The organism is Phytoactinopolyspora alkaliphila, from assembly GCF_010550695.1.
Lineage (GTDB): Bacteria > Actinomycetota > Actinomycetes > Jiangellales > Jiangellaceae > Phytoactinopolyspora > Phytoactinopolyspora alkaliphila.
In genome coordinates this window covers 227,476-285,146 of sequence record NZ_JAAGOB010000003.1, presented here as the reverse complement: position 1 = coordinate 285,146, position 57,671 = coordinate 227,476, and the positions used below count along the sequence as shown (strand labels likewise).

General features: G+C 67.0%; 49 protein-coding genes (2 of these 49 only partly in view). 30 read left to right on the top strand and 19 right to left on the bottom strand.

The window, feature by feature from the left end; genetic code table 11:
- Window positions 1-914 carry the 3' portion of an ABC transporter transmembrane domain-containing protein gene (locus G1H11_RS07335; RefSeq protein ID WP_163817531.1) on the top strand. 835 nt of this gene lie to the left of the window's left edge, so 914 of the gene's 1,749 nt are visible here — the last part of the coding sequence; the start codon falls outside the window, past its left edge; it ends in the stop codon at window positions 912-914.
- Window positions 911-2,671 carry an ABC transporter ATP-binding protein gene (locus G1H11_RS07330; RefSeq protein WP_163817529.1) on the top strand — a complete coding sequence of 587 codons (1,761 nt, stop codon included), beginning with the start codon at window positions 911-913 and terminating at the stop codon, window positions 2,669-2,671. The genes G1H11_RS07335 and G1H11_RS07330 overlap by 4 nt, the downstream gene beginning before the upstream one ends.
- A gap of 90 nt (window positions 2,672-2,761) precedes the next feature.
- Here the strand turns inward: G1H11_RS07330 and G1H11_RS07325 are convergent, their stop codons facing one another.
- The 4 genes from G1H11_RS07325 to G1H11_RS07310 all read right to left on the bottom strand — a co-directional run bounded on the left by G1H11_RS07325 (window position 2,762) and on the right by G1H11_RS07310 (window position 12,694).
- Window positions 2,762-3,454 carry a nucleoside triphosphate pyrophosphohydrolase gene (locus tag G1H11_RS07325; protein ID WP_216843537.1) on the bottom strand — a complete coding sequence of 231 codons (693 nt, stop codon included), beginning with the start codon at window positions 3,452-3,454 and terminating at the stop codon, window positions 2,762-2,764.
- Window positions 3,451-4,068: a SurA N-terminal domain-containing protein gene (locus tag G1H11_RS07320; RefSeq protein WP_163817527.1), complete on the bottom strand. Its 618-nt coding sequence runs from the start codon at window positions 4,066-4,068 to the stop codon at window positions 3,451-3,453. The genes G1H11_RS07325 and G1H11_RS07320 overlap by 4 nt, the downstream gene beginning before the upstream one ends.
- A 404-nt stretch (window positions 4,069-4,472) precedes the next feature.
- Complete coding sequence (mfd, locus tag G1H11_RS07315) at window positions 4,473-8,114, bottom strand: transcription-repair coupling factor (protein WP_163817525.1); 3,642 nt, start codon at window positions 8,112-8,114, stop codon at window positions 4,473-4,475.
- 245 nt (window positions 8,115-8,359) lie between these two features.
- Window positions 8,360-12,694 (bottom strand): S8 family serine peptidase, encoded by a 4,335-nt coding sequence (locus tag G1H11_RS07310; protein ID WP_163817523.1) that lies wholly within the window; start codon window positions 12,692-12,694, stop codon window positions 8,360-8,362.
- Between the two features lie 322 nt (window positions 12,695-13,016).
- Between G1H11_RS07310 and G1H11_RS07305 the strand changes: the two genes are divergently transcribed.
- The 3 genes from G1H11_RS07305 (at window position 13,017) to G1H11_RS26930 (ending at window position 15,360) form a co-directional block, all read left to right on the top strand.
- Window positions 13,017-13,670, top strand: a complete 654-nt coding sequence (locus tag G1H11_RS07305) for an SDR family oxidoreductase (protein ID WP_163817521.1) — start codon at window positions 13,017-13,019, stop codon at window positions 13,668-13,670.
- Window positions 13,671-13,750: 80 nt separating this feature from the next.
- Window positions 13,751-15,040 (top strand): adenylyl-sulfate kinase, encoded by a 1,290-nt coding sequence (cysC, locus tag G1H11_RS26935; RefSeq protein ID WP_216843536.1) that lies wholly within the window; start codon window positions 13,751-13,753, stop codon window positions 15,038-15,040.
- Window positions 15,037-15,360, top strand: a complete 324-nt coding sequence (locus tag G1H11_RS26930; protein ID WP_216843535.1) for a winged helix-turn-helix domain-containing protein — start codon at window positions 15,037-15,039, stop codon at window positions 15,358-15,360. The genes cysC and G1H11_RS26930 overlap by 4 nt, the downstream gene beginning before the upstream one ends.
- Window positions 15,361-15,370: 10 nt before the next feature.
- Here the strand turns inward: G1H11_RS26930 and G1H11_RS07290 are convergent, their stop codons facing one another.
- Complete coding sequence (locus G1H11_RS07290; RefSeq protein WP_163817519.1) at window positions 15,371-15,868, bottom strand: MarR family winged helix-turn-helix transcriptional regulator; 498 nt, start codon at window positions 15,866-15,868, stop codon at window positions 15,371-15,373.
- Window positions 15,869-16,092: 224 nt separating this feature from the next.
- Between G1H11_RS07290 and G1H11_RS07285 the strand changes: the two genes are divergently transcribed.
- The 3 genes from G1H11_RS07285 to rfbD all read left to right on the top strand — a co-directional run bounded on the left by G1H11_RS07285 (window position 16,093) and on the right by rfbD (window position 18,618).
- Window positions 16,093-16,977: an EamA family transporter gene (locus G1H11_RS07285; RefSeq protein ID WP_163817890.1), complete on the top strand. Its 885-nt coding sequence runs from the start codon at window positions 16,093-16,095 to the stop codon at window positions 16,975-16,977.
- Window positions 16,978-17,067: 90 nt separating this feature from the next.
- Complete coding sequence (locus G1H11_RS07280; protein ID WP_163817517.1) at window positions 17,068-17,709, top strand: NAD(P)-dependent oxidoreductase; 642 nt, start codon at window positions 17,068-17,070, stop codon at window positions 17,707-17,709.
- A 54-nt stretch (window positions 17,710-17,763) separates the two neighbouring features.
- The gene (gene rfbD / locus G1H11_RS07275; RefSeq protein ID WP_163817516.1) at window positions 17,764-18,618 is read left to right on the top strand and encodes a dTDP-4-dehydrorhamnose reductase; all 855 of its coding nucleotides are present in this window, start codon (window positions 17,764-17,766) and stop codon (window positions 18,616-18,618) included.
- Here rfbD and G1H11_RS07270 read toward each other — a convergent pair whose 3' ends face one another.
- Together G1H11_RS07270 and rfbA are read right to left on the bottom strand one after the other, a co-directional pair.
- Complete coding sequence (locus G1H11_RS07270; protein ID WP_216843533.1) at window positions 18,619-19,251, bottom strand: dTDP-4-dehydrorhamnose 3,5-epimerase family protein; 633 nt, start codon at window positions 19,249-19,251, stop codon at window positions 18,619-18,621. It lies immediately after the preceding gene.
- A 10-nt stretch (window positions 19,252-19,261) separates the two neighbouring features.
- Complete coding sequence (gene rfbA / locus G1H11_RS07265) at window positions 19,262-20,173, bottom strand: glucose-1-phosphate thymidylyltransferase RfbA (RefSeq protein WP_163817514.1); 912 nt, start codon at window positions 20,171-20,173, stop codon at window positions 19,262-19,264.
- A gap of 132 nt (window positions 20,174-20,305) precedes the next feature.
- On the opposite strand from rfbA, the gene rfbB reads away from it, so the two are divergent.
- The gene (gene rfbB / locus G1H11_RS07260) at window positions 20,306-21,289 is read left to right on the top strand and encodes a dTDP-glucose 4,6-dehydratase (protein WP_163817512.1); all 984 of its coding nucleotides are present in this window, start codon (window positions 20,306-20,308) and stop codon (window positions 21,287-21,289) included.
- A 37-nt stretch (window positions 21,290-21,326) separates the two neighbouring features.
- Here rfbB and G1H11_RS07255 read toward each other — a convergent pair whose 3' ends face one another.
- The 3 genes from G1H11_RS07255 to G1H11_RS07245 are packed head-to-tail and all read right to left on the bottom strand — an operon-like array spanning window position 21,327 to window position 23,272.
- A complete protein-coding gene (locus G1H11_RS07255; protein WP_163817510.1) occupies window positions 21,327-22,313 on the bottom strand; it encodes a glycosyltransferase family 2 protein in 987 nt (328 codons plus the stop codon).
- A gap of 51 nt (window positions 22,314-22,364) precedes the next feature.
- Window positions 22,365-23,012, bottom strand: coding sequence for a hypothetical protein (locus tag G1H11_RS07250; RefSeq protein WP_163817508.1), 648 nt, complete (start codon window positions 23,010-23,012; stop codon window positions 22,365-22,367).
- Window positions 23,000-23,272 carry a PqqD family protein gene (locus tag G1H11_RS07245; RefSeq protein WP_163817506.1) on the bottom strand — a complete coding sequence of 91 codons (273 nt, stop codon included), beginning with the start codon at window positions 23,270-23,272 and terminating at the stop codon, window positions 23,000-23,002. Before G1H11_RS07245 ends, G1H11_RS07250 begins: the two co-directional genes overlap by 13 nt.
- A gap of 134 nt (window positions 23,273-23,406) precedes the next feature.
- Between G1H11_RS07245 and G1H11_RS07240 the strand changes: the two genes are divergently transcribed.
- From G1H11_RS07240 to G1H11_RS27395, 13 genes are all read left to right on the top strand, one after another.
- Window positions 23,407-23,820 carry an LPXTG cell wall anchor domain-containing protein gene (locus G1H11_RS07240; protein WP_163817504.1) on the top strand — a complete coding sequence of 138 codons (414 nt, stop codon included), beginning with the start codon at window positions 23,407-23,409 and terminating at the stop codon, window positions 23,818-23,820.
- Between the two features lie 51 nt (window positions 23,821-23,871).
- On the top strand, window positions 23,872-25,281 hold the full coding sequence (locus G1H11_RS07235) for a glycosyltransferase family 4 protein (RefSeq protein ID WP_216843532.1): 1,410 nt from the start codon (window positions 23,872-23,874) through the stop codon (window positions 25,279-25,281).
- On the top strand, window positions 25,247-26,023 hold the full coding sequence (gene rfbF / locus G1H11_RS07230) for a glucose-1-phosphate cytidylyltransferase (RefSeq protein WP_163817502.1): 777 nt from the start codon (window positions 25,247-25,249) through the stop codon (window positions 26,021-26,023). Before G1H11_RS07235 ends, rfbF begins: the two co-directional genes overlap by 35 nt.
- Before the next feature lie 6 nt (window positions 26,024-26,029).
- Complete coding sequence (locus G1H11_RS07225; protein WP_163817500.1) at window positions 26,030-27,079, top strand: NAD-dependent epimerase/dehydratase family protein; 1,050 nt, start codon at window positions 26,030-26,032, stop codon at window positions 27,077-27,079.
- A 7-nt stretch (window positions 27,080-27,086) separates the two neighbouring features.
- Window positions 27,087-28,349, top strand: a complete 1,263-nt coding sequence (locus tag G1H11_RS07220; RefSeq protein ID WP_425501193.1) for a methyltransferase domain-containing protein — start codon at window positions 27,087-27,089, stop codon at window positions 28,347-28,349.
- 140 nt (window positions 28,350-28,489) lie between these two features.
- Complete coding sequence (locus G1H11_RS07215; protein ID WP_216843530.1) at window positions 28,490-29,581, top strand: class I SAM-dependent methyltransferase; 1,092 nt, start codon at window positions 28,490-28,492, stop codon at window positions 29,579-29,581.
- Window positions 29,578-30,747, top strand: coding sequence for a class I SAM-dependent methyltransferase (locus tag G1H11_RS07210; protein ID WP_163817497.1), 1,170 nt, complete (start codon window positions 29,578-29,580; stop codon window positions 30,745-30,747). Before G1H11_RS07215 ends, G1H11_RS07210 begins: the two co-directional genes overlap by 4 nt.
- Window positions 30,748-30,764: 17 nt before the next feature.
- The gene (locus tag G1H11_RS07205) at window positions 30,765-31,706 is read left to right on the top strand and encodes a phytanoyl-CoA dioxygenase family protein (protein WP_163817494.1); all 942 of its coding nucleotides are present in this window, start codon (window positions 30,765-30,767) and stop codon (window positions 31,704-31,706) included.
- Complete coding sequence (locus tag G1H11_RS07200; RefSeq protein ID WP_163817492.1) at window positions 31,703-32,629, top strand: glycosyltransferase family 2 protein; 927 nt, start codon at window positions 31,703-31,705, stop codon at window positions 32,627-32,629. Before G1H11_RS07205 ends, G1H11_RS07200 begins: the two co-directional genes overlap by 4 nt.
- Entirely contained in the window at window positions 32,626-35,358 is a 2,733-nt protein-coding gene (locus G1H11_RS07195) for an InlB B-repeat-containing protein (protein ID WP_163817490.1), read from the top strand. Before G1H11_RS07200 ends, G1H11_RS07195 begins: the two co-directional genes overlap by 4 nt.
- Window positions 35,359-35,366: 8 nt before the next feature.
- Window positions 35,367-36,977, top strand: a complete 1,611-nt coding sequence (locus G1H11_RS07190; RefSeq protein ID WP_163817488.1) for a lipopolysaccharide biosynthesis protein — start codon at window positions 35,367-35,369, stop codon at window positions 36,975-36,977.
- Window positions 36,978-37,212: 235 nt separating this feature from the next.
- On the top strand, window positions 37,213-38,304 hold the full coding sequence (locus tag G1H11_RS07185; RefSeq protein WP_163817486.1) for a right-handed parallel beta-helix repeat-containing protein: 1,092 nt from the start codon (window positions 37,213-37,215) through the stop codon (window positions 38,302-38,304).
- A 108-nt stretch (window positions 38,305-38,412) separates the two neighbouring features.
- Window positions 38,413-39,060 carry a class I SAM-dependent methyltransferase gene (locus G1H11_RS27395; protein ID WP_425501184.1) on the top strand — a complete coding sequence of 216 codons (648 nt, stop codon included), beginning with the start codon at window positions 38,413-38,415 and terminating at the stop codon, window positions 39,058-39,060.
- A 515-nt stretch (window positions 39,061-39,575) separates the two neighbouring features.
- On the opposite strand, the gene G1H11_RS07175 is transcribed toward G1H11_RS27395, so the two are convergent.
- The 4 genes from G1H11_RS07175 to G1H11_RS07160 are packed head-to-tail and all read right to left on the bottom strand — an operon-like array spanning window position 39,576 to window position 43,964.
- Window positions 39,576-40,562, bottom strand: a complete 987-nt coding sequence (locus tag G1H11_RS07175) for a glycosyltransferase (RefSeq protein ID WP_163817482.1) — start codon at window positions 40,560-40,562, stop codon at window positions 39,576-39,578.
- Window positions 40,556-41,401: a glycosyltransferase gene (locus G1H11_RS07170; protein WP_174257456.1), complete on the bottom strand. Its 846-nt coding sequence runs from the start codon at window positions 41,399-41,401 to the stop codon at window positions 40,556-40,558. Before G1H11_RS07170 ends, G1H11_RS07175 begins: the two co-directional genes overlap by 7 nt.
- The gene (locus G1H11_RS07165) at window positions 41,401-42,651 is read right to left on the bottom strand and encodes a Coenzyme F420 hydrogenase/dehydrogenase, beta subunit C-terminal domain (RefSeq protein WP_216843529.1); all 1,251 of its coding nucleotides are present in this window, start codon (window positions 42,649-42,651) and stop codon (window positions 41,401-41,403) included. The genes G1H11_RS07170 and G1H11_RS07165 overlap by 1 nt, the downstream gene beginning before the upstream one ends.
- Window positions 42,652-42,680: 29 nt before the next feature.
- A complete protein-coding gene (locus tag G1H11_RS07160; RefSeq protein WP_163817478.1) occupies window positions 42,681-43,964 on the bottom strand; it encodes a polysaccharide pyruvyl transferase family protein in 1,284 nt (427 codons plus the stop codon).
- A gap of 164 nt (window positions 43,965-44,128) precedes the next feature.
- Between G1H11_RS07160 and G1H11_RS07155 the strand changes: the two genes are divergently transcribed.
- From G1H11_RS07155 to G1H11_RS07135, 5 genes are all read left to right on the top strand, one after another.
- Complete coding sequence (locus tag G1H11_RS07155; RefSeq protein WP_163817476.1) at window positions 44,129-45,076, top strand: hypothetical protein; 948 nt, start codon at window positions 44,129-44,131, stop codon at window positions 45,074-45,076.
- A 137-nt stretch (window positions 45,077-45,213) separates the two neighbouring features.
- Window positions 45,214-46,596: an O-antigen ligase family protein gene (locus tag G1H11_RS07150; RefSeq protein ID WP_163817474.1), complete on the top strand. Its 1,383-nt coding sequence runs from the start codon at window positions 45,214-45,216 to the stop codon at window positions 46,594-46,596.
- A gap of 94 nt (window positions 46,597-46,690) precedes the next feature.
- Window positions 46,691-47,860: a nucleotidyltransferase domain-containing protein gene (locus G1H11_RS07145; RefSeq protein WP_281352271.1), complete on the top strand. Its 1,170-nt coding sequence runs from the start codon at window positions 46,691-46,693 to the stop codon at window positions 47,858-47,860.
- Window positions 47,857-49,782 carry an ABC transporter ATP-binding protein gene (locus tag G1H11_RS26925; protein WP_216843528.1) on the top strand — a complete coding sequence of 642 codons (1,926 nt, stop codon included), beginning with the start codon at window positions 47,857-47,859 and terminating at the stop codon, window positions 49,780-49,782. The genes G1H11_RS07145 and G1H11_RS26925 overlap by 4 nt, the downstream gene beginning before the upstream one ends.
- A 175-nt stretch (window positions 49,783-49,957) precedes the next feature.
- Window positions 49,958-51,358: an MFS transporter gene (locus G1H11_RS07135; RefSeq protein ID WP_216843527.1), complete on the top strand. Its 1,401-nt coding sequence runs from the start codon at window positions 49,958-49,960 to the stop codon at window positions 51,356-51,358.
- A 23-nt stretch (window positions 51,359-51,381) separates the two neighbouring features.
- Here the strand turns inward: G1H11_RS07135 and G1H11_RS07130 are convergent, their stop codons facing one another.
- Window positions 51,382-52,284: an alpha/beta fold hydrolase gene (locus tag G1H11_RS07130; protein ID WP_174257455.1), complete on the bottom strand. Its 903-nt coding sequence runs from the start codon at window positions 52,282-52,284 to the stop codon at window positions 51,382-51,384.
- A gap of 198 nt (window positions 52,285-52,482) precedes the next feature.
- Here G1H11_RS07130 and G1H11_RS07125 point away from each other — a divergent pair, with 198 nt between their 5' ends.
- The 3 genes from G1H11_RS07125 to G1H11_RS07115 all read left to right on the top strand — a co-directional run bounded on the left by G1H11_RS07125 (window position 52,483) and on the right by G1H11_RS07115 (window position 54,466).
- Window positions 52,483-53,841 carry an HNH endonuclease signature motif containing protein gene (locus tag G1H11_RS07125; protein ID WP_163817470.1) on the top strand — a complete coding sequence of 453 codons (1,359 nt, stop codon included), beginning with the start codon at window positions 52,483-52,485 and terminating at the stop codon, window positions 53,839-53,841.
- Window positions 53,842-53,904: 63 nt separating this feature from the next.
- Window positions 53,905-54,192 carry a hypothetical protein gene (locus G1H11_RS07120; RefSeq protein ID WP_163817469.1) on the top strand — a complete coding sequence of 96 codons (288 nt, stop codon included), beginning with the start codon at window positions 53,905-53,907 and terminating at the stop codon, window positions 54,190-54,192.
- Entirely contained in the window at window positions 54,185-54,466 is a 282-nt protein-coding gene (locus tag G1H11_RS07115; RefSeq protein WP_216843526.1) for a hypothetical protein, read from the top strand. Before G1H11_RS07120 ends, G1H11_RS07115 begins: the two co-directional genes overlap by 8 nt.
- Here G1H11_RS07115 and G1H11_RS07110 read toward each other — a convergent pair.
- The 4 genes from G1H11_RS07110 to G1H11_RS07095 all read right to left on the bottom strand — a co-directional run.
- On the bottom strand, window positions 54,453-54,989 hold the full coding sequence (locus G1H11_RS07110) for a GNAT family N-acetyltransferase (protein WP_163817467.1): 537 nt from the start codon (window positions 54,987-54,989) through the stop codon (window positions 54,453-54,455). The genes G1H11_RS07115 and G1H11_RS07110 overlap by 14 nt on opposite strands.
- A gap of 113 nt (window positions 54,990-55,102) precedes the next feature.
- Window positions 55,103-56,059 carry a hypothetical protein gene (locus tag G1H11_RS07105; protein WP_163817465.1) on the bottom strand — a complete coding sequence of 319 codons (957 nt, stop codon included), beginning with the start codon at window positions 56,057-56,059 and terminating at the stop codon, window positions 55,103-55,105.
- On the bottom strand, window positions 56,056-56,514 hold the full coding sequence (locus G1H11_RS07100; RefSeq protein ID WP_163817463.1) for a lasso peptide biosynthesis B2 protein: 459 nt from the start codon (window positions 56,512-56,514) through the stop codon (window positions 56,056-56,058). The genes G1H11_RS07105 and G1H11_RS07100 overlap by 4 nt, the downstream gene beginning before the upstream one ends.
- Window positions 56,511-57,671, bottom strand: partial view of an asparagine synthase-related protein gene (locus G1H11_RS07095; protein ID WP_163817461.1) — the 3' portion only. Its footprint extends 57 nt past the window's final position; the window shows 1,161 of its 1,218 coding nt (coding positions 58-1,218); the start codon falls outside the window, past its right edge; it ends in the stop codon at window positions 56,511-56,513. Before G1H11_RS07095 ends, G1H11_RS07100 begins: the two co-directional genes overlap by 4 nt.

The window sequence follows — 57,671 nt, the reverse complement described above, 5'->3', positions numbered from 1 at the left end:
ACGGCACCATCCAGCCCGGCGCGCTCGTGGCCATGTACGGGTTCGCGTTCTTCCTGGTGATTCCCGTACGCACAGCCGGTGAGATGGCCTTCGTAGCGTCGCGGGCCGTCGTGGCCGGACGCCGTGTGCTGCGGCTGCTGGCCATCGAGCGCGACGTCAAGGACGACGCCGCACCGACCGGTGAAACGCCCGCCGTCACCACGGGAGCCACCGAACCCGGCCGCCCTGCCTCGGGCTCCACACTGGTCGACGCGGCGTCGGGTCTCGTCGTCGAGCCCGGCGTGCTCACCATGCTGGTCGCTGACGACCCATCGGCCACCGCATCCGTGGCGGACCGGCTCGGGCGGCTGGTGTCCGGCGGCGACGTCCGTCTCGACGGCACCCCGCTGGACGAGCTTCCCCTTACCGAGGTACGGCGGCGGATCGTCGTCAGCGACCCCGAGCCCACACTGTTCACCGGCACCCTCCGGGCCAATCTCGACCCGCGGGGCCGATACGGTGACGACGAGCTTCGCGCGGCCATCGAGGTGGCCTCCGGCCAGGACATCCTGGAGACGCTCCGGGACGGCCTCGACTCCGTGGTCGAGGAACGTGGCCGCTCGCTCTCCGGTGGCCAGCGGCAGCGGATCGCCCTGGCCCGCGTACTGCTCACCAACCCGGAGATCCTGGTACTCGTGGAGCCAACGAGTGCCGTCGACGCGCACACGGAGGCCGCCATCGCGCAGCGGCTGGTGGAGTACCGGGCGGGCCGCACCACCGTCGTGGTGACGGCAAGTCCGCTCCTGCTGGCACGCGCGGAGACCGTCGTGTGGTTTGCCGACGGCCAGGTCTCCGCCATAGGCCGCCACGACCACCTCCTCACCACCAACACCGACTACCGACGCACCGTCATCCGAGAGGAGCAGCTGGTATGAGCACCCGCCTGCCGGTAGCCACACCACCTGAGGTGCGGACCGAGGCCGGCAAGCTCTTCCAGGAGCACCGCCGGCCACTGAGCATCACGCTGACCCTGCACGTGCTGGCGGCGGCGCTCGGGCTGGCCGGCCCGTTCCTCTTGGGCCGCATGGTCGACGGCGTGATCGAGGGCACCTCCACCACCCGGATCGACCTGCTCGCCGCGACCCTCGCAGCGTTCATCGTCGCTCAGGCCGTCCTCACGCGAGCGGCCATTCAGCGCTCGCTGGTCCTGGGCGAGCGGGTGTTCGCCCAGCTCCGCGAAACCTTTATCGCCCGGGTACTGGGCCTGCCGTTGTCCACGGTCGAGCGAGCCGGGACCGGTGATCTGGTGGCGCGTACCACGGGAGACATCGACGCGCTGTCTCGTACCGTGCGCTTCGCGGTGCCCGAGATTCTCGTGGCCTTGGTGACCACGGTGCTCACCTTGGCCGCCGCGGTGATCGCCGGTCCGCTGGTGGCGGCTGGCGCCATCGTCGGAGTGCCGTTGCTCTACGCCGGCACGCGCTGGTACCTGAAGCGCGCCCGGGCCGCCTACCTGTGGGAACGGGCGTCGTACGCCACCCTGGACGGCACCGTGACGGAAACCGTCGACGGCGTGCGGACCGTGGAAGCCCTGGACATGGCGGACGTGCGCATCCAGCGGATCGACGGCGACCTCCGGGAGGCGTTCGCCGCGGAGCGTCGCACGCTGTTCCTGCGCAGCGTGTGGTTCCCTACCGCTGAGCTGTCTTACGTGCTGCCCGTGGTGGCTACCCTCGCGTGGGGCGCATGGCTGGTGTCGGCCGGGCATGCGACCGTGGGGCAGGTCGCCGCGGTGGTGCTGTACATGGTGCAGATCGTCGACCCGGTCGATCGGCTGGTGTCCTGGCTGGACGAACTTCAGGTCGGGACGTCGTCGCTGGCGCGCGTCGTCGGGGTCGCCAAGGTGCCGAACGATCGGGAGCCGAGTGGCCGGTCCCCCGCCGGTGAGGACATCCACGCCTCCGACGTGCGCTACTCGTACGTTGACGGGCAGGACGTCCTGCACGGTGTCTCCCTCGATCTGCGCCCGGGTGAACGGCTGGCCATGGTAGGCCCGTCCGGCGCCGGCAAGTCGACGCTGGGCAGGCTGCTCGCGGGTATACACCCCACCCGCGCCGGCAGCGTTGAGGTCGCCGGTGTTCCCCTGGTGGACCTGGAGCTCGATCAGCTCCGTCGCGAGGTGGTGCTCGTCACCCAGGAGCACCACGTCTTCGTGGGCACGCTGCGAGACAACCTGGCGCTGGCGGCTCCGTCCGCCACCGACGACGAGCTCCGCCAAGCCCTCGACTCGGTCGACGCGCTCGCATGGGCTGACGCGCTGCCCGAAGGGCTCGACACAGTCGTCGGCTCGGGCGGGCATCCGGTCGGCCCGGCACAGGCCCAGCAGATCGCGCTGGCGCGGATCGTGCTGGCCGACCCGCACACGCTGGTCCTGGACGAGGCGACGTCGTTGCTCGATCCGCGGGCAGCCCGGCACCTCGAGCGCTCACTGTCCGCCGTCCTGCACGGACGCACCGTCGTCGCCATCGCCCACCGGCTGCACACCGCACACGACGCCGACCGGGTGGCGGTCGTGGAGAACGGCTGGATCAGCGAGCTCGGCAGCCACCACGAGCTGGTGGAACACGGTGAGGCGTACGCGAAGCTGTGGGAATCGTGGCACGGCCGTCCGGCCCAGGAAAGCACCAACTAGCCCCTCCTAAATGATCATGTAAACCATGTTTTCTCGTGCTTCACCATGCCTGCAGCCCTGGTGAAGCACGAGAAAACATGGTTTACATGATCATTCGGAGGGCGGCGGTGCGGGCTCGGCGGCTCGGACGGCGGTGACGAAGCGGCGGGTGGCGTCGCGCAGTGCCTGTTCCGGGTCCACGCCTATTTCACGGGCGGCGTCGACGACCGCCATCAGATGCTCGCCCACGTCATCGGCTGTGGCGAACTCTGGCACACCACCAGCAGCCGGCCGGTCCACCTCGACGCCGGCACGCGCCGCCCGGTTCATCAGCTTCGTTGCCAATGACAACGCGGGCTGTGCCATGGGTACGCCGTCCACCGCCGACGTCCGCTGCTTCTCGGCCCGCTTCATCGCGTCCCAGCGGCCTTCGACGTATTCCGCCGTCGGAGCGACGGCGTCACCGAACACGTGTGGATGCCTGCGGACAAGCTTCTCCGCAATGCCACCGGCGACATCGTCGATCGACCACGGGCCGGAATCGCGTTCCTCGGCGATGCGAGCGTGAAAGATCACCTGCAGGAGCAAGTCACCGAGCTCTTCGCGCAGGTCGGTATCATCACCGGACTCGATGGCCTCAAGGGTTTCGTACGTTTCCTCGAGGAGGTACGTGGCAAGGCTGCGGTGGGTCTGTTCGGCATCCCAGGGGCAGCCGCCGGGCGAGCGCAGCCGGTCCATCACCGCGACCAGCTCGAGAAGACGCGACCCTCGCTGCCCCCCGGTGCCCGGCTGCTCCTCGCTCACTCCGGCGCGGCCGCCTCGAACGGGCGGGACACCGAGCCGCTCTCGGCCGACAGGCCGGTCTCGGTCCAGGCGCCGTAGCGCGGGTTGACGTCCACGTCGAGGCGCTCGATGGCCGAGGCGACCGCCTCCTGCGCTGGGGCCTCACCACCCGCCGCCTGTACCAGCTGATCGTTGATGAGCTGGATACGCACCGCGGCGCGCACGGTGTCTTCCGTGAAGCCCTGCTCCGCAAGGAACGGCGTGATGTCGCCATCGGGGAACTGCGCGGCGAGCTGGTCGAGGAACTCGTCGACCTCCGCCTCGGAGATTTCGATGCCCAGGTCCGCCGCGACGCTCTCGAACAGGTGCGACGCGACCCATCGCTCCAGCTCGCTCTGCTGGATTTCCGCGAGGTCACCGCCCGGGTTCAGCGGTGGGATGCCCAGCTCGTAATCCTCGATCGCCTCATTGCGCAGCTCAACCACAGCCATGACCTGGCCCTGCAGGTCGGAGACGCTCAGGCGGTCTCCGCTCACGGTAACGGCCGTCCCGACCTGGTCCGGCTCACACGCGGTGAGGGCGACGGCTGTGGCCGCGGTGGCGGCCGCGACGAGGACGCGGCGGAAGATGGACACGGAGGTTCCTCTTTGTCGTTGACGTCAAACCACGTGCATCCTACCCAGCGACATGAGCCGGCCGGTCCCCCGCCTTCGCCTCGGCCCGGCCACCAGTCGACACCAGCTCGCCGCTCGCCAACCCGAGTGGACTGCCAGCGCATTCATCACCCTCCCGAGCACGACGCGACGGTGAGGATGGTCCGAGTGCGCCGCCCCGCGGCACGCCCGGGTGATCGGCCGCGTGATCCCGCCACGCCAAGACCCCCGTGCGCACCGCCGTGTAAATGCTGACCGCTCCGTGTCCGGCCACCCCAGATCCCCCCGAGCACCCTGTCACCCCGGACACCCCGGACCAACCGCGCCCGGTCAGGCCGGTCGCCCGGTCAGCCCGGTCGCCCCGATGACGACACACCCGGCGACGATCACCCCGACGCAGCGGGAGCAGGCGCCAGCACGTCGTCCACCACCTTGTGCACCCATCCGAGCAGCTCCAGTCCGCGCAACGGCGGACCGCCGATGGTGGTGGGCAGCGGCCGCGGCACCAGGACCGATCCCACGGCCTCCTTGACCAGGGCCTTCGGGTGGAGGCGCTTGAGCCGGACCTTCTGCCAGTCGGCCAGCTCGATCTGCGCGAACCGCACGTAGTTGCCCTGCAGCGTCACCTCGGTGAGGCCCACTCGCCGTGCCTTCGCCCGGAACAGGGCGATGGCGAGCAGGTTCTCCACCTCTTCCGGTGGAGGCCCGTACCGGTCCACCAGCTCGTCGCGCACGGACTGCACGGCATCGTCGTCGCTCGCCTCGGACAGCCGGCGGTAGGCCTCGAGCCTCAGCCGCTCGCTGGCCACATAGTCGTGCGGGACGTGTGCGTCGACGGGTAGGTCGATGCGGACCTCGGCCGCCTCATCGCCCTTGTCGCCGCGGTATTCGGCGACGGCCTCGCCCACCAGGCGCACGTACAGGTCGAACCCGACATTGGCGATGTGCCCGGACTGCTCACCACCGAGCAGGTTCCCGGCGCCGCGGATCTCCAGGTCTTTCATCGCCACCTGCATGCCGGATCCGAGGTCGGAGTGTTGCGCGATGGTGGCCAGCCGTTCGTGTGCTTCCTCGGTGAGGGGCGTCTCCCGTGGGTAGAAGAAGTACGCGTAGGCCCGTTCGCGGCCACGCCCGACCCGGCCGCGCAGCTGGTGCAACTGCGAGAGCCCGAGGCGCTCGGCCCGGTCGACGATCAGGGTGTTGGCGTTGGAGATGTCGAGCCCGGTTTCGACGATGGTGGTGCAGACGAGCACGTCCACTTCGCGCTGCCAGAACGAGTTGATCACCGCTTCGAGCGAGTGCTCTCCCATTTGGCCGTGCGCCGTCGCCACGCGCGCCTCCGGAACCAGCTCGCGCAGGTGCGCGGCGACCTTCTCGATGGTGTCCACCCGGTTGTGGACGAAGAAGATCTGCCCTTCGCGCATGAGCTCCCGCCGGATCGCCGCGCCCACTTGCTTCTCGTCGTACCCGCCGACGTAGGTCAGCACCGGGTGCCGCTCTTCGGGCGGCGTGGTGATCACCGACATGTCGCGAATCCCGGTGATGGACATCTCCAGCGTCCGAGGGATCGGGGTGGCCGACATCGTGAGGACGTCGACGTTGGCGCGCAGGTGCTTGAGCTTCTCTTTGTGCTCGACACCGAAGCGCTGCTCCTCGTCGACGATCAGCAGGCCCAGGTCCTTGAACCGGACGTCGCCGGTGATCAGCCGGTGCGTGCCGATGACGACGTCCACAGTTCCCTCCGCCAGGCCGCGGATGATGTCCGCCGCTTCGGCGTCGGTCTGGAACCGCGACAGGGACTTGACGGTGATGGGGAACTGGGCGTAGCGCTCGGAGAAGGTGGCCAGGTGTTGCTGGACCAGCAGCGTCGTCGGGACCAGCACTCCCACCTGTTTGCCGTCCTGCACGGCCTTGAAGGCCGCCCGGACGGCGATCTCCGTCTTGCCGTATCCGACGTCACCGCAGATCACCCGGTCCATCGGCGTAGAGCGCTCCATGTCGGCCTTGACCTCGTTGATGGTGGACAGCTGGTCCACCGTCTCGACATACGGGAAGGCGTCCTCCAGCTCGCGCTGCCAGGGCGTGTCTGGGCCGAACTCGAATCCCGGCGCCGCCTGCCTCGCGGCGTAGAGCTTGATCAGCTCGGCGGCGATCTCCTTGACCGCCTTACGGGCACGGCCCTTGCGCTTGGCCCAGTCGGCACCGCCGATCCGGTCCAGTCCGGGCGCGTCGCCGCCGACATACTTGGTGACCTGTTCCAGTTGGTCGGTCGGCACATACAGCCGGTCTCCGGGCTGGCCTCGCTTGCTCGGCGCATACTCCACGACCAGGTACTCGCGGGTGGCGCCCTGCACCGTCCGGCTGGTCATCTCGATGTAGCGGCCGACGCCGTGCTGGTCGTGGACGATGTAGTCGCCGGGCTTGAGCTGCAGCGGGTCCACCTGGTTGCGGCGGCGGCTCGGCATCCGCACGGCGTTCTTCTCCGAGGCCCGCTGCCCGGTCATGTCGTCTTCGGTGAGAACGACGAGCCGCGCCGCGTCGGCGATGAATCCGTGCTGCAGCGTTCCCGTCGTCACCTGGACGACGCCGGGCTCGACCCCGCCGACGACGTCCTCCGCCAGGCGGGCCGGCACCTCGGACTCGCCGAACAGCTCCACCGCACGCTGGGCGGTACCGTGCCCGCCGGTGACGACGACGGCCCGGCCGCCAGTGGCCAGCCACCCGGTGAGGTCGGCCACCGCCCGGCTGGTGTCACCGCGGTAGGCCTCCGCGGGACGCGCGGCGATCTCCCGCGTCTGCACCGCTCCGGCGGACACCATCTCGTCGCCCAGATCCACGCCGTAGAGGTCGGCGTCCAGCTCCAGCGCTCGGTCCTCCTGCGAAGCGCGCCCCCCGCCGTTCTCGCTGGCGCCCAGTCCAAACGAGCTGACGCTCCACCACGGCAGCCCCAGTTTGATGGCGTGTGCCCGGATCTCGGCCAGGCTGCGGTACGCGGCGGCACCCAGGTCGATCGGAGCGGTCCCGCCGCCGGCGGCGGCCGCCCATGACGCGTCCAGGAACTCCTGGCTGGTGGCCACCAGGTCGTGGGCGCGGGTGCGGATCCGTTCCGGATCGCAGGCCAGCACGTGGGTGCCTTCCGGGAGGAGGTCGACCAGCAGCTCCATCTCGTCCACGAGCACCGGCGCGAGAGATTCCATCCCCTCGACGGCGATCCCGGCTGCGATCTTGTCGAGCATCTCGGCCAGCTCTGGATGCTGACCGGAGAGCGACGCTGCCCGTTCCCGCACCTCATCGGTGAGCAGCAGCTCCCGGCACGGCGGCGCCCACAGCCCGTGCTCGGCGACGTCGGCGGAACGCTGGTCGGCAACGGTGAAGTAACGGATCTCCTCCACGGTGTCGCCCCAGAAGTCGACCCGCAGGGGATGCTCCTCGGTGGGCGGGAAGACGTCCACGATGCCGCCACGCACGGCGAACTCGCCGCGCCGCTCCACCAGATCCACCCGCGTGTACGCGGCGGCAGCCAGCTGCCCGACGACGTCGTCGAGAGCGACGTCGTCCCCGCTGTGCAGGCGCACCGGGCGCAGCTCCGCCAGGCCGGCAACCTGCGGCTGCAGGACGCTGCGTACCGGCGCGACCACCACGGTGACCGGGGTGTCGTACTCAGAAGGATGCACGAGGCGGCGTAAGACGGCGAGCCTGCGGCCGACCGTGTCACTGCGTGGCGAGAGCCGCTCATGCGGCAGCGTCTCCCACGCCGGATACTCCACCACAGAGCCGGCAGGAAGAAGGCTGCCGAGCGCCGCGACCAGGTCCTCGGCCTCTCGGCCGGTGGCGGTGACGGCCAGCACCGGCCGGCCGGCGCCAACTGTGGAGTCGGCAAGCGCGGCGACGACGAACGGCCGCATCGAGGGCGGTGCGGTCAGATCGAGTGCCGAGATGGACCCGGTCCTGGCGTCGGACACCGCGGAACGCAGGGCGGGATCCCCGTCGTGATCGAGCAATGTGTGCAAGAGGCCGGTCAGCGTCATGATCCCTTGATCCGTTGACGTGGAGGCGCCAGGCGACGCGCGTGGGCAGGGCGTGGCGACGCGCGGTGGGCACGCCGTTTAGCCCCCAGCCGCCAGGCGGTGGGGGTAGCCGCGGTCCATCCTACGCCGGGCAGGCGATACCACCCAGGTGACCGTCGGCGCGACGGTACCGCGCTCGCGTGATCGTCAGCGCGAAAGCACCCGGCTCTGGCGTGCTCTCGCGCTGACGATCACCCCGGGCCGTGCTAGCGTGCCCGCACCCGGTGGACGCCGCCCTGGTTGGTGCCGGCGAACAGCCAGCGGCCGTCCGGACTGATCTCCAGAGACTCGACGTCAAGATTCTGCAGGCCCCGGGAGACGTTTCCCCAGGTGAGGCCGCCATCTGTGCTTCGCAGCACGCCGCGGCCACCCTTGACCAGGCCGTTCGCCTGGTACCTGCCCGTGGCCGCGTACCACGTGCCCTGGCGGCCGGGCGAGACCAGGAGGTCGGTCACGAGCATGTCCAGGCCGCCGCTGTCGGCCGCGACGAAGGTCTCGCCGGCATCGTCGCTCACCCGGATCTCGGTCCCGCCGGCGACGATCTTGTCGCCGTCCACCTCGACCGCCGCGACATGCCCGCCGAAGACCAGTTCGACCGTCTCACCGAAGTCGTCACTGCGATAGAGCCCGGACGGCGACGCCAGCCACAGCCGGTCTTCGTGCACGGCGTCTGCCGCCACCGCGGTGAACTGTGGCGCGTGGAAGAGTTTGCGCCATTGCTCGCCCGCGTCCTCAGTCACGTACAACCCGGGCCCGGAAATGCTCCAGAACGGCACCACCACCCGGTCGGGATCGACCGGATCGATGTGCAGGTCATACGGCAGCTCGACGGTGCGCCCACGCAGTTCCCACTCCTCGCCGCCGTCCGTGCTTCGATAGACCCAGAACTCCGAGACCGCGTCCTTGCGAATCTTCCACAGGGTGTTCTCCTCGGACGGGGACACGGCCAGTTGGCCGATCCGGGTCCCGAAGTGCGCTTCGGCGCCGGACAGGCCCCACTCCGCGACGTCCGGCTCAAGCCTCGGTCGCATCGGTAGGTCGGTGTCGTAGATCTCGGAGTCGGTGCCCGCCAGCAACCTCGGTGTCCCGCCGTGATCGAGTACCGCCATGTCGTAGACCGTGAGCCCCTGCACGCCGATGCGGCGGGGCGCGGCGCCGTCGTCGTCCGTGTGGAACATGCCGGCGCTGGGCGAGGACCAGACCAGGCCACCACCGGGCCACCGGGCGACGTCGTCCTCGACCGCACCACCGACGGGTTGGGGCAGCATCGCCCAGGAGGTGCCGTGATCACGGCCGACGTGGTTGTGCTGGCGGTAGGTGGCCACCATGAGGTCACCGTCTCGCATCGTGATGCTCATCCCGCCGCCCTCAGGAACGTCGTAGATCTCCTGCCAGCTGCTGCCGCCGTCGGTGGAGCCGATCACCCGCACGCCACCGATCAGCGCCGCCACCAACTCGTCGTCGGCCACCATGCCGGCCACCCGCTCCGAGTGTCCGTCGGCGGCCTCGTACACCACGTCGGTCATGGCCGGATCGCCGGTGAGCAGCCCGCGGACCGCCCACACCGCCGACCTGGACGCCACGTAGAGGTCGTCGCCGCCGAAGGCGGCTCCCACGGTGCCGGAACCCGCCGGGTTGGGGTGCGCGGACCAGGTGTGCCCTCCATCGCGGCTCACCATCAGGGCGCCGGCGGTGACTGCCACGAGCACCCTGGTGTCGGCGTCGCTCACCAGGTCGTCTACGTGTACGTCCGGGAAATCGAGGATCTGCCAGCCGGTGCCGCCGTCCCAGGTTCGCAGGAGCCGGCCCTGGTAGGTGGGATCCAGCAGGTGACCTCCGGGAGAAGTGCCGTTGACGGCGTACCACATCGTGTCCGGATCAGCGGCGTCGATGACGGTGCTGCCGGTCCCTCCGGCGACGGGCAGCCGGTTGTGCTGGCGCCACGTGTCGCCGCCGTCTTCAGTTCGCCACGGTCCGGCGCGGACGTACTGATTGACGACGACGACGTCCTCGTCCGCCGGTGTCGTGGCCATGGGGCCGCCGGCTCCGTTGGGTCCGATCGGCGACCAGTCCATCGGGCTGGGACCTCCCGCGCGGTTCTCGGCCACCTCGAATGACGAGACCCCGGTCAGCAGCACCTCCTCACTCACCCGCGCCTCGGCGGAAACCTGGTACGCGCCGGTCCGGCCGCCGTCGAGCGTTGCCCGGTACCACTGGTCGTGGTCATGTTCGGCCGTCACGCGGACCGGCTTGCCCTTGGGCGGAGTCACGGTGACCACGGGCGGGGCCGGGAGCGGTGCGGGACTCCAGACGAAGGCCTCCGACCTGCCGTCGCTGGGATCGGGCGAGACCTGGACGACGAGTGGCCGGCCGGCCAGGAGATACGGCACACGCAGCGAGGGCAGCGTCGCGGCGCTGCGGACGTCGGCGACGATCCAGCCCGAATAGTCGATGTCTTGCTCGGGGCGGTCGGCGGACAGGGTGAGCGAGACCTCGAGTTCGCCAGCCGCCGGGACCACCGCTTCGGCCGGAGTCACGACGGCGGTGCCAGCGCCGTCCGGCGCCTGTTCGGCACGCAGGGCGACCGGGAGATCGGCGTCGCCGTCGTTGCGCAGGGTGAGCGTCGCGGTCGCGCCGACCGTGTCCGCGGAGAGGTCGGCCACGCCCAGCGACAACACCGTAGGCTCCGCGACCAGCCGAGCGTCGGCCGCGGCCGCCACGTCGAGTCGTCCGGACCCCGTCACCGCCGAGCCGACGTCGTCCACCGCAGCGGCGGAACCAACCAGCCGGGCCTGGATGGTGTCGGCGGAGGCGTCCGGATCAAGTTGCCGGAGCAGGGCTGCCGCCCCGGCGGCGTGCGGCGCGGCCATGCTGGTACCGGAGGTCCGGTAGACACCGGGCTTCCACTGCTGCAGCGGCCAGGTGGAACGGATCTCGACCCCGGGGGCCACCAACTCGGGCTTCAGGGTGAACCGCGACGTCGGCCCGCGCGAACTGAACGAGGCCACCCGGTCGGTGACGTCCTCACCGGAGATGGTGATCTCGACCGGGCCGTCGGCCAGGTCACGGGCCAGCCGCGGCCACTGGAGATCCAGCAAGCCCATCACCACGATGGAGTCCATCCGGAAGCTCTCCTCAGAGCCGGCCGGAACCAGCGGAACGTCCACGGTCCCGCCGCTCAGCACTCCCGCCGGCTCGTCGCCCACCTCGGGCAACTGGAACGGACCGGCACTTTCCGAGTAGCCGAGCAGCCCGATGGCACCGCGGTCCTCGGCGAGCTTGGCCTGCTCGATCATCGCAGGCGTGACGTACCTCAGCGCCTGGGGCAGCTGCGCCCGGTAGGCGACCACCTTCCCGGTGACGTCCCCTGCCTCGTCGTAATCCGCCTCGGTGCCGTTCCCGACGTCCACGAGCTCGCCGGTGACGGGTTCGACGGGAGCGGAGGCCGAATGCGGTGCCCGGAATGCGTTGATCGGCTCCTCGCGTGGAGAGGCCATCCGCGCCGACGGAAGGCTCAGGCCGCTCGTGGACGCGCCGACGGCGAGGACCCGATCGGCGGCGGCCGGGGTGAGCACGGTCTGTGCGCCGGGACCGGAGTTGCCGGCGGCAGCGACCACCACGGCGCCCGCGTCCACGGCCGCGGAGGCTGCGGCCCCGAGCGGGTCGGTGCCGTCGCCGACCCCACCGAGGCTCAGGTTCACCACGTCAGCACGGTGCGGGTTGGCCGGGTCGACGGCATCCTCCAATGCGGCGATGATGTCCGACTCCCAGCCGCCGCCATCGCGCCCGAGCACCTTGTAGGCGGTGAGGGACGCCGCGGGAGCCACACCGACGACGTCGCCATCCCCGGCGATGATTCCAGCGACGTGTGTGCCGTGGCCGTTGTCGTCCATCGGGTCGTCGTCGCCGTTGACGTAGTCGTAGCCTGCGACCACTTTGTTCCCGGGGCCGAAGCTCCCGCCGAGCGACGGGTTGGTGTAGTCGATGCCGGTATCCAGCACGGCCACCGTCGTTCCCTCTCCACGTACGTTTACGCCGTCGGGGTCGCTACGCTCCCACACCTCCGGCGCACCGATCAGGGGGACGCTGACATCGGTGGCCGCCTGGACCCTGCCGTCGGGCACCACGTCGGAGACTCCTGGGAGCGCGGACAGCGCCTCGACATCGGATTCTGCAACCGTGACCGCCACCGCGTTGACGAGGAAGGTGAACTCGTGTCTCATCCGAACCTCAAGGTCGAGGTCATCAGTGGCGGACGCGAACGCATGGTGCACCGCGCGCACCGAGGCACGGTGCCGATCGAGCCTGGCACGGGCAGCAGGAGCCAGGTCCGGCACGGCTGCCTGGTCCAACGCGGCCACCGCGGGCTCGTCCTCGAACAGCACGATCATCCGGGTGTCCGGCCCCGGCTCCGGAGACGCGCCGGTGGCCTGGGGTGCGACCAGCGCGAGGCCGATGACGCAGGCGAGGATCAGGCCGAACGCCGAGGTCCAGCGGTTGACCCGCGGTACGGGCGCGGCGACGTCTGTACGAGGCTTCATCGGGTCTCCCAGGTAAATGCAGGCCGGCTGCGGTATAGACAATCCCTAACCGGTTGAAGTTGCATAAGCAACGGTTTGCGTTGGCCAGATGCCGACATGACGCACTTCAGACAAGATGGCCAAAGCGATCCCGGCCTCCACGGTGCATGTGCTCACCACGGCGGACACCCGGTTCGGCGATCCAGGCGGCCGGTGATCGTCGCTGTGTCGGTCACTCCACGAGGTGATCGTCGGCCCGTTGAGCATCCGCCTGACGATGCCTAACGCAGCGACGATCAACGGGTAGGCGACGGCCCAGGCGCAATTGGGTACGGTGTGGCGCATGCGAGTGCTGATTGCGGGCGGACACGGACAGATCGCCATGCGGCTCGAGCGGCTGCTCACCCTCCGGGGCGACGAGGCGATCGGCTTGATCCGCAATCCGGACCACGGCGCCGAGCTGGCCGACGTCGGCGCCACGGCCGTGGTCCTGGACCTGGAGCAGGCCGGCGCGGAGGATCTCCTGCCGGAGCTGGACGGTGTCGACGCCGTGGTCTTCGCGGCAGGCGCGGGCCCGGGGAGCGGCGCCGCCCGCAAGGACACCGTGGACCGCGCCGCGGCGGCTCTTCTGGCCGACGCCGCGGAGCAGGCCGGAGTCCGCCGGTACATCCTCATCTCCTCGATGGGCGCCGGCAAGCCCGTGCCTCCCGGCACCGATGAGGTGTTCGCCGCCTACCTGAAAGCAAAGTCGGCCAGCGAGGACGATCTTCGTGCCCGCGACCTCGACTGGACGGTGCTCCGCCCCGGGCGGCTCACCAACGAGCCGGGCACCGGGCGGGTGACGCTGGACGAGTCGGTCGATCGGGGCGAGATTTCGCGCGACGACGTCGCGGCGGTCGTGCTCAAACTGCTCGACGAGCCCCGCACGGCTCTGCTCAATCTGGAGCTCGCCGGTGGCGAGGTACCCATCGACGAGGCGGTCGACCGGCTCGCCTGACGCGGCCAGTCCGCGCGAGGATGAAAGGACCGCCGCGTCCCCCGCTGGCCTCGCGTTCCGCCCCCTCATAGGCTTGCCGCGTGAATCACCCGACGGCACCGCCCAGCATCACTCCCGCGCCAGTGACGCTGGCCGAGATCGAGCTCGCGCTGCTCGGCATCGGCACGCCGACCGTACGGATCGAGGTACCCGCAGCGGTCGGCCAGGATGCGTTCGCCAGCCGCCGGCTCGTCGTCACCGATCAGGAGGGCGCGCCGGTCACGACGGTCGGCGTGGTCGCCCAGACCCACGCCCAGCTGTCCGACCCGGACCGCGAGATCGCACTCTCCGGCGTGATCACCGCGTCGGACGCCTCCGCCGAAGGCCCGGCCCGCGGTCCATACAGCGGCCTGCGGCTGAACCCGGCACATGCCCGCCTCGACAGCGCGTCGGCCGTCGTCGGGCACAACCCTCCTGACGCCCACGCACTCGCCGCACTCGCCCCGGATCGCCCGGCCCTGATTGTGGTCCTCGACGGTCCGCGGCTGACCGTCCCGGGACCACCGGTGCACATGGTCGTCCCGGCCGCGCTCGCAATCCGCGACGACCTGCGGGCCGACGGCCGGGAGGCCGAGGTCGTCGTCGTACCGGCACCGCGTTACGACGACGAGCGAGACGACGCGCTGGCCGCGACGGTCGCCCGGGCCTACGGGGCCGAACCGGCACTCGCGTTCAGGCGACCCGATCACGCCGCCCTGCACGAGGCACTGAACACCGGGAAGGAGCTCCCGGCCGAAGACTGGCCGGCCGCCAGCGCGGCGGCCTGGCGAAGGTGGCGCCCTGCCCGTCCCGAGCGTGGGCTCGTCGTCCTGCTCACCGGGCTGTCCGGTTCCGGCAAGTCGACGGTGGCGAGGGCCGTCGTCGAACGACTCGCTGAGCATTCCGGACGCACCGTCACCCTGCTCGACGGCGATGTCGTCCGGCGCAACCTCTCTGCCGGGCTGGGGTTCTCCCGCGTGGATCGGGACCGCAACGTGCGGCGAATCGGGTTTGTCGCGGCCGAGATCGCCCGCCACGACGGTCTGGCCGTCTGCGCGCCGATCGCCCCGTTCGCCACCACCCGGGCCGAAGTGCGGGCGATGGCCGAGGAATCAGGAGACTTCGTCCTGGTGCACGTGGCGACGCCGCTGGAGGAGTGCGAGCGGCGGGACCGCAAGGGCCTGTATGCGCGGGCCAGGGCCGGTACCATCCCGGAGTTCACCGGCATCTCCAGCCCGTACGAGATCCCGGAGGACGCGGATCTTGTGCTCGACACGTCGCAGATGACAATCTCACAGGCGCGAGACCTGGTCATGGAGTTCCTGGCTGAAGGAGGGTGGGTCACCAGGTGAGTGAACGACGCTTGGCCGCGGCCGTGGGGGCGGCTCGGCCCGACGATGACGAGACACCGGCGCGCACGCCGGACCCGTCCCTGATGAAGCCGTTCGATCCGGACGCGAAGGATGGCGCATATCAGTACATGAGACTTGCCGAGTATCTCGCGGAGTGCATCAAGACCGAGGCGATCAGGCCGAAGTCGATGCTGACCCCGCAGCGGACTCTGGCGCGGCAGTACGGCGTCTCGCTGGAGACGGTGCGGCGTGCGGTGGCCGAGCTCGAGCGGCGAGGATTGATCAAGACGCTGCCGGCCAAGGGCATGTTCGTGCTCTGAGGTCCCACGCTCACGCCGGCGTGTCGCCGAGGCTTTCGAGCAGCGTACGCAAGAGGCCGGCAAGCTCGTCCTGTTCGGCCTGGGTGAACACGCTGAGCAGGCGGTGCTCGTTGGCAACGTGCCGTTCCACGGCCTCGTTCACCAGATCGAGGCCCTGGTCGGTGAGAGTGATCAGGACGCTGCGCCGGTTGTTCGGGTCGGTCACCCGGGTGACCAACCCTCTGGCGACCAACCGGTCGATCCGGTTGGTGATGGCTCCGGACGTCACCATCGCGGACGCGACGAGCCCGCCCGCGGTGAGCTGGTAGGGACGGCCGGACCGGCGCAGGGTGGCGAGGATGTCGAACTCCCACGTCTGCAGACCGTGGCGGTCGAAGATCTCCTGAAGCTCGCGTTCGAGGCATCGGGCCGCGCGCGAGATGCGCCCGATGACGCCCATCGGCGCGGCGTCGAGGTCGGGCCGCTCGGCTCTCCATTGCTCCAGCACTCGATCCACGTTGTCCACCATCAGAACTCCTTAACGTTGAACTCTTTGACACTAAGGTATCAGACCGCTAGTCTCCTTAACATTCAACATTTCAACGTTAAGGAGTCGTCATGGCGGTTCAGACAGCACCGGTGATCGTTCCCTCTCGCGCCGGAACTCCCTCCGCCGACGGCGCTCCATCCGGCACCGGTACTTCCTCTGCGACCGGCGCTTCCCCCGCCTCCAGCGAGGGCCCGCGGATCGGGATGATCACCGCACTCACGGCGATCACACCGATCACCTGGGGGACCACCTACCTGGTCACCACCGAGTTCCTCCCACCCGACCGGCCGCTGCTCTCGGGCGCCATCCGGGCTCTCCCCGCGGGGCTGCTCGTTCTCGCGTTCACCCGCGCCCTGCCGCGCGGCTCCTGGTGGTGGCGATCGGCCATCCTCGGCACCCTCAACATCGGCGCGTTCTTCGCGCTTCTGTTCGTCGCGGCCTACCGGCTTCCCGGCGGGGTCGCCGCCACCCTCGGCGCCGTCCAGCCGCTCCTCGTCGCGGGAATCGCGTTCGGACTGCTTCGCGAGCGCCCGACAGGCTGGCGGATCGGATGGGGTGTGGCCGGCACCGCCGGGGTGGCGATGATGGTGCTCCGAGGCGAGGCCACCTTCGACACCCTCGGCGTGGTGGCCGGCCTGGCCGGGACCGCCGCGATGGCCACCGGCGTCGTGCTGACCAAGCGCTGGGGCCGGCCTGCAGGTACCAGCCTCCTGACCTTCACTGGCTGGCAGCTCACCGCGGGCGGCCTGTTCCTCGCGCCGCTGGCCCTCGCGATTGAAGGGCCGCCACCCGCGCTCGACCTGCCCGCGATCGGCGGGTACGCCTGGCTCGGCCTGGTGGGGACACTCCTGGCGTACGCGCTGTGGTTCCAGGGCGTGGAGCGGCTGCCCGTCGCGGCGGTGTCCTTCCTGCCGCTGCTCTCTCCGGTGGTCGCCACCATTCTCGGCTGGCTGATCCTGTCGGAGTCGCTCACATTCGCCCAGACCGCGGGCCTCGGCCTCGCCCTGCTGTCGATCGCCGCCGCCCAGCTTCCGGCTGGCACCGTTCGAGCCGCCATGGCACGCAAGCACCTCCGCCACCCCGTCTGAACCATCGCATCGACCGGCAACCACCAACCGGCACCCGCCAACGAGCAACCATCAACCAGCAACCGCCAGCACACAAGGAGAACCTGACCCATGCGTATCACCGTCTTCGGAGCCACGGGGAACGTCGGCCATCACATCGTCACCGAGGCACTCACCCGCGGCCACGACGTCACCGCGGTCGTCCGTGACCTCTCCCGCCGCGGCTCGCTGCCGCCCGGCATCCGGATCCGATCTGGCGACGCCACCAACGTCGACGACGTGGCCGAGCTCGCCGCGGGGCAGGACGTCGTCGTCAGCGCCACCCGTCCACCAGCGGGCCAGGAGGCCGACCTGGTCATCACCGCCAAGGCGCTCCTGGCCGGCCTCGCCCACTCACCGGCCAGGCTGATGCTCGTCGGCGGCGCCGCCAGCCTGGTGGTGCCCGGGACAGGCGGGCGCATCGCGCTCGACGATCCCCGCTACGTCTTCCCCGAGTATCGGCCCATCGCGCTGGCCTGCGCCGAGCAGCTCGACACGCTCCGCGCCGACCCGGTCGTCGACTGGACCTACCTCAGCCCGCCGGCCCGGCTGGAGGAAGGATCGAGAACCGGGCGCTTCCGGGTCGGCACCGACGAGCTCCTGACCGACGCCGACGGCGAATCCGTCATCTCGGTGCCCGACCTCGCCGCCGCCCTCGTGGACGAGGTGGAGCGGCCGAAGCATCGCCGGTCTCGCTTCACGGCCGCGTACTGACCCCTGGACGCTCCGGAAAAGGCCGCGATACCGTGGGCTGATGTGGTGGGAAGCATGACCAGGTGGCTCGTCACCGGAGCGGGCGGGATGCTCGGCCAGGATCTGGTCCCGATGTTGCCGCCGGAGGCCACCACAGCCTCCACCAGGGCTGATCTCGACGTCACGGATACCGCCGCGGTCGGCGACGCGGTGGCCGGGCATGACGTCGTCGTACATCTCGCAGCGTGGACGGACGTGGACGGCGCGGAGGCCGAGCCGGACGCCGCGATGGAGGTCAACGGCGTCGGCACCGCCAACGTCGCGAAGGCCTGCCAGGCGCACGGAGCGCGGCTGATCCATGTCTCCACCGACTACGTCTTCGACGGGACCGCCACCGAGCCGTACCCCGAGGACACCCCGGTCAATCCGGTCTCGGCCTATGGGCGCAGCAAGGCGGAGGCGGAACGGGCAGTGCTGGAGCACCTGCCCGGCTCCGGCGCCATTCTGCGCACGGCCTGGCTGTATGGCGAACACGGCCCGAACTTCGTCTCCACCATGCGTCACCTCGCCGCCACCCGGGACCACGTCGACGTCGTGGACGACCAGTCGGGGCAGCCGACCTGGACGCGCGATCTGGCCGAACGGATCGTGGATCTGGTCCGGGCTGGAGCGCCTCCCGGCGTCTACCACGCCACCAACGCCGGGCAGGCCACCTGGTTCCAGCTGGCCCAGGCCGTCTTCGCTGTGCTCGGACTCGATCCGGGCCGGGTCCGGCCCACCACGTCGGACCGGTTCGTGCGCCCCGCCCCGCGGCCCGCGTATTCGGTGCTCGGGCACGCGGGGTGGGCGAAAGCGGCCTTGCCGCCCATGCGGCCCTGGCGGCAGGCGTTCGACGCGGCCGCGGTGCGGATGCTCACCTCGGTCCGCTGATCACCGGCTGGGCGCCGGCGTCACTTCCTGGAACTCCGGCAGGAGCCCGAGCCGCTCGGCCTCGGCCAGGGTAGGCGCCTCGGCGTCCTTGGCCGACATCTGCACCGTGAGCCACTGACCGCGCAGGTTGATGGAGGGCCACATGATGGCCAGCTCCTTGTCGAGCGGCTGGACACCGTGTTCGCGCCCGGGTGCGTACTCGGACGAGCACAGATACGTCACGGTCGAGCCGTCGGCCAGGGACATGAAGCCGTGCCCCAGCCCTTCGGCCAGGTACACGGCGCGGCGGTCGACGTCGTCGAGCAGGATGCTGTCCCACTGCCCGAACGTGGGGGATCCGCGTCGCACGTCCACCACGACGTCGAGGATCGCACCGGCCGTGCAGGTGACGTATTTCGCTTGGCCGGGAGGCACGTCGGCGAAGTGGATACCGCGCACGACACCGGCCGCCGAGACGGAACAGTTCGCCTGCCGGAGATCCAGTGGATGCCCGAGCTCGGCCTCGAGGAGATCCTGCCGGAACCACTCCAGGAAGGTGCCGCGCTCGTCGTGGAATTGTCTCGGGGTGAACGTCCAGGCGCCGGGGATGGCCATCGGTGTCAGCCCGGGCTCGTGGTCGGCTGGGTCAAGCATGCGTGCTACCTCAATTCCCGTGTCCCGACGGGGCCGGCGACGCCACGGGTGGTGACGCGGGCAGGTCGAGCAAGCTCATCAGGTACCTGCCGTAGCCGGATCTCTCCAGTTCCCGGCCCTGTTTCCACAGATGGTCGTCGTCGATGAGGCCGAGGCGCCAGGCGACCTCTTCCGGGCATCCGATTTTCTGTCCCTGCCGAGCCTCCACAACCCGCACGTACTCGCCCGCCGCCATCAGCGTCTCGAAGGTGCCGGTGTCTAGCCACGCCGTGCCGCGCGGCAGCACCTCCACGCGCAAGGACCCCGAGCGCAGATACGCCAGGTTGACGTCGGTGATCTCCAGCTCACCCCGCGCGGACGGCCGAAGCGCCGCGGCGATGTCGACCACCTGGTTGTCGTAGAAGTACAGCCCCGGCACCGCGTAGGCGCTCTTCGGCTTCTCCGGCTTCTCCTCCAGCGAGACGGCCCGGCCCTCGTCGTCGAACTCGACGACGCCGTAGGCACTCGGATCGGCCACGTGATACGCGAAGACGACGCCGCCGCGGGGGTCGGAATGCCGCCGCAACTGGGCGCCGAGGCCCGGCCCGTGGAAGATGTTGTCACCGAGCACCAGCGCCACGGCGTCGTCGCCGATGTGGGAAGAGCCGATGAGGAAGGCCTGTGCGAGCCCCTCGGGTCGTGGCTGGCTGGCGTAGCTGATGGACACGCCGAAGCGAGAGCCGTCGCCCAGCAGCGCCTGGAACGCGCCGGACTCCTCCGGTGTGGTGATGACCAGGATGTCCCGCACGCCGGCCAGCATCAGCGTGGTCAGCGGGTAGTAGATCATCGGCTTGTCGTAGACCGGCATGAGCTGCTTGCTGACCGCGACCGTGAGCGGATGCAGGCGGCTACCGGTCCCGCCCGCCAGAATGATGCCCTTCACGCTCCATGCCCCCCCCGAGCCTGGTTAACCTCTGAACGAGCCCCTGCTGGTTCAGAAAAGTCGTCCTCTGCGAGAACCTGTTCAGAATCTCATACGATGCGCGTACCGTACAGGCGAGACGAGGGGACGAACATGCGCATACTGGTCACGGGCGGGGCCGGCTTCATCGGCTCGCATTACGTCCGCTCGGCGCTGAGCGGTGCGTATCCGTCACTGACCGGCGCGGACGTCGTCGTTCTGGACAAGCTCACCTACGCCGGGAACCGGGCCAATCTGGCCCCGGTGGCCGATGCGCCCGGGCTCACCTTCGTCGAGGGCGACATTTGCGACGCCGTGGCCGTCGACGCGGTGATGGCGCAGGTGGATCAGGTAGTGCATTTCGCCGCGGAGAGCCACGTGGACCGCTCCATCACCGGAGCCGCGGATTTCGTGGTCACCAACGTGGTCGGCACCCAGACGCTTCTCGACTCCGCACTGCGGCACGGCATCGAGCGCTTCGTGCACGTCTCCACGGACGAGGTCTACGGCTCGATCGACGACGGCTCGTGGCCCGAGGATCATCCTCTGCAGCCGAACTCCCCGTACAGCGCGAGCAAGGCCTCGAGCGACCTGCTGGCCCGCGCGTACCACCGCACCCATGGCCTGCCAGTAGTGGTCACCAGGTGCTCGAACAACTACGGGCCCTACCAGTTCCCGGAGAAGGTCATCCCGCTGTTCGTCACCAACCTGCTGGACGGGCTGCCGGTCCCGCTCTACGGCGAGGGTGCGAACGTTAGGGACTGGCTGCACGTCGACGACCACTGCCGCGGCATCGAACTGGTGCGGGAGAGCGGGCGGGACGGCGAGGTCTACAACATCGGCGGCGGCACCGAACTGAGCAACCGGGAGCTCACCCGTACTCTCCTGGACGCGTGCGGCGCGGGCTGGGACATGGTCGAGCAGGTGCCTGACCGGCTCGGTCACGATCTGCGCTACTCCGTGGACATCTCCAAGATCAGCACCGAGCTCGGCTACGCACCCCTGGTGCCCTTCGAACAGGGACTGGCCGACACCGTGGCGTGGTATCGGGAGAACCGGGAGTGGTGGGAGCCGCTCAAGCACCTCGCCTCCCGGTGATCATTGGCGATCGTGCACCTGATCAGGTGCCCGATCGTCAATGATCACGGGAGCTCTCGTCGCGCAGCCACTCAGTGTCCCGCCGGCGCACGGCCCGGCGTGCCAGCACCCGCGAGGCCGTGGCGGTGACCAGGAAGACGCCCAGCTTGGGAGCCAGCCGGAGCCGGCCGCCGAGGCCGGGCTCGCCGGTCAGGACCGCCAGCAGGTCACGAGGCCCGGTGCGTGGCGCGGTCCTCGTCTGCGTGAGCCCCGACGACGAGCCGGGCGACGAGCCGGCAGGCTGGCCGGACGGCGACGAGTTCCCCTCCGCGAGCCGCGCATTGCCGGTCATGGCCCGGATACGCCGGCGCATCAGGTCCCGGTACGTACGGGGCGGGCGGATCACCACGCGCGCCGCGGGAACGACGACGCGCTCCTCGACGCCGAAGGCCAGAGACATCGCCAGATCATCCGCCATAATCTGCTCCCCTGCCTCCAGGAAGGGTGCCAGCCGTTCGTGTCCCGAACGGCTCACCGCGATCACCCCGCGCCCGAACAGCTCCTCCCGCACCACGGGTAGCCGCTGCCAGACGTCGTAGTACCAGCGCACCGGCACGGCCACTCCGTCCATCGGCAGCGTCCGCGCCGGGCCGGCGGCCAGGACGCCGGGGCTGTCCAGCGCACGGCACAGTTCGTGCATGTCCGCCGCGCCCAGGCTCACGTCGGCATCGACGTAGAGCCGCGGGAACGACGACGCGATCTCGTCCCCGAGCCGCAGCGCGGCGCTCTTGGAGGGCATAGGGGTCTCGATCACCCGCACCCCCGGGAAGCCCCGCGCGACCTCCGCGGTGGCGTCGTCACATCCGTTCGCGACGACGACGATCTCGAGCGGGTCGCTTGGACCCTCGTCGCCTCGTGGCCGCTGTCTCTCGTCGTCGTCCAGGCGCTCCAGCTCGTCGTCGTTCCCGGACCCCTCCAGCAAACCCGACAGCAGGCGGGCGATCACGCGTTCCTCGTTGTGGGCGGGGACGACGACACTGGGCATTTCCGCAGTATCTGTTCCGGCCGGCGTTTTGGCCAGTCGGAACGGCAGCTGTCAACGCGGCGGGAACAGATCTGCGACGGCGGTCGCCGCCGACCGGGGGTCGGCGGACGCGAGCCGCCACCCTTGCGCTTCCTGTGCCAGCCGGGCCGCCGCCTCCCAGGCACGGGCGCCGTGCATGTAATGGTTGAACGATGCCTTGAGCACCTGGGTGAGAATCTCGCCCGCCGGCACCCGCTCCACGGACGTGACCTCCGCTCCGCGCTCGATGATCACGACGTGCGCCACCGGCAGCGGACCCGAGACCGGCTCGGAGCCGAAGGCGTCCACCGGAACCGCCACCTTGCCCACGCCGGTGCCCGCACGCTCGTCCATCCCCAGCGCGCGGACGGCCCACGGCGTCAGCATCAGCGACCTGGGCATGCCCGTGATGTGACCGGACCCGAGGTCGACGGCTACGGCTTCGTCGCTGAGGTAGCCGAAACCACACGAGAGGCAGGCGGCCGTCATAGTGCTCTTGCCAACGCCGGACACGCCGGGGAACAGCACTGCCCGGCCATCTCTCTCCACGGCGCCGGCATGCAGGAGCAGATCCGCGGAGCGCTCGATCTGCGCTTCCAGGGCCGGCCATGCCGCGTGCGGCCCAGCCTCCTGCCGCCCGGCCTCCTGGCCATCGGCCATGCGGGCGCTCAGCCCGCCCATTCGAGCGCCCGGTGCTCCTCGAGCTGGGCCAGAGCCGACTCGACACCGGCCCTGACGACGACGGCGTCAGCGGCGTAGGCCGGGGCCAGCGCCTTGACGATCTCGTCGACGCTGCGCTCGCCGTCGAGGAGGCGCCAGACGTCACTGGCCGTCGCGTTCAGAACCAGCGCTTCCTGGGTCTCGGCGTGGAACAGGGTGACGTCGCCGTCGATCTCCATCTCCCGCACGGAGACGGCTCGTTGGGGCACGTCAGAACTCATGCGCTCTAGATTAATGGCTCTCTTGAAAGCGCAAGGAGATATGACCGGATTTTCTTGTGGAGACAAACCGGACGATCTGCCGTAGCATGACAAAAGTCGCACGGGGGGCGTGTGACCTTTTGGGGGGCTTTACCATGGCTAGGACCACTACGGCCGGCCTCAGCCGGCGTCAGATGATCAGCCGCGGACTCGTTGTCGGCGGTGCGGTGTGGGCGGCACCGACCATTACGGCCGTCTCGTTGACTCCTGCCCATGCGGCAGTGCCGAGTCCCGAGGGGCCGCCTCCGGAGAAACCTCCGGAGAAGCCACCTCCGCCGGAGCAACCGCCGGGCGAGAAGCCACCGGGCGAGAAACCGCCGGGTGACAAGCCGCCGAGCGGCAAGCCGCCTGGCGAGGAGCCCAAGGCGCTGCCGGACACGGGTGCGGGCGAGGCTGCGGGCGTGCTCGCCGCAGGTGGCGCTCTAGCAGTGGGGGGAGCGGCCTTGTACGCCGCGGCACGCAAGTTTGGCGTCGCAGACGCCGGTTCCGGGGACTCGGGAACCAGCTGATCGGCTGTCGTCTGTAAGCGTTCGTCAAGCCTGGGGGGGCATGTGAACGGCTTGAATGCTCAACGGCGCCGCACGTGGGCGCTGCCGTGGTCACGCGCTGACTCGAGAACCGAGCAGCGCGCGTCCGCGGCGACATCACCACGGGTTCTCGTGGTGGTGCAGAACCTGCCGTTGCGGTTCGACCGGCGGGTCCGGATGGAATGTCAGGCGTTGCTGGGCGCCGGCTACGGCGTCACGGTCATCTGTCCCAAGGCCATGCCGGACGAGCCGGACCAGCATCAGCTCGACGGCGTCACGGTGCGGTCCTACCCGGCACCTCCGGCTACGTCCGGGCTGCTCAGCTACGTGCTCGAATTCGTGGTGTGCTGGCTGCGCACGGCCAGGCTGTCGGTGCGCACGGCACGCGCCGAGGGCTTCGACGTCCTGCAGGCATGCAATCCGCCGGACACGTACTGGCTGCTCGGACTCGTCTGGAAGCTTCGCGGCAAGAAGTTCGTCTTCGACCAGCACGACCTGTGCCCGGAGGTGTACGAGGCGAAGTTCGGCAAACGCGGCGCCCTGCACCGGGTGCTGCTGCTCCTGGAGCGGGCCACCTATCGGGTGGCGGACCGGGTGATCAGCCCGAACCCGTCCTACCAGGAGATAGCGGTGGAGCGGGGCGGCGTTCCGGTCGAGCGGACCACGGTGGTCATGAGCACACCGGATCCTGCGCTCATGGTGCGCCGCGACGTGGATCCGTCCCTGCGTGCCGGCCGGCGCCGGCTGGTCTGCTACGTGGGGATCATGGGTCCGCAGGACGGCGTCGACGGGCTGCTCGAGGCCATCCATCTGTACGTGCACGCGATGGGGCGAGACGACGCGCACTTCGCCTTGCTCGGCTACGGGGACAGCCTGGACGAGCTGAAGGCCCGGAGCAAGCGGCTGCGAATCGAGGACTACGTCACCTTCACCGGACGCGTCGACCACGACGAGCTCAACCACTGGCTCTCCACGGCCGACGTCGGTGTCACACCGGATCCGCCGTGCGAGTTCAACGACCGCTCCACGATGAACAAGACGCTGGAGTACATGGCACACGGCGTGCCGGTCGTGGCCTCAGACCTCAAGGAGACGCGGCGCTGTGCGGGTCCGGCCGCCGAGTACGTCCCTGACGCCGACCCCGCGGTGATGGCCAAGACCATCGCCGCGGTGCTCGACGATCCCGCTCGCCGCCGCGAGATGGCGATGGCCGGGCGGATCCGAATCGAACGCCATCTGGCCTGGCCGGACCAGGCACGCGCCTACCTGGCGATGTACAACCACCTGGTGGGTCATCAGCCACCAGCCATGCTTCCGGCGATGTCCGTCAGCGGCGCTGGTCCGCGTCCGCGGCTGCCGAAAGCCGGCCGCACGCATGAACGTGCATTACACACAGTGGGGGGAACCAGTGAAAACAGCAATCCTGGCCGGGGGGCTCGGTAGCAGGCTGGCGGAAGAGACCGTCATCAAGCCGAAGCCCATGGTGGAGATCGGCGACCGGCCCATCCTCTGGCACATCATGCGCCATTACCTGCACTACGGCCACAACGAGTTCGTCATCGCCGCCGGTTACAAGGCCGAGGTCATCAAGCGCTGGATCCTCGACTACGCCACGCTGGCCGCGGACGTCACCGTGCGTCCGCGCCTGGGCGAGGTCACGCTGCACAGCCGGGACATCAGTGAAGACTGGACGGTCAACGTCGTCGACACCGGGCAGTCGACCAACACCGGTGGGCGGATCAAGCGGCTGCAGCGCTGGGTGGGCGACGAGACGTTCATGCTGACGTGGGGGGACGGTGTGAGCGACGTGAACCTGGACGCTCTGATGGCGTTCCACCGGTCGCACGGCAAGATCGCGACCCTGACCGCGGTCCGCCCGCCCGCCCGCTACGGGCACCTGGTCACCGACGGGGACCAGATCGTCGAGTTCTCGGAGAAGCCACAGATCGGCGAGGGGTGGATCAACGGGGCGTTCTTCGTCCTGGAGCCCGAGGTGTTCGACTACATCGACGGGGACGCCACCCAGTTCGAGAAGGAGCCACTCGAGGGGCTCGCGAAAGACGGCCAGCTCATGGCCTACCGGCATTACGGCTTCTGGCAGTGCATGGACACGATGCGCGAGAAGCACATCCTCGAAGAGCTCTGGCGCAGCGAGAGCGCGCCGTGGATGACCTGGGAGAAGTGACATTTCATGCGTATTCTCGTCACCGGCCATGACGGCTACATCGGCACCGTTCTGGTCCATCTGTTCAAGCTGGCCGGCCACGAGGTGGTGGGCGTCGACAGCGGCCTGTTCAGCAGCTGCAGGTTCACACCTGAGCTGAGCCGGGCCGACTCCGAGCTGTGGATGGACATCCGCGATCTGCGCGCAGAGCACTTCGACGGTGTCGACGCCGTGGTGCACCTCGCCGGCATCTCCAACGACCCGCTCGGCGACCTGAACCCGGACACCACGTACCAGATCAACCATCTCGCCACGCTTCACGTGGCGCAGGCGGCCAAGGCTGCGGGCGTCACCAGGTTCGCCTTCTCGTCGTCGTGCAGCATCTACGGCGCGCACGGCGACGACGTCCTCGACGAGTCGGCGGAGTTCCTGCCGGTCACGCCGTACGGCGAGTCCAAGGTGTTGAGCGAGCGGGACCTGACCGCGCTCGCCGACGATCGGTTCAGCCCGACGTTCCTGCGCAACGCCACCGCGTACGGGGTGTCTCCGCGGCTACGCGGAGACCTCGTCGTGAACAACCTGGTCGGGTATGCGGTCACCACCGGGCAGGTGCTGCTGAAGAGCGACGGCAGCCCGTGGCGGCCACTCGTGCACATCGAGGACATCGCCCGCGCCTTCCTCGCCGTCGTCGAGGCACCGCGGGATCTGGTGCACCTCAAGGCCTACAACGTCGGGCGCACCGACGAGACTTACCGGATCCGCGAGGTGGCGGAGATCGTGGCCGACGTGGTTCCCGGCTCGGAGCTGAGCTTCGCCGAGGGTGCCGGACCGGACAAGCGCAACTACCGGGTCGACTGCTCGCTCATCACCCGTGAGCTGCCGGGGTTCCAGCCACAGTGGACGGTCCGGCGCGGCGTCGAGGAGCTCTACGACGCCTACCTCCAGGTCCAGTTGACCGAGGACATGCTCACCGGCAGCCACCTGCAGCGGATCAAGCACATCCGGGCTCGGCAGGAGCAAGGCGTGGTGGACGAGCAGCTCCGGGTCACGGCTGGTGAGGGGGTCTCAGGTGTCTGAGCAACTCCTGCACGCCTCTCCCGCCCCGGTGGCAAGACAGCGCGGCCTGCTGCCGCCGTGCCGCTCCTGCGGTGGCGGCGAGCTGCGGCGGTTCCTGTCTCTCGGCCGCACACCGCTGGCCGACGCGCTGGTCACCGGCGAGCAGCTGGGCCAGATCGACCCGTCGTTCCCGCTGGACGTGGCGTTCTGCCCGTCCTGCACGCTGGTGCAGATCCTCGAAGAAGTGCCGGCGGAGCAGCTGTTCGTGGACAACTACCTGTACTTCTCGTCGTTCTCCGACCATCTGCTCAAACATGCGAAGGAGCACGCCGACGCCCTGGTGGCCTCGCGCGGGCTCGACTCGTCGAGCTTCGTCGTCGAGCTGGCCAGCAACGACGGCTACCTGCTGCGAAACTTCACGCCGCACGGAGTGCGTGTGCTCGGCGTCGATCCAGCCCCCGACCAGGCGCAAGCCGCACGGGAAGCCGGAGTGCCCACCGTCGAGGAGTTCTTCGGCGTGGACCTGGCACGGCGGATCCGCGCCGAACACGGGGCCGCGGATGTGATCATCGCCAACAACGTGATGGCGCACGTGCCCGCATTGAACGATTTCGTCGGCGGCATGGCGGAGCTGCTCAGTGACGACGGGCTGATCACCGTTGAGAATCCGTGGGTCAAGGACCTCGTCGACCACGGCGAGTTCGACACGATCTACCACGAGCACTTCTGCTACTACTCGTGCACCGCGGTGGACGCCCTGGTCCGCCGGCACGGGATGTACCTGAACCATGTCGAGTACTTCCCGGATCTGCACGGCGGAACCCTGCGCTGGCACATCGGCAAACGCGAGCAGGTATCCGCCGAGGCCCGGCGGATACTGGCGCTGGAGCGCGCTGCGGGCGTCACCGAGTTCGAGTACTACGCCGACTTCGCCGACCGGGTGGACGAGGCGCGCTCGAAGCTGCTGATGCTCCTCGACAAGCTCAAGGCGCAGGGAGCGATGATCGCCGCCTACGGCGCCGCCGCCAAGGGCAGCACCATGCTCAACTACCTGGGCGTCGGCACCGAGATCCTGGACTTCGTCGTCGACCGCAACACGTGGAAGCAGGGCAAGTACATGCCCGGCGTTCACGTGCCCATCCGGCCGGTGGAGGCGTTGCTCGAAGAGCAGCCGGACTACGTGCTGATCCTCGCCTGGAACTTCACCGACGAGATCCTCGCTCAGCAGGAGGAGTACCGCCGGGCCGGCGGGCGCTTCATCCGCCCCGTACCCATCCCGGAGATCCTATGAACGCCCCCCAATCCCCGAACCATGCCGTTGCCTCCTCGCGGTTTGAGGCCCCCGGGGCAACGGCATGCCCCGCCTGCGGATCCGACCGGACCCGCTCGTTCTACCGGTGTGCGGACGTCCCGGTACACAGCTGTTTGCTGGTGGACGACCAGCAAACAGCGCTGGACTTTCCGCGCGGAGAGCTCGACCTGGCGTTCTGCACCGGGTGCGGGTTCGTCTACAACCAGCTGTTCGATCCCTCGCACAACGCCTACTCGTCGGACTACGAGGAGACCCAGGGGTTCTCGCCGCTGTTCCGCGAGTTCATCAAGGACCTCGCCGAGCGGTGGGTCCAGCGCTATGACCTGGCCGGCAAGAAGGTCGTCGAGATCGGCTGCGGCAAGGGAGAGTTCCTGGCCGAGATGGTCCGGGCCGGTGTTGCGAGCGGCATCGGCGTGGATCCCGGAGTGCATCCGGAGCGGATCGACGACGACGTCGCGAATCGCCTGACCTGGGTCAAGGGGTTCTTCCCCGAGGACTTCCCACTGATCGACGCCGACGCCGTGATCTGCCGCCACACCCTGGAGCACATCGCGCCGGTGGCGGACTGGATGCGCACCGTGCGGGAGTCCATCGGCGAGCGCACCGACACCGTGGTGCTGTTCGAGCTTCCTGACGTCAGCCGGGTGCTCGAGGAGGGCGCGTTCTGGGACGTCTACTACGAGCACTGCACGTACTTCACCGCCGGCTCGCTCGCCCGGCTGTTCCGCCGTACCGGGTTCGAGATCGTCGACCAGTGGACCGCCTACGACGACCAGTACCTGATCATCGAGGCACGTCCGGCCACGCCGGGGGCGGAGGACGCTGCCGAGGGCGACGACGAGAACGCGGCCACTGGAAGCGCGGCGGACCGGTTCGCGGCCGCGCACGCGGAGATGATCGGCCGCTGGCGGACCCGGCTGCAGACGGTGGCCGCCCAGGGTGGTTCCAGCGTGATCTGGGGATCGGGTTCCAAGGGAGTGGCCTTCCTGGCCGCTCTCGGCGACGACGCCGCCCTCGTGACAGCGGCCGTCGACATCAACCCGTTCAAGCACGGCAAGTACATGGCAGGTAGCGGGCACCGCATCATCGCCCCGAAGGAGCTCACCGAGTTCCAGCCGGATCTGGTGATCGCGATGAACTCCGCCTACCTCGAGGAGATCGGGAGCGACCTGGACGCCCTCGGTCTGCGGCCATCCCTGGAGGCGGTATGACATCCCTGGACATGTGCCTGGCCTGCGGCGGGGGGCTCCTGGAGGAGGTCGCCGATCTCGGAGACTCCCCCGTCCTGGCCGGCGCACTCTTCCCTGACCGCGAAAGCGCACGGAACGCGGTGCGCGGGGAGCTCAAGCTGGCCGTCTGCCTGGTCTGCGGCCACGTGCAGAACACCGCGTTCGACCCCGGGCGGGTGCAGTACGACGTCACCTACGACAGCTCCCTGCACTTCTCCGGCACGTTCCAGCAGTACGCCGACGAGCTGGTGAAACAGCTCGTGGACTGGTACGACATCCGCGGCAAGCACGTGGTGGAGATCGGGTCCGGCAAGGGTGACTTTCTCGCCGCCATTGCCGAGGCGGGTGGGAACACCGGGACCGGCTACGACCCGACGGTCGAACCGTCGACGACCATCCCGGGCGTCACCCTGGTGCAGGACTACTTCCGCCCGGGCGACGAGACGGATCCGTACGACCTGCTCGTCTGCCGGCACGTGCTGGAGCATCTAGGCGACCCGGCCGGCCTGCTGAGCCCGCTCGCCGCGTCCGCCCCGCGCGAGGCGCTGCACTACTTCGAGGTGCCCGCCGCGGAGTTCAACTTCGGGCCCGACGGGCTGTGGGACTGCATCTACCCGCACGTCTCCTACTTCTCCGCCGGGTCCCTGGCCGCGCTGATGCGCCGGGTCGGATTCTCTGCCATGTCGTTGCGCCCGTCCTTCCACGGGCAGTTCCTGTCCGTGGAAGCGCCCGTGACCGACGGCCCCGAGAGAGACGTCAGTGCAGCCGCACTGGAGTCCACCGCTGTCGCTCAGCACATCTCCCTGGTGCGTGGCTTCGCGTCCCGCTGGCAGGGCGCGGTGCTGTCCTGGCGTGACGAGATCGCCGCGCTGCGGGAGAAGGGTGAGACCGTGGCCATGTGGGGGGCGGGCTCCAAGGGCGTCAACTTCCTGAATGCCGTCGACCCACGGGGCGAGATTCCGGTGGTCGACATCAACCCGCGCAAGGCCGGCCATCATTTGCCCGGCACCGGGAACGAGATCGGCACACCGGATTCCCTGGTCGGCACCAATGTCAGCCGGGTGCTCGTCACCAACCCGGCATACCGCGAAGAGATCGAGGGCCAGCTGGCCATGCTCGGCGTCAGTTCAGACGTCGCGCTCGTATAAGTACTTGGAGGGGGAGCATGTACACGAACAACACGGTCTATATCGACAGCGTCGACGCCGACCACATCCGCCGGGAGCGCCTCTACGCGGGGCAGCTCTTCATCTACACCGCGACCGAGGCTACCCAGGCGCTGCGGGACTTCGCCGCCGAGATGCTCGAGGACGCGTTCGCGCCCTATGACCCTGTCACCGCACAGTTCGACATGAGCGTCGAGCGTTTCGTGGAGATCTTCGGCCCGCTGAAGCCGAAGTTCATCCATCACCCGGAGACGAAGCGGCTCATGCGCGACGTGCTCTCGAACCTCGGCTGCGATCTCGACGAGACCTACCTCGACGTGCCGCGCCTGCGCGGCGTCACCAGCGACGCGTACCTCACCGCAGGTGTCGGGTACGCGCATCCGCTGCACCGTGACACCTGGTGGAGCGCACCGCTGGCTCAGCTCAACTGGTGGATGCCCATCTACCCGTTCGAGTCGGAGAGTTCGATGGCGTTCCACCCCCGTTACTGGGCCGAAGGCGTGGAGAACCACTCCGAGGAGTTCAACTACTACAACTGGAACGCCGTTGGCCGTGCGCAAGCCGCCAGCCAGATCCACAAGGACGAGCGCAAGCAGCCGCATCCTCCGGAGGACATCGAACGGGACCCACAGATCCGCTTCGTCGTCCCGCCAGGTGGTCTGGTGGTCTTCTCCGGTCAGCAGATGCACTCGACCGTCCCGAACACCTCGGGACGCAGCCGGTTCAGCATCGACTTCCGCACCGTCAACATCGCCGACCTGCGGGTCGGCAAGGCTGCACCCAACGCCGACTCGTACCCGGAGGGCACGTCGCTGCGTGACTTCCGCCGCATGTCGGACGAGTCCGCGATGCCCGAGGACGTCGTCGCCAAGTACGACAGCGGCGAGGTCCCCGAAGATGCGGTGCTGGTCTTCACACCGGACGGATCCAGCAAGGCATGAGCGATCCCCGTGTCACCGTAGGGCTCCCCGTCTACAACGGGGAGTCCTACATCGGCGCTGCCATACAGTCGATTCTTGATCAGGACTACGAGAACTTCGAATTGCTTCTGGCCGACAACGGTTCGACCGACGCCACCGCGGTGATCTGTGAGGAAGCAGCAGCCAGGGACGGCCGGGTGTCAGTGCACCGCAGTGAGGCCAATCGCGGTGCGGCGTGGAATTACAACCGCCTGGTTGACCTCGCCCGTGGTGAGTATTTCAAGTGGGCGGCGCATGACGACCTTCTTGAACCCTCGTTTCTGAGTGCTTGTGTCACGGTGCTCGACGATGATCCGCAGGTCTCCCTCGCCTACACCCGCGCTGTCGACATCGACGAACGCGGTGACGTGGTGCATGTACACGATCTGCCAGGCTATGCCACCGAAATCACACCGTCAAAGCGCGTAGCGTCAGTAATCCTCGACCCCTCACCCTGCATGGAGTCGTTCGGCTTGGTTCGGCGAAGCCAGCTACTTCAGACATCGCGTATCGGCCCTTACACAAGCTCAGACCGTACTCTCTTCCTTGAACTTGCTCTCCTCGGCAGGTTTTACGAAGTGCCGGAAGTTCTCTTTTTGCATCGGCAGCATGCGCAACGTTCTGTACATCAATATCGGGACTCACGCGCGCGCAATTTGTGGTTTGACCCCAACTGGCATGGCAAACGCAGTGCTCCACAATGGAGGCTCTTGCGGGAGTACGTCAGGGCCACGGCGAGAAGCCCCGTCTCGCCCACTGAACGCGTCCGTACGTTCGCGGCTATTGGACGCTGGTGTGGTCGTAATCGACGAACGCTCGCGCGTGAAGCTGCATCGAGGCTATTTCGGCGGACCACGGTCGGCGCACCGAGTGCGCAATCGGTTCCCACGAGGAGCGCATCATGAACGCCCGCATCCGCTTCCGGTCACTAGCCCTCGGCCTTGTCGCCGTACTAGCGGGGGGCACTGCCATCGCGCAGCCCGCGAGCGCCGAGGACCCCGATCCGGCGTTCATCTCAGACGATTTTGCATCCGGAACACTGAACACCGGCTTGTGGACAGTCACCGATCCCGCTGGTGAGGGAGGCGTCTCAGTCGCCAACGGCCGTCTAAAGCTGTCTGTGCCGTCGGGCAAGAACTACGACATCTGGGGAACGAATCGCGCGCTGCGGGCCACACAAGCCGTCGCCGATTCGGATTTCCAGGCCGAGGTCCGGTTCACCACTGTTCCCACTCAGAAGTACCAAACACAAGGCATCCTGGTGGAACAGAATGCAACGAACTGGCTCCGGTTCGATGTGTACTCCACCGGCTCGGCACTCCGTGTATTTGCAGCGAAGACGATCAACGGCTCGTCCACGCAACTTCTCCAGTCCAACATCAGCGCTGGCCCAGAAGTTCAGCTCCGACTCACCCGCGAGGGCGATAGTTGGACACTCGCCTACTCCACCAACGGCACCACTTGGGTCAACACGACGACGGTCACCCACCCTCTTCAGGCCAATCGCATCGGTCCCTTCGCCAGCAACGGCTCTCCGTACCCCGCCTTCACGGCGGAGGTCGACTGGTTCATCGATACTGCCGCGCCTGATCCTGGTGACCCCGGAGATCCCGGTGATCCTGACCCCACTTTCACTCTGGATACGGTTACTAGTGGGCAAGGAAGCATCACAAGATCACCAAACCAACAGAGCTATCCGGCCGGAGCCACAGTTACGCTGACGGCCCAGCCGTCGGACGGCTGGGAATTCAGCAGTTGGTCAGGCGACGCTTCAGGTACCGCCGCATCCATCGATGTCACCGTTGACAGCAACAAGACCGTCAACGCCACATTCATTGAAGCGCAGGCCGAACCACCGGGTGAGGCGGCGTTCGTCTCCGACGATTTCGCGTCTGGGTCGTTGAACACCGGCCTGTGGGCCATCACCGACCCCGCCGGGAAGGGCAACGCGACAGTCAACGACGGCCGATTGCGCCTTTCTGTTCCGTCCGGCACCAATTATGACATTTGGGGCACCAATCGCGCCCTGAGAGTGACCCAACCCGTCGCCGACACGGACTTCCAAGCCGAAGTACGGTTCACCTCCGTGCCATCGCAGAAGTACCAGACCCAGGGCATCCTGGTGGAGCAGAATGCCACCAACTGGCTCCGCTTCGACGTGCACTCCACCGGATCAGCGCTGCGTGTTTACGGCGCGCGAACTGTCAACGGGGCGTCAGCGCAACTGTTCAGCAAGACGATCAGCGCCTCGTCCCAAGTCCTTCTCCGGCTCGAACGCACCAACGACTCGTGGGCGCTGAGCTATTCCACGAATGGCACCACATGGACGAGCGCTGGCACCGCAGATCATGTACTGCAAGCCAGCCGAATCGGCCCCTTCGCCAGCAACGGCTCGCCGTATCCAGCGTTCACGGCGGAGATCGACTACTTTGTCGATCTCGCGAACACGGATCCAGGCGATCCCGAGCCAAACCCCGAATATTCGTTGACAACCAACGCAGTCGGACAGGGAACCATCAGCAAGAGCCCCAACCAGACCTCGTACGCCGCCGGCACGGTGGTGACGCTGACAGCGCAAGCGGCGTCGGGCTGGCAGTTCGCAGGATGGTCCGGCGCCGCGTCAGGAACCAACACGACTACCGACGTCACGATGGACGGCAACAAGTCCGTCACAGCCACATTCTCGCAGGCGCAGTCGAACCCGCCGGTGATCGACGTGTGGTACGGCGACGATCAGATATTCGGCGCGCGCGGCCAGAGCCAGAAGTGGGTCAATATCCTGGGAAACGTCTCGGATGGTGACGGCGTCCAGAGCCTGACGTACCGCCTGAATGGCGGTTCGCCAGTGACGCTTCAACGCGGACCGGACTTACGTCGCCTTTACGGCACCGGCGACTTCAACGTTGAAATCCTCTACAGCAACCTCAACAACGGGGCGAATACAGTTGCGATCACCGCGGTCGATACTACCGGTGCTACTACCACCAAGTCTGTCACTGTGCGAAAAGACATCCAGGCCGCGACTCTGCCGCACAACGTCTCGTGGGGTTCGTCAACCAACCCCAACCACACCGCTCAGGTAGTCGACGGCAAATGGACATCGAGCTCCAACGGCCTCACGGTTACCGAAATGGGATACGACCGCACCGTCGCAGTCGGTCACACAGGCTGGGAGAACTATGAGGTGACGGTGCCCGTGACCGTTCGAGAACTCGGACCAGGTGCCGGGACGCCACAAAGTGGTGCGCCTCTCGTGGGCCTTGGGCTCCACTGGCAAGGACACACAACTGTCGGATCGGAGCAACCCGCCCGAGGCTGGTACCCCACCGGAGCGTTTGCGTGGCATCGCTGGCAGCAAGGCGGGCGATTCGAGCTCATCGGAAACGATGGATCTCCGTTGACTCGGAAGAACACCGGTTGGGACTTCAATACCACCTATGTCATGAAGGCCCGAGTCGAGAGCGTTTCCGGTGGCTACCGGTACAGCTATAAATGGTGGCCGCAAGACTCGACAGAGCCCGCGGCCTGGGGCTTGACCCTCGTCGAGGACGACGGACCCGCAACTGGTTCCGTCCTTCTCATCGCCCACCATGTCGACGCGACGTTCGGCGACGTCGTCGTCTCACCTTTGTGACCACCCCCATGGCACCGGACGAGCACACCACGCGGCGATCGACGCACGGCCGCGCTGGGTTTCTTCGGTCGGTGGGCTGGGCGTTCACGATGGACGGCGGAGGCCAGGTCCTCACATTGGTGATCTCCTTCGCGCTGGCGGCCCTACTTGGTCCTCGCACGTACGGCGTGGTTGCGATGGCCATGGTCTATGTGGCCTTCGTTCAGATGGTTCAGCGCCAGGGCATGGCGTCGGCGATCATTCAACGTAAGGATCTGAGCGGGAGGCATCTCGACACCGCGTTCTGGTTGGTGTTGACGATCAGCGGTGTTTTGACTGCGGCGAGCGTCGCATTCGCCGGGTGGTGGGCCGGGGTCAATGATCTGCCGGAGCTTCGGCCCATCATCATGGCACTGTCGGCGCTCGTCGTGGTTGAGGCGCTCACTACGGTGCAGAGAGCTTTACTTACTCGCCACATGAACTTCCGCGCACTGGCCGCGCGAAGCCTCATCGGAGTCAGCGCGGGCGGCGTGATCGGAATAGTCGGAGCTCTCATTGGCTGGGGCGCTTGGGCCATCGTTGCCCAGCAGCTGACCACCTCGGTTGTCTCCCTAGCGGTACTCTGGGCGGTCAGTGGCTGGCGGCCACGGTTCCGGTTCTCTTCTCGATGCGCTCGGGATCTTCTGGGATTCTCGACGGGTTCGTTCCTCTCCAGCATCGCGGTCTTTGCGAACAATCGCGCCGATGTCCTGCTGATCGGGATCTTCTTCGGACCCTTCGTTGTGGGCATCTACCAGCTTGCATCGCGCCTCATCGACATGATCGTCACCATTGCGTCGCGCCCTGTTCAGACGGTTGCCCTCCCCGAGTTGTCACCACACCAAGATGAGCATGACGAGTTCGCGCGACGGCTTCGCAGATTGATGAGAGTAAGCGCAATCGCAGCTCTTCCCGTGCTTGGAGTGCTGGCAGGTGTCGCGGAGCCGCTCGTCGGCCTCCTGGGCAGCGAATGGAACAGCACGGTCGCGGTGCTCCAGGTCCTCTGCCTGGTCGGTTTGATCCGCGTCGTGATCGTCCTTGATGGTCCACTGGTGCAAGCGCTGGGCCGTCCGTTCGTCCAGGCGGGAATCACGTGGCTGGCTGCTGCCGTCAGCGTAGGGACGTTCACCGCCGCCGGCCTGCTGCTGCAAGACATGCCCGAAGATCGACAAGCCCTCTGGGTGTCGGTCTCGCGTGCCGCAATCTACGGCGTGCTCATCACCGGCATCCACTTAGTGATCATTTCTCGCTTCACCTCGCTATCTTTGCGATCGGGCGTTGGCGCATATTTTCCATCTTTCGTCGCAGGATCGGTCGGAGCCATTTCAGGCTGGTTCACGGCAGCATTGATCACCGCCAGCTCACCACTTCTCGGGCTCGCCGTGGCCGGCGCGTTGAGTGCGACCATCGCTGCGGGAACCCTACTTCTCCTTGAACCCGATCTGCGGGCGATGACGCGCTCGGCGCTTCACAAGATCAAAAATCACTCGAATAGGCGACACCAATCCCACATCGTCGACCCGCTCGATCCCATGGTGGAAACCGATGATGACGACGCAGATCGCACCATAAAGATCAAGCAGAATGTGAGCGGTTCTTGAATACTCAAGGAAATTCACGAGGCCCAGAACTTGCCATATTGAAGATCACCTGATTCAGTGGTGCGTCGGTAACGAAATCATCACGACGGCCTAGTCACCACGGGCCAGAAATCTGGGGGCAAGAACAGTGCAAGGTAAAGATCGAGCCAAGTACCGTGCGACTCGCGGCCGCCCGGGCAGGCGGAGTCGATCCACTCTGCTAGCCGCCCTAGCCACGTCCGCCATGATCGGGGGCGTGGCGCTCGCGTCCGACACCGTTATGCCCGAGACGTCCAGCGCCAGCGCAGAAGCCGTCGACTCCACGGCACGATCTTCCGACCACGGACCCGAGATCCGCAAGGACTGGCCGCCCCGCAGGCCGACATCCCCACCGGGACGCTCGTATCGCCGACCATCCAACAGTCCCGCTCCTACAGCGACCGTCAATCCACCATCGACCAATCCAAGTCCTACCGCCACTTCCGTCTCCCCCGAGCCGACAAAGACAACTCCAAGCGAGGACCCGACCCAATCCCCGCCTACGAACAACGAGACCACTCCGCCACCTCCCGCCACCGACGATCCTACGACTGAGCCAACAACACCTCCTCCGAGTGACATCGACGGCTATCCCAGTGATGAGACGACGGGCGTTCCGCCCGGCGTCACGCTGAAACCCTCCGGCAGTTTGACGATCACGAAAGACAACACTGTCATCGACGCACTCGACATCAAGGGCACTGTCAAGGTGCAAGCCAACAACGTGACGATCAAACGCTCCAGGATCTTTAGCACCGGCAGGTACGCCATCGATATCGAATCCGGATACCGCAACCTCGTAGTCGAGGACACTGAGATAGACGGGAATAACGCTACCGCGACGATCGCGATCCTCCGTGGCGAATATACACTGCGGCGAGTCAATATCCACAGCGTTTACGATGGTCCACGCATCGAAGGCCACAATGTGGTGATCGAGGATAGTTATATTCACCATTTAACACGCGTTCCGGACGGACATCACGACACAATACAGATTCGCAGCGGCACGAACATAGTTATCCGTGGAAATAACCTTCAAGCATACAATCCCTCCACAAATGACCCAATGAATGCCGCAATTCAGTTCGGAAGTCTGCTAGCACCTATAGATGACGTGGTGGTCGAGAATAACCTAATGAACGGTGGCAATATGACCATCAATGCCGGAAAGCTCGAAGGTGGATCAGTCATCTTCCGCAACAATGAGTTCGGCAGGGACTTCCGCTACGGCGTAGTTTCCACTGGACCTGGACTAGTATGGGAATCATCTAACGTGTACCACGACACCGGCGAGAGCGTAAGATGACGTGCAAGCCCACACCGTCGGTCGGCAGCAGACGAATAGTCATCGTGCCGGCACGATAAGATCAAGGTTTAAGCTAACGCTCGCAGGGAGCTCCAAGGGGGAACCGCCATGCCCATGATTCGCCTCTTACGCCGACCTGCTCGCAAGATGAGCATGGCGTCCCGAGAACGCAAACTGCGTACGTTGAAATCTTGGATAGAGCCAGGGTCGTCTGTTCTGGTCATAGGCGCAAGCGGGGAAACTGGGGTCGGAACTCAATCCCTTGTCGAGCGAGGCTTGGCCAAACACGCCCATGTCGTTGCGCTTACGTACGAAACCGTTGACGGATCCATTCTCGGCCTGCCGACCGTCAGAGGTGACGGCAGAAGGCTCCCCTTTCGCGACAAATCCTTCGATTATGTCGTCTCAAACGCCGTCATCGAACACCTCGGCGGAAAGGAAGGTGCGCGAGCACTTCTCGCGGAGAGCGCCAGAGTTTCGCGACGGGGCTGGGCACACACTACGCCAAACAGACGGTTCCCAGTAGAATTGCATACGGGCATTCCATTCTTACATTGGTTGCCCCGTAGCGCACGTGAACGGGCCTTTGAAGCGCTCGGCCGTCCGTTTCCCTTGTCACGATATTGCCTGTTCACTGGTCGGTCGTTGCACTCTCTTGGCGTGCCGGCTGACGTCCGGCGCGCGACGGGATTCCTGCCTGCCATGACACTCTTCGTCACGTCAAAGACGCTTGGTTCGGGGAGTGTCAACGGCTGACATGAGAGCCCTTCAACACTCGCGTTCAACGGTCAGGGCTTTGACCATTGCACCGTTCTCGTATAGTACGCGGTAAATTTGCTTAAAGAACGTCTCTCTCATGGCAACATATTGAATTTGACCATCAAAACACCGCCCAAATCGCAATCTCGCGCGCACGCTCTGTGTAGCCGTTGTAACGGCCAGTAGATTATCCCAGTCTCGCTCCCTAGCTAGACGAGCGAACGCGCGAACTTCTCCCTGAGTAGTCGCTGGCTCTGGCGTCAAGCAGATTACTTCTACACGCGGATCTTCATCTTTACACCGACGTACATCGCCAATGGAAACAACGATTACAGGCGCCATTTCTTGATCTATGAGTTCAGATGCTAGCGCGTTTCGATCACCAGGCCCGCCAAATACCACGATGGCATCAGCCGCCCTTGGACTATCAATGGGCGGGAAGAGAAAGATCCAAGACTCGATACACGCGATAGCGAGAAGGACAGCACTTACGACGAGCGTACGTCTCCTCACTAGTCACTCCGCTGATGCACAAGTCTCTTATTCTTTGAATCAAGACGGCGTGGACTCGCATCCCGAAACAACGCTACGACTGCTGCTCGATGCGTCGGCTTTCGACGTACCGACCGTATCGCCTCGTTCAACGTAACAGCACACCAGTAGAAGCCACTAGCCACTCGCCCATGCCGGCTCCGGTATAGGCGGATCCTGTTAACTGCCTGGAGACTCCAGAGCATGGGTGATGTGGTCATCTCCCCTCCGCGGTGCACCACCACAGCGTCCGCTACAAGTTGCAGGTTATAACCGGCATCACGGGCACCAAGCGCATAGGCTGTCTCCTCTGAGTAGAGGAAATATTCCTCCGGCCATGATCCTATGGCGTCAACGACCTTCCGAGCGATGTACATAGCGGCTCCCGTAGCCCAGTCGGCTTTGGCTCTATCGACATAGTAGCTAGGATCACGGATCATTTCGCTGAGTGGGCCGTATCTGGCAGCACGGCGGCCACCTAACAATGCCTCACCAAGAGCTCGGCCGATCGAAGGCTCACGGCGGAGCGAATAGCTCAAGGTGCCCTCTGTGTCCACGATCTTCGGGACAGAGATTCCCAAGGAATCGTCGCTCTCAACGGCGTTCATGAGACGCCGAATACATCCTGCTCTCGGGACCGCGTCCGGATTGAGCACCATGAAGCCGCGCGTTGCATTTAGGTGCCTCATGCCGATGTTGATACCAGCCGCGTAGCCAAGATTTCCCCCGGACTCCAGAACCACGACCCATGGCGCCATCTGTCGCACTTTCGCGGGCGTTCCATCGGAAGATTCGTTGTCTACGATAATCACCTGCGCACTATTGACACCTTCCAATGCTGCTGGCATGGCATTGAGGAAGGTTTCTACCACATCGGCGCTGTTGAAGGTCACGACAATGACTACGACGTCGGGCTGCTCCGTTACTCTTCCGACGGCTGCGGGGCACGGGATCGTGAGCATCACCATCCTGCCGATCCACGTGTAAATTTCCGTACTCGCCGCCTAGCAGACGCGAGCTTTCGACGCCACATTTTGTGGTCGCGAGGGTCCAAAGATGCGTCTTGCAGAACGTACGCACTCTGCCTGATCTGGCTAACCCATTCACCCACCGTCTTTACACCGTTGGCTTGGGCAGACAACGGCATCCGTGCTCGCAGATCTTCATCAGTGCGGATCAAGGTGTGCGGAGACCGCGGATCATCCATATGGTCTTCGCGCACGAATGGGTAGTAGTAGCCGTTCACCGCACCCCCGCGCGCAGTCCTGATGCAGTACCCGGTGAACGACTCGTTCTCGCCGAGCAGGCCGTGTCTGTCGACGAGCGAGCGGGGCATCAGGTAGCCGCTTCCTTGCACCCAGAGATTGCGCATCAACTGGTGCCCGCCGCGGAAGGTCTGGATCTTCTTGGCGGCCAGCTCGGGCCGGAAGTCCTCCTCCGGATGCCGCCAGCTGCCGATCACGCCGAACTCCGGGTTGTCCCGGTGGGCCGCCGCGAACGTGTCGAGCCACCCGAGCGTGACGACGCAGTCGTCGTCGACCTTGGACACGAACTGCGCGTCCGATTCGCTCCACAGCCACGACGTGGGCTCCCGCAACCGGACATTCTCGCGGCTGTGGTGGTGCCGATACACCCGTGCGTCCTTGTAATAGGGCCGCAGCGCCTCGATGGTCTCTTCGTCGTCGCCGTTGTGCCAGAGCCACACCCTGTCGTTCTCACCGCAGGTGTCGAGAAGCCTCGGTAGGCTGAGGTGCAGGTAGCGTGCGCTGCGGTACGTGATCATGATGATGTCGGCGCGCGCACCCATCACGGCACCTCCTCGAAGGCGGTCCGATTCGGATAGCTGCGAGACTCTGGATCTCGTAATCCCCGCCGCTTGATCCGCTTCAGGGTTCCTCCCATCGAGGAGAGCTTCACGCGAGGGCGGAGCCGGAGCCAAGACCGAAAAGACGGAAGACCGGAGAACGTCGGGGCCGGCAGACCGGCGAGCCGCATCGTCAGGACCCGCGCCCACACGGCTCCACGCGTGCTCGCCAGGTTCGGCTGCGACTGCGGGAGGCGTTCGAGCGGAATGGGATGCCCTTCGAGCGCTCTGTCGGCCAGGGCGGCGTGCAACGCCTTGCGGCCGGCTTCGGTACGCACCACGACCAGGGAGCGTCCCGGCTCACCTTCCTTGAGCTTGCGATACCAGGGGTCGCCAACCGAGAGGTCCGCGAACTCGCCGGTGTGATCCGGGCAGATCATGCAACGCCACTGACGATGCTTCTGCAGCGTCTCGCCCCAGGACTCCTCGTAACTGAAGGACTTGGCCACGCCCGTGGTGGTCTTGATCCGGAACCGTCCGGGCCAGCCCTCGCCGCGGTAGTCGACACGCTCCACGTCCGCGGGGTCCTCCCCCAGACGCCGGACGACTTCCTCGGTTCCGCGGCTCGACGGCGTTCCGGCACAGAAGATCCCGATAGTCAGGCCGATTTTCCGGCCCAGCTCAGGCCGCGCCTTGGCGGCGCCCACCGTGGCGGCCACGTCGCACGGTTTCCCGACGACAACGCACTCCCCCTCGGCCTGCTCCACAAGATCGAGCCGTTCACATGGACTTGCGGGCGCGTAGCGGGAGCCCGCGGCGCCGACGATGTCGGTGTAGGTCCGATTCAGCACCGTCTCGTTCTGCAGTGGCGCGTCCTTGCGGGCCTGCACCTGCAGGGCGCCCACAGCCGAGCCGGAGGCCACCGCATGGGCGGACAGTGCACTGATCACTCCGCCGGAGGAACCGCGATGCCTCACGTCCGGGTCTGTGGACCAGCATTCGTAGAGCTCGAGGATCGGCCCCCATTCCCCGCCGAACGGAGCATCTTTCAGGGCGTCCTTCTCATGCGAGAGCCCCGCACCCGGGCAGACGCCGATTCCGGGGCCGTTCGCTCCGCCGGTTTCACTGCCGCCGTTGATGGAGACGATCGGCAGCGGGCGCCGGCCGAACTCGGGCACGTCGACCATCGTGAGCGAGTCCGGTTCCAGGTACGCACATGCGCCGCATCCCGAGCACAGGTGCGCGTCCACCACATCCTGGATGGTGGCCGGGCCGCGCCCCCTCACGCGATGGCCCCCAGCGTCAGGCCTTTCTTCCATGCCCGTACGTCGTCCAGGATGTCCGTCAGCTGCTGCCTGGCACGCTCCACCACCTCGGGGACTCGGATGTCAAGATCATGCTTGACGGCGTCTCGGGTAGCGAACGAGGTGACCATCGCCTCAACCGCCTCAGCCCCGGATACCCGCCGGGCGTCGACGACGTGGTGTCCCACGCCGCAGGTGTCGAAAACCCCGTGCGTCTTGTCGCTGTACGCGTATCCGCACGCCGGTACACGTGTCGAGAGCGCCGCGATGGTGGCGTGCATGCGGCTGCCGACGAACCAGTCACACTGAGCTATACACCACTTCATCTCGGCCGCGTCGAGTTCGGACGGCACCACTGTGAGCCGTTGCCGGGCCGATTCCGGGAGACGTTCGACAACCGCGCTGATGGCCGCGATGTCGCTCTCCCCGCCGCCACCGGGTACATGCACGTGCGGCACCAGAACGACGTGCGCACCGCTATCGACCAGGCTCCGAACCACATCAGCCATCGTGGCCACGTAGTCTCCGACCAGGCCGAACCGTTCGATCGCGGCAGCGTCTCGCAACAGGCCACTGATGTTCACGCCGGCGACCGGCGCGCCCGGGAGGCCCTCGATCAGTTCCGCGATGGGATGACTCGGTCTGCGGGGTTCCAGCGCGAACGCCACGTCGACGCCGCTACGGAGCCGAGCCGGATCGGCGCTGGAGCCGGCCAGCTCCAGCAGACGTTCATAGCTTGCCGGATCCCGCGCGTAGGCGAGTGCGGCAGACCGGACGAGCCTCTCGGCCAGCCGTCGTCCGCTCACGGTATTGAACGGCCCGTACGTCTGCGGCAGCAGAACCAAGGGCCGTCCGGCACGAAGTGCCGCCTCTTTGGGTGCCGAGACCGACCGCAGCCGGGTCTCGCCGTACAGGTCGGTGAAGCTGTCCCCACCGCTGATGTCCAGGACCGCGTCAGATCTGGCGATCCTCCGCGCAGCCGGATTTCCCAAGCCACCCAGCCGCTGAGCTACGCGGATCTGCGCCCAGCTCTCCGGCCGGTGCCACCGGCGTGATAGCCGAACACCCACGAACTCGACTTCTGAGCCCTGGTAACGGCCTGACGTGTCGACTCGAACACCCCACCCGTCATCGAAGGCGCTCAGCCGTGAGCCAGGTGCCTGTACGTCGATGACGTCGAGCACTGACCGTCCGAGCGCCTCCACCCCTCGATTGCCATTGCCGATGGAGGCACCGGCAAGGCACAGTTGTATGCCCCCCATGCGGCCAGTATGCCGGAGCTTTCCTCTTTGCGCGACACATCTCGTGTAGCCGGATACGTCAGTGACGCGTACGATGAACCCGAATGCGCACATTAGGTCCGATCGGGTACCGCGCATCAGCGTAAAGCGCTTGGGGGCGCAGCTGTTACGCGTGAGGGGGGCAAGTGGACGTCTGGCGAATCACCGTTGCCGCGTTGCGGCGTTGGTACATACTTTTGCCTCTCCTGGCGCTGACGGGATACGCCGTCACGCAGGCCGGGACTCAACAGGACCCCGAGTACGAGGCGCGAGCATCGGCGATGCTCACGCCGGCACGCGTGCTGTCCGAGATACCCAATCCGTACAGCAGTCTCAACGGTGCTCAAGAAGCGCTGGCCATTGTGCTGAACAGCACGGAGACTCGCCGCTCGATTGCCAGCGAGGGTCTGGCCGGTCACTACGAAGTGAAGGCAGCGCCCCGCAGTAGCATCTTCCAGGTCGTCACTCGTGCCGAGTCACGTCAAGCCGCGGAAGAGATCAGCTCGGCGGTGCTGAACAAGGCATCGGAAGAGCTGGAATCGCGGCAGAGCGACGCTGGTCTTCCCGAGCGGGCGCACTATTCGATCGAGGTCTTGGAGTCCCCCTCCGTTACAGGCGTGGTGGAGAACAGCCAACTTCGGGTCCAAGCGGTGGTCGGAGTCTTGGGAGCCTCCCTTGCTCTGCTGATCGCGGTGATGTTCGACGACATGGTCGGGATCTTCCGCCGAGCCCGGGCAAAACGACGCCGGCGCAACGACATGACGCCATCTACTCCGATCGATGAGAATTCCGGCCAACTCACCCTCGACGACATTCCGATCGTGAGCACTGAGCCCATCTCCCTTGTCGATGGCATACCTGCCAACTCCCACGGAAGTCCAGTCGACCAATGGGCTCCCAGCACCGGTCGCCGGCGCATTCCCACCGGCCAACGGCCCCACGCGTCACTGCTCGGTGAAGCTAAGAGGGATCATGTCCCTACAAATGAACACGACAGACGGCCTGACGGCCCGCCCGAGGACTCTGACAAAGCTCCGGTCTCGCCCAACTCAGACGACTCTGAGAACATGCAACGGACGTCTCAGCACAGATGACTCTGCTGCGCCCCGGCCCATCGAGTGGTGCCAGCATTCGGGGACGCTATATGAGCCCCCGCGTCGGTGAGGGCCGATACTCACGGTGGACGCCTGCCATACTCAAGGTGCCTCGCTGGCCCACGGTCGCCGATGAGATGGCGCAGCAGCCTCTCCTAATCAGAAGATGGCAATTCTCCGCTGCGGGCTTACTCATCGCCTATTTGCTGCTGCAGTTCCTCATTCCCGCACGCTTGGTAATTGGCGGAATGGGGGCGGTAGGCCGCCCGTCGGTTGCCGTTGGCCTCATGTTGCTGTTCCTCTGGGGACTCGCGTTCATGACAAGTCGCGGCCTGCCGAGTGGTGTCCAGCCGGTGCGGTGGATCGTAGGTTGGTTCATCGCCCTGCAGCTCTTCGGGTATGCGGTCGGCTTCGACCGCGGACTTCCCCACGTCGAGTCCAGCAGCGCGAATCGCTGGCTGATCTTCACCTTCGCGATGGCCGGAATAGCCCTGGCGACGGCGGACGGCATCTCTAGTCGGCGACAGCTAGACCGACTCCTGATGATTCTGGTAGGGCTCGCCGGTTTGATGGGCCTCATAGGTGCTCTGCAGTTCACCGGGATCATCAACGTCGTTGAGTACATCCGTATCCCAGGTTTGCGACCAAACGCGGATCTCATCGGCATCGGGGAGCGAGGCGGCCCTGGATTCGCACGTGTGGCGTCCACCGCAAGTCATTACATTGAATTCGGTGTCGTCCTGGCGATGGTGCTCCCGATCGCTCTGCATTACGCATTCTTCGCCACCACGCGCCGCCAGCGTATCTGGCGATGGGCCGCGTCCGGCCTCATCGCCGTCGGCATCCCGTTCTCCATTTCCAGATCCGCGACTCTCGCGATTGCCCTTGCCCTCGTCCTTATGGCCATGATCTGGCCATGGCGGCAGCGATACAACGCTGCGATCATCGGCGGCGTTGCGGTAGTCGCTTTCCACGCCGTGCAGCCAGGCGTTCTGGGTACGATCCGAGCGCTCTTCACCAACGTTGACAATGATCCCAGCGTCCAAGATCGCATCGCGCGACGTGCGTATGTCATGGACCTGTGGGAGGAACGACCACTGCTCGGCCGAGGCGCAGGGAGTTACGTCATTGAGAGATACACGCTGCTGGACAATCAGCTGTATGTGACACTAATCGAGGGCGGAGTAATTGGAGTCATTGGCGTCACGATCTTTTTCATCGTCCCGTACTTCGTCGCGCGAAGCATTCGCCTTCGTGGCGTGGATCAACAAGCCCGCCACCTCGCGCAGGCTCTGGCGACCGTGCCACCAGTAGCTTTACTGGCCAGCGGCACGTTTGACTCGTTCTACTTCGGTACCTTCATGGGTGTGCTGTTCATTGCCATCGGCGCCATGGGAGCGCTGTGGCGCCTGGACGGCGGTGGAGCCGGACGCCGCCCATTGCAGGTTGCAGGGCCCGACGACCGCTTCGTCGCCACGCCGTTGATGGCGAATTGGAAGGGCCCGACACGGAGGATCTGAAGCAAGCCAACTGTCCTTGTTCTGGAAATTAGGTCTACGATGGGGCATTCGGCCGCTGATTGGGGGCTTAGGCCGTGAACATCTGGGGGGTCAGATGACGAAATCCCGGGGGAGTTCCGCCAGCAGCGGCACTCGGCGGGCCACACGACCGCGTCGCGCCGTACCGGCCGCGATCGTCGACGTGTGCCGGAACACGACGCCTGACCTCCCAGCCCATGACGCAACTCGACGGTTGTTCGTCGAGACAGCCCGTCATCACCGCGTCAGCCCATTAGCCCATGTGCTGCTCAGGGAGGCCGAACCAGAGCTCGCCGCCGAGCTCAAGCCGGATCGAGACCGGGCGATGGCCACCCATCTCAGCGCGTCGATCACACTCGACGCCATCGACCGGCTCCTCGACGGCCTTCGCTGGGCGACGTTCAAAGGACCGATCCTCTCCGAGCACGCACATCCCGCTCCGGGGCTGCGACTCTACAACGACATCGACGTGCTGGTCTCGCCGCGCGAACTCCGCGCCGCCACCACCCGGCTCGCCGAGGCGGGATGGACCGTCGCGGACTACCGCGACATGCTGCGCAACGCCGCGACGCCGGGTGAGATGCACTGGGTCAGTCCGTCCGGCATCCTGATCGACCTGCACTGGTCCATGATCAACATGGCGTCCACTCGCCGCCAGTTCTCGGTGCCCACCGACGAGATCCTGGACCGGCGAATATCGACCGACCTTGGACTGTCGTCGACCTGGGCATTGAACCACACGGACGCGCTCGTGCACGTCTGCCTGCACGCCGCTCTCACCGGTGCTCACCGCATGCTTCTCATTCTCGACGCCGACCAGCTGGCCCGGAAGACCACGGACTGGGACGCCGTCGTGACGCGAGCACATGACTGGGGCGCGGAAACCGCCGTCGCGATCGTGCTGGCGAGGGCATCGGCATTGCTCAACACGCCGCTCCCCGATCGGCTGGACCGGGAGCTTGGTGTCTCTGCCGGACTGCGGGTGGTCACCAACGCCGTCGACCGGCTGGCGCCCGTGCCCGCCTTGCGCAGCAGTACGTCCGTGGCCCGGCTCATGGCCCGTTCGGCTCGGCCCGGCAGCGGCGGAACCCTCAGTGCTGTGGGCGCCAAAGGCATGCGCGGGGTCGCGGAACGGCTGGGCAAGGGCCAGCGTCGCACTCAGCCCGCTGGACGCGAGCCGGCGGACGACGAAGCCCTGGAGGCGTACCTGCGGGCAGTAGAGACGCACGCAGGGGTGTCACCGTGAGCGCGATCAAGTCGTCGCCGAACAACGGCCGGCACGCGAGGAAAGGGCCACCGCCGGCCGAGCCGGACGAGCCCGCGAACCACGATTACATCGACCTCACGGCATCCGCGCGCCGCCAGCCCAAGTCACTGGGCCGGCTCCGGACGCTGATCGCAGAGAGCTTCAGCCTGTCCTGGGCGGCTGACCGGCGCGCGTTCATCATTACGACGTCCTTGCAGCTGTTTGGCGCCGTGATCCTCGCCGCGCAGGTGCTGATCGTGAAGATGGTGCTCGACGCGATCCTCGACGTCACCGAGGGCGGCGGCGATACCGGCCAGGTGGTGCTGCCGGTGATGCTGCTCGCCGGCGTCACGGCGGTGGTCGCGGTCTCGGCTGCCATCCAGGGAAATCAGCTACGCCTGTTGTCGGAACTCGTCGTCCGCAAGACATGGCAACGGCTTCTCGACGTGGCCGCGGCCGTCGGCCTGCGAGCGTTCGAGTCCCCGGACTTCTACAACCGTCTCGAACGCATCCAGACCAACGCGTTAAGCCGGCCGTTCCAGCTCACGCAGGGTGTCATCGGCATGGTGGGTGGGGCTGCGGGCAGCGTCGGGCTGTCCATTGCGATCATCAGCCTGGAGCCGCTCCTCCTGCCCCTCCTTCTGCTGGCCGGCATCCCCGTCTTCATCACCAGCCGCAAGGAGAGCCGACGCGAGTTCAACTTCACGGTGGCGCAGACGCCCCGGCTGCGGATGCGCGGCTATCTCGGCATGATCCAGACCGGGCGGGACGAGGCCAAGGAGATCCGCGCCTACGGCTTGGCCGGTGCGTTGCGCGAGCGGTTTGATCGCGTCTACACCCACTACATCGCCGATCTGCGCGTTCACCTGCGACACCGGACCCGGCTGGCCGTGCTCGGCAACTCGGTGTCCGCGCTGTTTCTTGCCGGGACATTGCTGGCCCTGGTGTGGCTCGTCGGTCGAGGGCGCGTCACCCTGGCCGAGGCCGGAGCCGCCATCGTCGCCATCAGACTGCTCTCCCAGCAGGTCAACACGCTCTTCCGGGGTATACAGCAGATCTTCGAGTCTGGGCTGTTCCTCAACGACCTCTCCGATTTCGTCTCCTTGCAGCCCGCAGCGGAGGAGGCCGAGTCCGGAGCTCCAGCACCGGACAGCTTCTCCACCCTCTCTGCGCACGGGCTGACGTTCACCTACCCCGGCAGCACGCAACCCGTCCTCCACGAAGTCTCGGTGGAGATGAAGAAGGGCGAGATCGTCGCCCTGGTGGGCGAGAACGGCTCCGGCAAGACCACTCTTGCCAAGCTTCTCGCCGCCCTCTACGAGCCCACGTCAGGCACCATCTCGTGGGACGGCACGGACATCAGCACGTACTCCCGGCCGCACCTCCGGCGCTCTATCGCCGTGGTGTTCCAGGACTTCGTCCGGTATCACCTGACCGCTCGGGAGAACATCGGTCTCGGCCGCCCGGAACGGCTCGACGACGAGGCTGCGATCGCCGCAGCAGCACAACGGGCCGGGATCCACCACGCCATCGACGCGCTGCCGCAGGGCATGGACACCATGCTGTCCAAGATGTTCAAGGGCGGCCGCGACCTCTCCGGCGGGCAGTGGCAGCGCATCGCCCTTGCTCGTGCGTTCTTCCGGGACGCTCCGTTCGTCATCCTCGACGAGCCGTCGGCCTCCCTCGACGCGCGGGCCGAACACGCTTTGTTCCAGTCGCTGCGCGATCTGCTCGGAGGGCGCACCGTCCTGTTCATCTCGCACCGTTTCTCCACGGTGCGCACAGCGGATCGCATCTATGTGCTGGGCGACGGCCGCGTCACCGAACAGGGAACGCACGACGAGCTGATGGCGCTGGACGGCCACTACGCCGAGCTGTTCCGGCTCCAGGCAGCCGCGTACCTGGAGCCCGCGGAGCGGTAAATGCCTTGCCTGCCGGCCGGGTGTTCCGGTTTCATGAGGCCGATGCCGAAATCAGACAGGTTGCGCCGCTCCTAGCGGCGGCGCGACTTCTTCCACGCCTCGCCGCACTCAGCGTCAGCTGCCGTGCGGTCATCTTGGCTGCCCGGCTCCGTTTCGCCTTTCACGGAGCATCCCTGTGCATCAACCATCCGTCCTCGCCCTGGGTTCCAGGCGAGGCATGTCAGCCCGGCACGTCGTCGTGCTGCTCACCGTCCTGCTGTCTTCCTTGATGTTTCCCCTTCAGCTCACCGGCGCATCGCTCGCGCTCCCCGGGGTGAGCGACGAGCTGGGAGCCGATCTCACCGCCACCCAGTGGATCGTGAACTCCTACGCCGGCGTGTTCGCCGCCGCGCTGGCTGTTGCGGGCACCGTGGCCGACCTGCTCGGCCGACGCCGCGTATTCGTCGCGGGGGTGACGTTCTTCTTCCTCGGCGGCCTGGTCAGCTCGTCGGCGGGGAGCGTCGTCGTGCTCGTCGCCGGTCGCGCGTTGAGCGGCCTGGGTGCCGCCGCGGCCGCCGCCAGCGGTGCGGCGATCCTGGCCACCACGTTTCAGGACGCGGCGAAGCGGCGTGCCTTCGGACTGCTCGGCATCGTGCTCGGCGGCGGTCTCGCCTTCGGACCGATGATCAGCGGCGCCTTGGTCGACCTTCTCGGCTGGCGCGCCGTGTTCGGCGTTCCCGCCGTCGTCGCCGGGCTTGTGCTGGCGATGACGACGACGCTGCCCGCCGATCCCGGTGTGCGCGGCCGGAGCTTCGACTGGCGCGGAGCGCTCCTCTACTCGGCTCCGCTGCTGCTTCTCGTCGTCGTACTGAACGTGGGCCCCGAGGAGGGTTTCACCAGCCCGCCCGTCCTCGCGGCGATTGCGGCCACGGTGGCGCTCGGCGTCGCCTTCGTCATGGTGGAGAGGCGTGCCATTGATCCGCTGTTCGATCTCGCCATCGTGCTGAACCGCCGATTCGCCGCCTTCGCCGTCGCTGCCGCGGCGTTCATGGGGGTTCTCGTCCCGCTCGTCGTGTATCTGCCGTCGTATCTGATCACCGTGAGCGGCGTCGCCCCTGGGATGGCAGGACTGTGGATGCTCATGATGACGGTTCCGACGGTGCTGCTCCCACCGGTCGGTTCGGTGCTGGCGCAACGGATGCCGATCCTCGTGTTCGTGCCCGGGTCGATCACTCTCAGCGGCGCGGGCGCTCTGTTGCTTGTCACCATCGGCCCGGAGAGCACCCCGCTTCATCTCTTCCTCCCCTGTGCCGCCATCGGTGCCGGCGTGGGCCTGACCATGGGAGTGCTCGACGGGCTCGCGATCGACAGTGTCCCCGTTCGTCAGGCCGGAACCGCGAACGGCCTGTTCAACACCGCACGGCTTGCCACGGAGGCGGTGGCACTCGCCGCTGCGGGCGCCGTGCTCGCGGCCGTCAGCGCAGGCACATTGCACGGCGATGCCTTCACCGAGGCCTTCCGTGCGGTGTGCCTGGCGTTGGCGCTGTTCGCGATGGCGTGTGCTGTGGGCGTCGTTCTCCTCGTCCGCCGAGCGTGATCCAGGGGGTGGTGGCTCGGCTGTCAGGGCTCCTCGGCGAGCTGCCGGAGCCACGCCAAGGCGGCCGCCGCGGAGCTGAGGGCGGAGATGTGCCCGTCGTCCGGACGGATCCACAGCTCCGCCCGCCGGGTACGGTTCGCGAGCCATTCGCTGTGCGCACTCGGCGCGATCCGGTCCCGGCCGCCGTGCAGGTACAGGACTGGCGACGTCACCTGCTTGGGGTCGAAGCCCCATGGTGATACGTAGGCGAGATCGTCGTCGACCATGCCGCCCAGGCCGCCGTCCAGGGCCTTGCCCGCCACGGCGCCGAGCCACGCCCACTCGCCCGCGAGCACGGCATGATCGGCTTCGGTGAACTGCTCGGGATCGAAATCCGAGGAGGTCAGCTGGTGCTCCAACGCGGCTCGTCCCGCCGTGGCGGCACGCAGTTCGGCCGCCCCGGCCAGCGCCATCCCGGCGAACCACTCCAGGCCGTCCGCCCCGTAGGGCGCCAGCCCGGACACGGACACAGCACCCACCACTCGCTGGGGCAGCAGGGCGGCGCATGCCACGGCGTGCGGTCCCCCGCCGGAGTGGCCCATCACCGCGAGCCGCTCAATGCCCAAAGCGTCGGCGACAGCGGCCACATCGGCAGCTGCCGAGGCGATGTCTCGGCCCGGCTGGCGCGTGGAGCCGCCATAGCCGGGCCGGTCGTACGAGACCCACCTGATACCGAGCTCCTCGGCCGCGGGGAACAGCGGCGCGGGCGGCTCGCCGATGTTGGGGGTGCCGTGGTGCCAGAACACCGCGAGCGGGGCATGCCTACCGTTGTCGTCAGGCGCGTCACCGTCGTCATCGCGGTGGCGCGGGCCGTAGCCGTCCACGGTGTCGTAGACGTGCAGCACGCGGCCGGAGTCCAGCTCGATGTCGGTTTCGGTCACCACCATCCGGGCAGCCTACTGCTCGCCGTCGGTGCCGTGATCAACGGTGGAAGGTTGTGTTCGCCCAGGCACACGAACTCCTCCATCGTTGATCATGAACTCTTCCACCGTTGTGTGCGGATGCCTCCGCTGGCCCCGTCAAGCCTAGCCTTGACGCCTGTTAGCGTCGGGACTCTGTCAGTGGTGGGCGCTATCGTTTGATACATGAGTTCGAGCGTGGTCACCGATCTGCTCGTCGCCACCAAGGAGGTGGCGGCGGCGGACAGCACTGCGCTGAGCGACGACGAGCTCACCAGTGAGCTGACCGCGCTACGCCGGGCGGCCGACATGGCCGAGGCGGCGTACCTGCAGCGGTTGCGAGACTTCCACACGCGGAAGATCTCCGAGACCACAGCGGCATTGTCCACGCGCGCCTGGATCCGCCATGAGTTGCACATCGCCCCCGCCGAAACCTCCCGGCAGCTGAAGGTAGCCAGAGGGCTCAGGTCACTGCCCGCTATCGAGGCCGCCTTGAAGCGTGGCGAGATCCGCTTCCCCCATGCGGGGGCCATTGTCGACGCGGCCACGCTGCTGGGCAATGACGTGATCGCCGGCTGCCAAGACGCCCTGCTGAATGCCGCGCGGGCCGATGAGCCCACCAAGCTACGCGCCGCGCTCCGCGGCCTGGGCGCCGCGGTGGACAACAAAGACGCCGTGCGCCGAGCCGAGAAGCGTGATCAGGGCCGGTGGCTGGACGTCTCTACCACCATGGACGACACGCTGGCCATCAGCGGCAGCCTCGGCAGCGAGGACGGCGCCATCGTCGAGACCGCGATCAACTCTCTCACCACGCCCGCCGGCGCCGACGATTCCCGCACGGCGTCGCAGCGCCGCGCCGACGCCCTGGTCGAGCTGTGCCGGCGCCAGCTCAGCAGCGGTGAGCTGCCGAGCCAGGGCGGAGAGCCCACTCAGGTGATCGTAGTCACCGACTTGGCCACCCTCGAGGCCCGCAGCGGCGGGTTCGGCGAACTTCCCAACGGCACCATCCTGCGCGGAGACACCGTCCGCCGCCTCGCCTGTGACGCGAAGGTCACCCGGCTCATCGTCGGGCCTGACTCACTACCGCTCGATGTCGGCCGCGCGCAGCGCACCGCCACCCCGGCCCAGCGCAAGGCGCTACGCCTCCGTGACGGCGGCTGCCTGTTCCCCGGCTGCGACCTGCCCCCGGAGTGGACCGACGTCCACCACGCCACCTTCTGGGCGCACGGCGGACGCACCGACATCGACCAGATGCTCCTGCTCTGCCGCAAGCACCACACCACCGTTCACAAGACCGGCTGGCACATCCAGACTCTCGGACCGGGAAGATTCCAGTTCATCGACCCGCACGGCGTCCTTCATCCAGCACATCGGCGCCACTCCACCACCGACACCGTCAACCAGCTCCTCGAGTCCACACGGGAATCACCACCCCGAGCTGGGCCCCGCGCTTCCAGCCGCGGCGCCAGTGCCCAAGGCTCCAGCATCCAGCGCCCCACTACCGGAGGCGAAGTCAACTCCACTGAGCGAGACGACGCTGCATGACCCCCTCCCCCTGAGCAAGGCAAACCTGAAGAGCATTGATCGGCAGAGGATGATCTTACGATCTTGACGAGGAGCATTTTTGTGGCGCATAATAGAAAGAAGCCCGTCAAGTTCTCTCGATCGGCTCGTCGGCACAAGATCGGCAAGGCACATGCGCTCGCCGCTATGAACCATGCGGGTGACCCGACACTGGTTCCAGCCACGGAGAAGTATGACGAACAGTGGGTATGGATCGGCCGCGATGACCGCAATATCGAATTGCGGATCATCGGCCTTGATCGGTCTGATTGCATACTCGTCATCCACGTGCAGCCGACCACTTACGTGCACCAGGAGAGCAACGATGACTAGGTACTACGATGCCGGCGACTTGGACCTCGATGAAGAGGTGGTACTCGACAGCAAGGGCAACCGCATCGACGAGGCGCGTGCCGCGGAGATGGCTGAGCACGCAGTGCGGACTGTAGGCCGTCCGTCACTGTCCCGCCGTGGAACGTCGCCAGAGGTCAAAGCCAGGGTGCCGGAGGCTCTCCGAGAGGCACTGCTTGAGCGCGCCCAGCGCGAGCACAAGCGCCCGTCCACCGTGCTCCGCGAAGCACTCGAGGCCTATCTCAAGGCGTCGTAATTGAGGCGGGAGTCGCCGCCGACAACGAGCGCCGCATGGTGACGCGTGGCCAGGCATCCAGTCCGTGCGCCTTCTCCTCGTCACGGATCTCCCGCAAGCCTGCGGTCAGTTCGTGATCGGAGAGGCTCCGGAAACCGAGTCGTTCGTAGTAGGGCGCGTTCCAGGCCACCTCGGCATACGTGGTCAACGTCAGCGCTTCCAGACCGTGTCGAACCGCCCACTCTTCCGCGACATCGATGAGCCGGCGGCCGATACCGCGCCGCGCGAACTCCGGGCGCACCGACACCTGCTCCACATGCGCACACCCGTCGACAGCCTGCACCAGGAGGTACGCGACCGGCGTGTCGTGCTCATCGGTGAACACCCAGGCACGTCCCGCCTCCTGGTATTCGGCCAGGTCGTGGACGCTGGGCGGATCGTCGTCGGCGATCATGTCCATGCCGATGTCCCTGAATGGCTCACCCGCAGCGCGTTCGATGTCCTGGAGGGTGGGCAGGTCCCCTTGCCGGGCAGGACGGATCACGTACCTGTTCTACACGAACCCGTTCCCGCGGTGTCGCGCCGCCTCGCCCGCCGCGCCCTAGGCGTGTGTGGCCCGCCGAAGAGCAGCACGCCGTGGGGGAAGCCCGGACCGAGTCACGCGTGCGACGGGATACTCAGGCCGACGGCCCGAACGATGTCCGCGCCGATCTCTTCGGCGAACGGCGGTCCCCACGGCACGAACGCCTGATACACCGGCACGCGTTCCACCAGGTCGGCGATGTCGCGGAACTGGCGGTCGAGGACGGCGGCGTCTGACCAGCCGAGCAGCCGCGGGAAGCGCAGCAGCGAGATCACCGCGTCCATCGGTGGCACGCGGACCACCTCCACGTCGGAGCGCTCCCGGTCCGGGAACGGCACCACGATCGCGGCCAGCGGCAGACCGTCGTCGTTCGACTCCACCATCCGCAGCGCATCCCGAGCGTCGCCGGTGACGCGGCTCGGTGGGCGGTCGGCGAACCGCTCAGCCAGTTCGGCCGCGGCTTTGCGCAACCGCAACTCGGTAGCACCGAGCCGGCAGGCCACACCATGCTCGCCGAACTCCACACGCAGTACGTCGTCGGTGATGAGAGACGCCCCAGCCGCGCAGGTCAACGCCGCCATCGTCGACTTGCCCATGCCGGAGCGGCCGACGAACGCCAGCGCGGAATCACCGACCTGCACGGCACTGGCATGCAAGACGACCTGTTCACGCATGGTCAGGATGTAGGAGAGCAGCGCCCCGGCCGCCAGCACGCCGGCGATCTCGGAATCCGTCCCCTCGACCACATGCATCGTGGCGTCGCGTAGCTCGGCGTCGATCACGAACTCGCAGGTCCGGTAGAAGCGGAGGACATGCTGGCCAGATTCGCTGACGCAGAAGGTGTAGTAGGGCCGATCGGTTTCCAGATGAGCGACGACCTGGCCAGGTGGACACTCCTCCGTACGAGGCACATCCTGTCCTCGCCGGATCCGCACGTCCGGTGGCGTGCCATCGGCGGGCACAGGACGGTGCTGATAGAGCGGAACGTCGGAACGTACCCGCAACCCGTACAGCAGATGAGTACCGGTCATGAATCCTCCCCGCCGCGGATCGGCTCGAAGGTCAAGTGCGACGCCGAACCCGCGGGATCCAGGCTCACTCCCTCGATCTCCAGCCACGCATGACCTTGAATGCGCCCGTCGATCTTGGCCACTCCGACGCGCAACACGGGATGTAGGCTTCGCAGGCGCTGACCACTGACCAGAGCCCGGCGCAGACAGGTGTCACCCAGCGGCCAGTGCCGCATGATCCGGCTCGTGGCGGCGAGCCGGCGACGTGCGACGGGAGGGAGATGGATTCGGCTTCCCGGCGGCATCAGGTCGACACCATCGTCCAGGCGCAGCGGCACTCCAAGAAGCTTCGCGAGGCGGGGCAATGTCATGGTGCGCAGACCGATTTCGACGATGACGGCTACCGCAGCCGCGGTCAGCACGGCCGGCCACTCCCGCCACGGCACCGCTCTGGCTAGCGCCGTTATCCTCTTCATCGCGGTCTCCCCGGCACGGTCTCGGTTCGCGTGGCCAACCAGGCCGACTGCAGCAGTAGCCCGGTGACTGCGGCGGGCCGGTCCGACAGCCAGCCGGCACGCAGCGTGGCCACGTCCACCAGTGTCGGATCCACCCCGAGGCCGTCCCACGAGCGAGCGAACTCGCGCGTGGCGTCACTCATGTAGGCGCGGTCGAAACTGGCCTTGCTCGACCTTCGGAGGAGCTCGTCAGGAAGAAGGTCGGCGAAGAGAATACGCATCAAGGCCGTCCGCCCGGCGAAGCCCCACCGCCCCCCGGAATGTGCCAGCGCGGCGAGGAAGCCGTCGTCAAGCAGCGGATGTCGCAGGTCGACGTCGTGTTCCGCGGCGATCAGGGCATAATCACGCAGGCCTAGGTGAACGGCTCTGCGGTGCTTCAGCCACCACACAGCCTGGTGCCATGGCAGCGGTTCTGCTGCCTCGTCCGCTGCCAGCAGCTTCCGGTGGGTCCGTGCCGCCTCGGGATTCATCCACGCACGGTCTCCAGTGCGTCGCAGCTCCGATCGGACCACCGCGCGGCGGACCGGCGCTGGTGCGCCCGACATCGCACAGGCTCGGACCAGGCGCCGAGACAACGGGCGGCGCATCCGGAGCATCAGGGTGAGTGGCGTGATCCGTCTGGCACCCAGAACCTCGTCTCCACCCTCTCCGGTGAGCATCGTGCCACCGCGAGCCGCGGACAACAGCGCATCCTTGGTGTGCAAGGCGGGCAGGCTCAGCAGGCCTCGTCGGAGGAGACTCGCGGCCGCCGCATCACCGACGAGATCACCATCACGGTCGACCGGCAGCCGGATCCAGTCCCTGATTCCGAGATGCTCGATCACAAGCCGCTGCCACCGCGCCTCATCCGTGCTCTCGACGCCGTGAAAGACCTCCGTCACCGGCACCGGCAAGGGCACACCTTCGCGCCGTGCCAGGTGCGTGGCCAGCGCAAGAACGGCCGACGAGTCACGGCCGCCGGAGAACGAGACCATGCAGTGGCCGGCCACCACCGTCGGTAGGATCGCAGCCTCAAGCGCCGCTCGCGGAGAGAGGGGCGTCTCTGGCGGCGGCGACATCGGCAGGACGCCGTGCACCCAGCCCGCCGCGATCTCGAATTCCGTCGGCCGGCAGAAGGC

Bases quoted from the DNA above. Each gene is read 5' to 3' on its own strand.
- G1H11_RS07210 (WP_163817497.1), top strand. From the start codon at position 29,578: ATGACATCCCTGGACATGTGCCTGGCCTGCGGCGGGGGGCTCCTGGAG.
- G1H11_RS07290 (WP_163817519.1), bottom strand. From the start codon at position 15,868: ATGGTGGACAACGTGGATCGAGTGCTGGAGCAATGGAGAGCCGAGCGG.
- G1H11_RS07280 (WP_163817517.1), top strand. From the start codon at position 17,068: ATGCGTATCACCGTCTTCGGAGCCACGGGGAACGTCGGCCATCACATC.
- G1H11_RS07225 (WP_163817500.1), top strand. From the start codon at position 26,030: ATGCGTATTCTCGTCACCGGCCATGACGGCTACATCGGCACCGTTCTG.
- G1H11_RS07160 (WP_163817478.1), bottom strand. From the start codon at position 43,964: ATGGGGGGCATACAACTGTGCCTTGCCGGTGCCTCCATCGGCAATGGC.
- mfd (WP_163817525.1), bottom strand. From the start codon at position 8,114: ATGACGCTGACCGGCCTCTTGCACACATTGCTCGATCACGACGGGGAT.
- G1H11_RS07270 (WP_216843533.1), bottom strand. From the start codon at position 19,251: ATGCTTGACCCAGCCGACCACGAGCCCGGGCTGACACCGATGGCCATC.
- G1H11_RS07150 (WP_163817474.1), top strand. From the start codon at position 45,214: ATGGCGCAGCAGCCTCTCCTAATCAGAAGATGGCAATTCTCCGCTGCG.
- rfbD (WP_163817516.1), top strand. From the start codon at position 17,764: ATGACCAGGTGGCTCGTCACCGGAGCGGGCGGGATGCTCGGCCAGGAT.
- G1H11_RS07145 (WP_281352271.1), top strand. From the start codon at position 46,691: ATGACGAAATCCCGGGGGAGTTCCGCCAGCAGCGGCACTCGGCGGGCC.
- G1H11_RS07285 (WP_163817890.1), top strand. From the start codon at position 16,093: ATGATCACCGCACTCACGGCGATCACACCGATCACCTGGGGGACCACC.
- G1H11_RS07130 (WP_174257455.1), bottom strand. From the start codon at position 52,284: ATGGTGGTGACCGAAACCGACATCGAGCTGGACTCCGGCCGCGTGCTG.
- G1H11_RS07330 (WP_163817529.1), top strand. From the start codon at position 911: ATGAGCACCCGCCTGCCGGTAGCCACACCACCTGAGGTGCGGACCGAG.
- G1H11_RS07255 (WP_163817510.1), bottom strand. From the start codon at position 22,313: ATGCCCAGTGTCGTCGTCCCCGCCCACAACGAGGAACGCGTGATCGCC.
- G1H11_RS07205 (WP_163817494.1), top strand. From the start codon at position 30,765: ATGTACACGAACAACACGGTCTATATCGACAGCGTCGACGCCGACCAC.
- G1H11_RS07100 (WP_163817463.1), bottom strand. From the start codon at position 56,514: ATGAAGAGGATAACGGCGCTAGCCAGAGCGGTGCCGTGGCGGGAGTGG.
- G1H11_RS07200 (WP_163817492.1), top strand. From the start codon at position 31,703: ATGAGCGATCCCCGTGTCACCGTAGGGCTCCCCGTCTACAACGGGGAG.
- G1H11_RS07125 (WP_163817470.1), top strand. From the start codon at position 52,483: ATGAGTTCGAGCGTGGTCACCGATCTGCTCGTCGCCACCAAGGAGGTG.
- G1H11_RS27395 (WP_425501184.1), top strand. From the start codon at position 38,413: ATGCCCATGATTCGCCTCTTACGCCGACCTGCTCGCAAGATGAGCATG.
- G1H11_RS07245 (WP_163817506.1), bottom strand. From the start codon at position 23,272: ATGAGTTCTGACGTGCCCCAACGAGCCGTCTCCGTGCGGGAGATGGAG.
- G1H11_RS07310 (WP_163817523.1), bottom strand. From the start codon at position 12,694: ATGAAGCCTCGTACAGACGTCGCCGCGCCCGTACCGCGGGTCAACCGC.
- G1H11_RS07250 (WP_163817508.1), bottom strand. From the start codon at position 23,012: ATGGGCGGGCTGAGCGCCCGCATGGCCGATGGCCAGGAGGCCGGGCGG.
- G1H11_RS07170 (WP_174257456.1), bottom strand. From the start codon at position 41,401: ATGGGTGCGCGCGCCGACATCATCATGATCACGTACCGCAGCGCACGC.
- G1H11_RS07240 (WP_163817504.1), top strand. From the start codon at position 23,407: ATGGCTAGGACCACTACGGCCGGCCTCAGCCGGCGTCAGATGATCAGC.
- G1H11_RS07105 (WP_163817465.1), bottom strand. From the start codon at position 56,059: ATGACCGGTACTCATCTGCTGTACGGGTTGCGGGTACGTTCCGACGTT.
- G1H11_RS07195 (WP_163817490.1), top strand. From the start codon at position 32,626: ATGAACGCCCGCATCCGCTTCCGGTCACTAGCCCTCGGCCTTGTCGCC.
- G1H11_RS07115 (WP_216843526.1), top strand. From the start codon at position 54,185: ATGACTAGGTACTACGATGCCGGCGACTTGGACCTCGATGAAGAGGTG.
- G1H11_RS07175 (WP_163817482.1), bottom strand. From the start codon at position 40,562: ATGGTGATGCTCACGATCCCGTGCCCCGCAGCCGTCGGAAGAGTAACG.
- G1H11_RS07190 (WP_163817488.1), top strand. From the start codon at position 35,367: ATGGCACCGGACGAGCACACCACGCGGCGATCGACGCACGGCCGCGCT.
- rfbB (WP_163817512.1), top strand. From the start codon at position 20,306: ATGCGCATACTGGTCACGGGCGGGGCCGGCTTCATCGGCTCGCATTAC.
- G1H11_RS07305 (WP_163817521.1), top strand. From the start codon at position 13,017: ATGCGAGTGCTGATTGCGGGCGGACACGGACAGATCGCCATGCGGCTC.